Origin of the sequence: Terricaulis silvestris (assembly GCF_009792355.1) — a bacterium.
In the GTDB taxonomy this organism is placed as follows: Bacteria; Pseudomonadota; Alphaproteobacteria; order Caulobacterales; family Aquidulcibacteraceae; genus Vitreimonas; species Vitreimonas silvestris.
The window spans coordinates 738,134-792,349 of sequence record NZ_CP047045.1; the positions used below are offsets into that span (position 1 = coordinate 738,134).

A 54,216-nucleotide genomic window follows, 5' to 3' on the forward strand; every position below is an offset into this window, starting at 1 on the left:
TTCAGCTGGTAGTCGTGGATCTGCTGGTAGAAACCAGACACGTTAAATGTAGTGCTTCCACCGAGGATCGTCGTCTTCAGCCCGATCTCGTACGCATCCGTGAATTCCGGATCGAACTGCGTCTGGTAAATGTTGAGTTGGGTTGGGTCGACGAGCGCCGGCGTCACGGCGAACCCTTGGCGATCCATATTGAACCCGCCGGCCTTATAGCCGCGCGAGTAGCCAGCATAGATCATGGCGTCCTCGTTGAGATCGTAGGCGAGCGATGTAGTGCCGCTCCATTCCTGCTCGTTTTGGTCGCCTTCCCATGTCCCGTTCGAGATCGGGTTGACGGCTGGGTTGCAGGCCAGGTTCATGAGCGGGTTAAGCGAGCTGACCTGCAGGGCCGCGACGATGCCTCCAGGCCCCGGAACAGCGGGGTCAGAGGCGACCTCGAGCGCTTGTAGAGCGTCACACGAACTGGACGTCGAGGACAAATCCGCCCGGATCTCCTTGTCCTCGTTGGTGAGGCGCGCGCCGATGGTCCAGGTGAGTCTCTCGCTAAGAGAAATCTCGTTGTGTGTGAACGCCGAGACGCTCGTCGTGTTGGTTTGCCAGCGGTCCCCTTGTTGGCCTTGGCCGTTCACGTTGCCCGCGAGATACGCGCCATTCAGAGGATTGAGGATGCCGCCGCCGCCGGACGCGCAATAGAAGAGTGAAGGGATCGGATCGCTGACGCCGTCGACATCGCCTGCAGTCGAATCATAGAGTTCGCAACCGTTCGGCGCGAAAGCAAATGCCGGGACCACGCCTGGGCCGGGATCGACGTCAGCGGTGGCGCCAATGGAGTTCAGGTTGACGTATGCCGTCGCGTGCGCGCCGACTTGAATGTTTGAAAGGTTCGTCGTTTCCTCGTCGGAATAGAAGAGACCCGCGAGCCAATTGACGCGTCCAAACTCGCCGTTAAAGCGGAGTTCCTGAGTGAGATTCTTCGCGCCCACGACATCGCCGTAGCGATAGGCGATGTCCGCAGAATGGAAGTCGATGTCCTGGTTGCGATTTTGCTCCCAATCCCGGTACGCGCTGATCGACGTCATCGAAACGCCGCCGAATTCCCAATCAAGCTGCGCCGAAATGCCGGCGTCCTCTGAGGCGTCGCCATAGTTGCGAGCGGGTCCACCGGGTTGGATCGGGAAGCTGCGCAGGCCGGTAACGCCGAAGCCGCCGCCGCCGCTTGGGAACGGCAAGAAAGTCGTGCCGAGTGGCAGGCCGGGAAGAGCCGGCGTCACGCTCATGAAGCGCTCTTCGACGTTGATCGCCGGAGAGCCCGTATTGCCGATAACCGCGCCGCTGATGCCAGCGACCGCCGCGTTCGTCGAGCCGTAGACCAATGGCGTTATACCGCAGCAAACCTCATTGCTTTCGCTTGCATCAACGATCACGCGAAGCGACGCCTCGGGAGAGATGTCCCAAAGGGCCTGGGCGCGCGCCGTCGATCGACTAACGTCGTTGATGTCGTCGCCGCTAATGATGTCGGTCACGTAGCCGTCGCGATCTCTCACGCTGCCATCGACGCGGAAGGCGAAAGTGTCGGTGAGGGGGATGTTGACCATCGCTCGCAGCGAGCCGCCCCCGAGGTCGTCGAGGCCGGCGTCGCCTTCAACCATCATGCCGGGCTCCCAGTCTGGGCCGGCCGTGATGACGCTCAGGGCGCCTGCGGAAGTGTTGCGGCCAAAGAGCGTGCCTTGCGGTCCGCGCAGCACTTCGACGCGCTCGAGCTCTGGAAGATCGGATAGGGCCGCGCCTGCGCGCGCCCGATAAACGCCGTCAATGAAGATGCCGACGGCTGCTTCGAAGCCGACGTTGTCGCCGCCCGTTCCGATGCCGCGTACGCGAGCCGTGGTGGACGCGAGCGATTGGCCGGTATCCATCGAGAATGAGGGCGCCAGTTGGGTGATGTCACGCAAGTCTTCAACGCCCGAGGCTTCCATCTGATCGCCAGACAGCGCCGTCACGGCGATCGGAACGTCTTGGATCGCAGCGCTACGACCCGTGGCCGTCACGACGATTTCGTCGGACACGCCGTCGTCGGCCTCTTGCGCGAAGGCCGGCGTCGCCGCCCCGATCGCTACCAACGACGCGCCTGCGCGCAGAATCCAACCCAATTTTGATTTGCTCTTCATCGCCGTCCTCCCAGTGCCCGGGCCGCCTTCTGTGGGCGACGGGGCAGACCATCGGCATGGTGGGCTGGCGAGCGGGTATTCCCCCCGCGCCCTACCTGTCCAAGTGCGCTATAGCAGGTGCGAGGCCCTGGCCTGTCAACGGCGTCGGCGACCATAACTTGACGTGCGCGTCATCGAGCCGAAGGCTGCGTCCGCCGCGCCACACTTCCGCCACGTCGGGTTTACGGGGCGGGCAATACTTCCCCCACGTCAATCATGAAAATTTCGCAGAAATCAGCTGCAAGCGTCATGTTTCATTTGCGGCTATAAGTGGCCCATGTCGTCAGCCGCGCTCGTTCTGTTCTCCGCCGGACAAGACTCAGTCACCTGCCTGGCCTGGGCACTCGACCGATTCTCACGAGTCGAAACGATCGGGTTTTTCTACGGGCAACGGCACGCCGTGGAGCTGGAACAGCGCCCGATCCTACGGGAGGAGATCCGCGCCGCTTGTGCGAGCGCGGGGCTCGAGGACGACCACGTCGTCGATATTTCCGGCTATGGCGCCATCGCCGAAAGCGCGCTGACCGCCGACCGCGCCATCGAAATGGCCGAGAGCGGCTTGCCGAGCACGTTCGTACCGGGCCGGAATTTGGTGTTCTTTAGCGTCGCCGCCGCGCTCGCTTACCGGCGCGGCATCGACGTGCTCGTCGGCGGCATGTGCGAGACCGACTATTCCGGCTACCCCGATTGCCGGCGCGAAACCATCGACGCCATGGCGGGCACACTCTCACTCGGCCTAGATCGGCCGATGACGATCGAAACGCCGCTGATGTATCTCACTAAGGCGCAAACCTGGGCGTTGGCGCACGATCTGGGCGGACATACTTTGGTCGATGCAATCATCGAGCACAGCCACACCTGCTATCGCGGCGACCGCGAACATCGCCACGCCTGGGGCTACGGTTGCGGCGCTTGTCCGGCGTGCGATTTGCGCGCGAAGGGCTGGAACGAATGGCGCGGGAGCGCCGCAGCGTGACGTACGCAGTCAAGGAGATGTTCTACACGCTGCAAGGCGAGGGCGCGCGCACGGGCCGTCCCTCCGTCTTCGTGCGCTTCGCCGGCTGCAATCTCTGGAGCGGCCGCGAGCAAGATCGCGCAACGGCAGTCTGCACATTCTGCGACACGGATTTCGTCGGCGTCGACGGCGATGGCGGCGGCAAGTTTGAAACAGCGGAAGCGCTTGCCCAAGCCGTTGCCGCGAAGTGGCCAGGCGGGCCGTCGCGCTACGTCGTTTGCACCGGGGGCGAGCCGCTGCTGCAGCTCGATTCCGCGCTGATCGACGCGCTCCATGCCGAGGGTTTCGAGATCGCCGTGGAGACCAACGGCACTATCGCCGCGCCGTCTGGCATCGACTGGATCTGCGTCAGTCCGAAGGCCGACGCGGCGCTCGCGCAACGCTCCGGCCACGAGTTGAAGCTGGTCTATCCGCAAGCCGACGCGTTGCCCGAGCGCTTCGCCGATCTCGCCTTCGAGACCTTCTTCCTGCAGCCCATGGACAGCCCATCGCGCGAAGAAAACACACGCGCAGCGATCGAATATTGTCTCGCACACCCGCCTTGGCGGTTGTGTCTGCAAACACACAAATTGCTCGGATTGCGCTGACCGGGGCCGGCGGTGCGCTAGGGCAGACAATGGCGAGAACGGGGATTCGGGGCCGACGCCCACCCTAGCGCTGCCGACCGCCGCACGCTTACGCGTGTGACGCAGTCATCGGCTAAAGCTGCAAGAATCGCGCGTCGCGAACGTTTGACGCCTGCAGCCAAGCGAGCATGACACTCGCCCGAATGCTGGCAATTCACGTTCCCGTTAAAGCATGGACTATGCGATCAATCGTCGTCTTCTTCGTCATCATCGCCCGGCGTCACCGCATCGACGACTGCGCCGCCAGCTCTCACTGTCGTTCCGACAACTGCGCCGGTTACGCCAACAGCCGCGCCGACAACAGCGCCTGTCGCACCCACAGCGGCGCCGACCAAACATGACGCCAACGGCAATACGAGTAGCAGGCTAGCCAGAGCCTTGAGCATGTGCGCGATCCCCGCCGAATAAGGCGGCGGAACTTTGCGCGCCAAGCTTACGTCGGGCAAGCACTGACAACAGTCACGCGCGCCAGCGCACGTCGTCAAGATCGATGGTGTCGAGCGCCGCGCTCTGCTGGTCGCTGTCGCGCCGGAAGGGGCCTGCATAATCCGCCGCCACGCCGCGGCGGCGATCCGGGCCCATGAATGAATCCGTCTTGATGAAGAGGCGCGTGTCGGTCAGCGCGCTCGTCATCCGGTCGAACAGCACCCTCGCGCTGATCGGCTTCTTCACGAACCCGCTGACGCCCGCATCGCGCGCCGCCGCCACCCGTGACGTCTTCGTGTGCGCGGTCAGCATCAGCAGCGGCACGTAAGGGTTCGGGCTCTTGGCGTCCCAGCGGACCATGCGGGTGAAGGCGAGCCCATCGATCGGCTGCATCATCCAGTCGACGATGACGAGATCGACCGGCCGGCAGCTCATAATTCCAAAAGCGTCGTATGCGTTTTCCGCTTCGCTGACGTCGGTTATGCCGCCGGCGCGCAACAAGCAGCGCAGCAGAAAGCGCATCTGCTTGTTGTCGTCGACCACCAGCACATGGATGTCGCCAATCGACGCCATCGAACTCCCGCCCCCGAGCACAGAGCCACCATCAACGCGCCGAACAGCAAACAGATAGTAAATTTCGACCGCGCGATCAGAATAACGCTCGCTACAGCAAGAAGACGACGCAGTCGTTGCTACCGGTTTACTGGGCGTCAGAAACGTGACGCCGCCTTCAACTCATGGGGCGTCCACGAGAACGATCTCGGTTTCGCCGCCGGCAGTCACGCGGATCTCCGCCTCATCGTGGATCGCTGCGCCATCGCGAGCGCCGAGTTCGACGCCATTCACCAACGCGGCGCCCTTGGCCACGGCAAGATAGGCGTGCCGTCCCTTTTTGATCGGATACGAAACGGTCTGGCCCGGCTCGAGCGTCGCCGCCAGCACGCGCGCATCCTGCCGGATCGGCAATGCGCCGGCGGCTTGATCGCTCTCGAAGCCGGACGCCAGCGTCACCAGTGCGCCTGCCCGATCCGCCTTGGGAAATTTCGCTGCACCCCAAAACGGTTCGCCGCCGCGCTCCTTGGGCAAAATCCAAATCTGGTAGAGCGTCGTCTCGCCGTCTTCGAGATTGTACTCCGCGTGCGTAACGCCCGCGCCCGCGCTCATCACCTGCACGTCGCCGGCTTCGGTGCGGCCTCGATTGCCCATGCTGTCTTGGTGCGTGATCGCGCCGGTGCGCACGTAGGTAATGATCTCCATGTCCGAGTGCGGATGCGGTGGAAAGCCGGTCTTCGGCTGGATGGTGTCGTCATTCCAAACGCGCAGCGCCTCGCCCCACTGCATTCGTGCGGGATCGCGGTAGCCGGAAAACGAGAAGTGATAGCGCGCCGCCAACCAGTCGGCGTCGAATTTTCCCAAGCTATCGAACGGACGTTTTTCGATCATGCCAGACCTCTTCGTGGTCCAATGTGGCGCCTCAGAGTCTGACGGCAAGGCACAAGCTTGAGACCCATGCCATCGGCAAAAGCTTGACGCGGGCGCCCAAGCCGAGTGGATAGACGGCAAGGGAGGCCCAAATGAAGTCCAAACTGATCATCGCGTGCGCCGCGCTCGCGCTTGCAGCATGCGGCCAATCGACAGCGCCGACAGAAGAAGCGCCTGCCGCGCCACAAAGTCTGATGGAGCAGGTGCAGGCGATGTCGGGTGAAAACCAGCTGGTGGCCGGATATTCGGCGCTCGTCGCCTATCAGCAAGCGCATCCGGAAGCGCAGCCGCCATGCACGTCGCCGCGCGGCACCGAGTCACGCGGAATCGTCCCCGCCGATGTCGCGCCGGATAGCGTCTACGCGGCGCACGTTGGTTCGCTCGTGCTGTCTGTGCAGTGCGGCGTTCTGATCAGCCGCGCGCAATTCGATCCGCGCGAGCATTGGCTCGTCGTTTACGCGCCGGCCGCCACGGAAGTCGCTGTCGTGAACTGCGCGGGACCGAATGGCGGCGACGTTTGCCCGGCGCCAATCCCGCGCGCCGCGGCGCCAGCCGCGCCCGCGACGCCTTAGTTCGTCCGCCGGAAGCGCAGCAGATCGGCGCCGCTTCCGGAGAGGACCAGCTCATTGCCCTCAATCCGCACGTGATCCGTGCGATTGAGGGCGTCGGTGTAGGTGCGCTCTGTCGTCATCTGCGGCGCGGGACACATCATGCGGGTGAGGCCGATATCGCCGAAGCTCAGCTGATCACCAGTGCGCTCAATCGATGAGAACCAGCGATTGCAGCCCGCAAAGCCCGAAGCGCCTTGATCGGTGAAATCGATCGTGGGCGAGGGCTGTGCATCCGTGATTAACGCCCATTCGCTGCCGGTGAGCTCGACTGCCGTGTCCGGCGCGGTGGCGCATGCGCCAAGCATCGCCAAGGCCGCAACTAAAATCGCAACACGCATCGCAAGCTCCTCAGAACGACTATTCGACGTTAAACTCAGCGATCACCTGTTGGTTCTCGTCCAACAGCACCAGCGCGTCTTGATCGTAGTGCGCATATCGCGTCGCTTGGATCACCGCGAGAAAGCTACGCTCGGTATCGATCTGGACGCCCGCTCCGTCACATGCGCGACGGGTCGTGCCAACGTTGCCGAAGCGCAGCGCTTCGCCGTCATGAGTCACGGACGCAAACCAATTGTTGCAGCCAGTGTATCCCGACGCACGGTCCGTGCTGAACGCCATCGTCGCGCCGTGCGGGTTGGCATTGGTGTCATCGACGCGCCGCCAACTCGTGCCAGCGAGATAGCTCGCCGGCGCATTCGGCGCGGAATCAGACGTTTGCGCGCAAGCGGTGAGCATCAAAGCGAGCAGGCAAGCGGCAAGTGCGCGCATCGTCATCATCCTCAAACCGGATCGTATGGAAACACCGAAGCCGACGCGCCGACGTCAGTGTAGCTCGCCTTCATCGCCGGCAGCGCTTGCTCGATCAGGCTCTCTGGCGTCCAGCCCTCAAGCCGCGCCATCGCCCGCACTGGCCGCGGCTGGTTGAACAGGAACACTTCGTTGCCGCGCACCGCGAAGATCTGTCCCGTTGTGTCCTTCGCGCCATCCGCGCACAGCGCGACAGCCAATTGCGCCACCTGATCGGCCCGCATGCCGTTCTTCATCCGCTCGACACGCGCAGCGCTCGCCTCATCCTTCACCGGGATCGAGGCAATCATCCGCGTCCACGCGAACGGCGCAATAATGTTGGATCGCACATTCTTCTGCAGTCCTTCCATCGCCACAATGCGCGACAGTCCCATCACGCCCAACTTCGCAGCCGCGTAGTTCGCTTGCCCGATATTGCCGATCAGTCCGGATGTGGACGTGAACAGCACGTACGAACCGCTCTGCTGCTCACGGAAATGCTCGATCGACGCGCGCGTCACGTTAAACGCGCCATGCAGGTGCACATCGATCACTGCCTTCCAGTCAGCCGGATCCATTTTGTGAAACATGCCGTCGCGCAATATGCCGGCTGGATTGATGATCGCGTGCAGCCCGCCGAATGCCTTCTTCGCCTGCTCGCACATCGCCGCGACCGCGTCGTACTCGCTCACGCTATCGCTGTTCGAGATCGCCTTGCCACCCGCGTCACGAATGAGCTTGGCGACATCCTCGGCCGGCCCGCTTGAGCCTGCATCTTCGCCCTTCAGCCCACCGCCAAGATCGTTCACCAGCACGCTCGCGCCTTCGCGGCCCGCCAACAGCGCGCACTCGCGGCCGATGCCGTTGCCGCCGCCCGTTACAATCACGACCTTGCCGTCGAGCACGCCCATCAGCTTTTCTCCACTTCTCGTGCGAGGTTTACCGCGTTTTGCGCCTGCGGTGGAAGCGTGGAAGGCTCAAACCCGTCCGCCTTCGCCAAGTCTGGAAACAATTTGATCCAGCCGAGTGAGGCTGCGACCGCGCCCACGCCGCCGATCGTCACCGCCAGCACCGGCCCAAATATCCGCGCCATCAAGCCCGCTTCGAAATCGCCGAACTCATTCGACGCGGAGATAAAGACGAAGCTCACCGCAGAAACCCGCCCGCGCATCGCATCGGGCGTCGCAAGCTGGATTAAGCTCGATCGTACGTAAACGGAGATCATGTCCACGCCGCCGGCGATCGCGAGCGCGCCAGCCGTCAGCCACAAATTCTGTGACAGCCCAAACACAATCGTCGCCAGTCCGAACACGACGGTTGATCCAAACATCCAGGCGCCGACGCGCTGCCGCAGCGGTTTCATCGCAAGAAACAACGCAACTGATGCGGCGCCCACGCCCATCGCGGAGCGTAGAATCCCAAGCTCGCTCGGCCCCGCGTGGAGGATGTCGCGCGCGAACACCGGCAGCAGCGCCACCGCGCCTGCGAGCAGCACCACAACGAGATCGAGGGAAATCGCGCCGAGCACGATCTTGTTGCCCCACACATAGCGGAGCCCCTCCATGATCATCCCAATCGTGCGCGCGTCTTTCACCGGCTCTTGCGCCGGTGGCCGCAGCAAGAAGAGGAGAGCCGCGCCAATGACCAGCAATACGAACGCGGTGGCATAGGGCACAGGCGCGCCGAGCCCATACAGCAGCCCGCCAATCGCCGGCCCTACGATCAAAGCGGACTGAAATGCGAGCGAGCTCCAAGCAATGCCTTGAGGCAACTCATCGCGCGGCAACAACATCGGCAGCAGCGCGCTGGCAGCTGGCGGCAAGAACGCGTTGATGATGCCAGCCGTGACCGCCGCTGCGAACACGGCGGGGATCACAATGTCCGGTCCCATGTTCGCGACGCTGGTTAGGCCAAGCAGGATCACGGCCTTTGCGAGAATGCAGGCAGTGAGAATGAGCCGCCGGTTGTACCGATCCGCCGCTTGCCCGCCGAACAACGACAGCACCAGCAGCGGCAGAAACTGCGCAAGACCGACCAAGCCCAGCACGAACGCCGCTTCCGCAACGCTTTGCCCATGTTCGCGCGCCGCGTCATAGACCTGCCATCCCATCGCGGTGGCTTGAATCTGGATCGCCAGCGTCGCGCACCACCGCGCCACCCAGAATTGGGCGAACTGGCGATGACGAAAGATGCCGAGGGAGGGGACGCGCAGAGCTGGCAAGCCGCGCGGGTATGCGCTCAACGCCAAGCGCAGGCAACATGACACCGGCGCGATTGACGCAAGGGGCGACCGCGCTTAAGCGCGGCGCCTCCATGGCTCACACCTTCGCCACCGAAAAACCGGAACACGCCGTCGCCATCGAGCGCGTGCTCGATCGCGCCTTCGGTCCCGGCCGTCACGCCAAGACCAGCGAACGCGTGCGCGAACGCGGCGCGGTGTGGGAGCCCGCGCTTTCTCGCGTGGCGCTCAACGACGCCGGCGAAGTGATCGGCGTCTGCCGCATCTACCGCGTCGAAGCCGGCGCGCCGCTCTTCTTCCTCGGACCTCTTGCAGTCGATCCCACCGCACAGCAAGCAGGGCTAGGCCTCGCGCTCGTGCGCGAATGCATCACGGCCTGTCGCGCGGCTGGCGGCCTCGGCATCATCCTCATCGGCGCCGAACGCTTCTTTCGTCCCGCCGGCTTCACCATCGTGCCGAAAGATCGCGTCGCGCTGCCGGGACCAGTGGATGGCGCGCGTGTTCTCTGGCTCGAGCTGCGTCCCGGCGGTTTGGACAAAGCACAAGGCGCATTGACTGCGCCGCACTGACGTCAGCGGAAAACGAAAGTCACCCGCACGCGGTCCGTCACGTAGGGCGGCGGTGCAATAGGAACGGCGAATTCGTGCGTCTGAACAGACTTGGGCATCAAGCCTTCCTGAATCAGAAGATCGCGGACTACGGCAATTTGCGATGAATTATGTCCAGCGACGAAGACGGTAAGAACGTTGCAGTTCCTTGCCGCGTCGATGTTGGCGTCAAACGATGATGGCGTCGTGCCACGAGGTGCATCTTGCCCGGGTTCGAACTCGACATAGAATTCTTGAGTCGAACAAGATGGCGGCGGCGGCGCGTGGCCGAACGTACGCCGCATATAGTCCGCTGTTGTGTTCTGTGCGAAGCACGGAGCTGTTCCGAGAACTAGACCCGCGCAGATGAGCAAGATTTGAATCGAGACTCGCATCAAATCGACTCCCGCCGCCACCCCAGCATCAGCAGCGTAATCCCAAGCAGCGCCCAAGCCCAACCCGGCCCCAGCGGCGTCGCTTGCGCCGCACGCACGACATACGCGCCGTTGCGCTCAATCCCGATCCAGTCATTGCCACGCGCATTCGCGCCGCGATCGATGCGGCGCACCTCGGGTAAGCGCCGCCCATCCTCACCTGTCATGAACACGCTGCCGCCGGTGGCGTTCGCGAACGGCCGCAAAATCTCCGGGTTTGCCGCCAGCGCCGCTGCTTCGCGCGGATTGAGCGGGCCGACTGCCGCGTACGCGCGCAAGTTTCCGCTGCGCGCTTCGTACAAACCTTGTTCCGCAGCCGGCGCCTCGCCGCGATACAAGCCCGGGGCAGCTTCGCCCAACGCTGCGCTGCTGCGCGCACCGGACGGCGCGATGATCTCCACCGCACCCGGCGCCGCGCCCAACGTGCTGCGCTCGATCTCCAACCCGCGCGGCCCCGCATCGATCGTCAGCCGCTCATCCTCCAGCTCGGGCTCCTGCATCAGCCAGTGCGCCAGCCGCCGCAGCAACTCACCGTGCGGCCCGCCGCCATCATACCCACGCGCCCACAGCCAAGGCTGATCCGACCACAATTGCGCAACGCGCCCCTCACCCGCGCGATCCAGCACAAGCAGCGGCCGCCCATCCGCGCCCGCGAGCACAGTCTGTCCACCGTTCGCGGTCGCATCGATCTGCCGCGTCCAACGTCCCCAACGCTCCGGCGCCGGCAATCCGCGCACAACAGGATGGCGCAAACCCAACGCCGTCGGCGCCGGCCGGTACGGTCTTGAGATCACTTGCCCCGTCGGCTGCGACGGCAAGATGCCCGCCAACGACGTGCGATAAAGCCCGTCTAATCCGGCTTCCGCTTCGCCCGCCGTGATCAACAGTGCGCCGCCTTGCTCGATCCGCCGCGCGATCGAGGAAAAATAATACGCTTGCAGAATTCCGCGCTGCGGCGCGCGGTCGAAGATGATGAGATCGAACTCATCCAAGCGCCGCTCAAACAATTCCTCCGTCGGGAAGGGGATCAGCGCCAACTCAGTGAGCGGCGTGAAGTCTTGCTTGTCCGGCGGCCGCAGGATCGAGAAGTGCACCACATCCACGGCTGGATCGGACTTCAGCAAATTGCGCCACACCCGCGCGCCCGCGTGCGGCTCGCCCGTGATCAGCAGAACGCGCAACCGATCCCGCACGCCATTCGCCGCGAACGCCGCGCGATTGTTGCTGAGCGTGATTTCCTGCGCGCCCGCCGCGGCTTCGACGATCACCATATTCCGCCCGCGATGCGGCAATTGCACGTTGACGCCAAACTCACGGTTCGCGCGCACCTCAGTCTGAGCCACGCGCTGACCATCAATGCTCACTGTCACTTGCACCGGCGCGTTGCCAGTCGCATCGATCACGCGCCCGGTGATCCGCATCGGCTCGTTGACGATGCCAAAGGTCGGCGCCGAGATCAGCTCCAGCCTCCGGTCGCCGCGATTGGGATCGCCTACGATCAAGATGTGCGCCGGCCCAAGCTCGCGCAAACGGTTCGGTTCAGGCGGCGGATCGGCCGCTTGCCCATCCGTCACCACCACGACGCCGCCGATCCGATCGCGCGCGACATCGCTCAGCGCATCCTCGATCACTGACGTGATCAGCGTGCCATCCGCGCCGCCACGCGCTTCGCGCACGCGCACGTCCAAGCCTTGTTCGCGCGACAGCCGCTCCGCCATCGCGTCGCCCGCCGCGCGCGCGGCCTCGCGCCGCCCCGCCAGCGCCAGGCTCTCGCTCTGATCGACAACCACTAGCGCCACATCGTCCGCCGGTTCGCGCGTTTCACGCACCCATTGCGGCTGCATCAAGCCGATGAACAGCAGCACAAAGCCGCCAATGCGTAGCCAAGGCGCCCCGCCGCGCCGCCACACGTAAACACCGAACGCGAGCGCCGCGATCACGCCAAGCGCGATCATCACGCTCCACGGCAGCGCCGGATCGAACCCGATGCGCGCGCCATCAATCATCGCCGCTCTTCGCCCATGCGTTCGAGCAGCGCGGGCACGTGCACTTGGTCGGCTTTGTAGTTCCCTGTCAGCGCCACCATCACCAGATTGACGCCGAACCGCAGCGATAGCTCACGCTGCCGGTCGCTGATGCTCGCCTGACCAGACCAAGCCGCCGCCCAATCACCATTGCCGACGAAGAGCGACGCAACGCCATCGCGCGAAGACGCCGCCGCGGCGCTTTCCGCCCAGAGCTGTGTTGATTGCGAGCGACCGGGAAACGAGCGCATCAAATAAAACGCGCGAGTCAGCACGTGCTCGGTTCCAACCAACTCCAGCGGCGGCACATCCACGCCAGACAACATCTGCGCCGCAGGCCGCCCGCCGCTCGCGCCAGCGTCGCGCGTGTCGACTAAGAGCAAGCCGCCAACCGCGAGGTAGCGATCCACATTCGCCAACGCCGCATCGGACATGCGTCGCGGCGAAGAGGGCGCCGGCCAGTACAAGAACGGATACGCCGCCAGATTGTCTCGTGCGAGATCGATGCCGACAGGGCGCCCCGGCTCAACGGATGTCCGTGTCGTCAAAATATCCGAAAGCGCCTGCAGCCCAGCTTCCGACGCACGGTCCAACCGCGCATCGCCCGTCTGCACATAGGCCAAGCGCAACGTCTGCGTCGGATCATCCATGTTCTGCGCGTGCGCATCGCCGCCAAACACGACGAGTAACGCCAACCCCGCCGCCATCGCCCGCGCAAACCGCGGCAGGCGCCCCAGCAAGAACAGCGCAATCAGTAAATCCGCCGCCAGCAACAACGCCGCCAACCCAAACAGCCATCCCGCCAACGGCCGCTGAATCGCCGCGTTCAAACCCTCGCGCTCGATCCCACTCGGCAGCACCAACGGCTCTAGCGTCTCCGCGGCTCGCGCCGCATCGATCGCCGCACTCACACCGGCGCGCTCGTACAGACCCGGCGGCGTCGCCGGCGAAGCAAACGCCGTCGCAAACGCCTCCGGCGCAATCGGCGCCGAATCTTGCGGCGCCGGCGAAAGCGACCCGTAGCCATCGAGCACGCGCGTCGCCACGTACGGCCCGCCGGTGATCTCGCGCTCACCCGCGCCGTCCGCACGCGCCGCGAACGCCAACGTCCGCCGCAACATCTCCACGAACAAACCCGAGAGCGGCACATCGGACCATTCCGGCCCAGCGCTAATATGAAACAGTACAATCAGCCCGCGCCCGTGCGCCTGCGCCGTCACCAGCGGCGAGTTGTCCGTCAACGTCGCCCACACCCGCGCTTCCTGCAGCGAGGCCGGCTCCGCCAACACTTGCCGCCGTACATTCACATCCGCCGGCGGCGCAATGCCTGCGTATGGTGAGTCAGCTGGAAACGTCGCGACTGCCAACGGCGTCTCCCAGGCGAGCGCGCTTCCCAACGTCCGCGAACCTGGCCGCAACCGCACCGGCACAAACTCGTCCGCATCATTCGCCAGCCGCGGTCCCGCGAACCGCACCAGCAAGCCGCCAGCATCGAGCCAGCGCTCCAGCGCCGCGCGATCCGTTGGCGCAATCCGGCTCGCATCGGGCAAGATCAGCGCCTGCGCCCGCGCGTCAATCAGTTGCGTGATCGAACCGCGCTGCAAGCTCGCATACGGCTGCAGCGCGCGATCGGCGTAGAACAATTCCGACAGCAGCGGCTGCCCCGCGCCACCCGGATCGACCAAGCCAACGAACGGCCGTCCCGCGCCCGCCGGTAACAACCGCACCGCGCCCGCGCCTTGCTCGCCAACAATTCGCACCCGCGCCGCCCGCGCCGCGATCTCCGGCGGCAGCTCAATCCGCGCCGACGTCGTCAGCGCGTCGCCACTAAAGCTAAACTCCGCAGCGCCAAGCGAGCGACCTTCCGCCGTCTCAGCCGCAATCGCGCCGACAGCAGAGCCATTGGTCGCCCGGCGCACCTCCGCCACCACGCCCTGCGGCGTCACCGAACCCGACACCAGCGCCCGCGCCGTCAACGCCGGCAGCCGCGCGACAACCCGCCCGCGCCGTTGCAACTCAGCGGCCAGAGCCTCAGCGCCAGCGTCGTTCAAACCATCGCTGATCCAAACGATGCGATCGAAATTGCCGCGCGTCTGCGCCAAGCGTTGCGCCGCGTTCGCGCGATCCGGCCGCCACGGTTGCGGTTCCAATCGTCCAATCCGCGCCTTCGCATCCGCCGCCGTCAGCGCCTCACCGGGATCGCGCGCCGGCGTATTCGGCGCCGTCAGCAGCATGAAAACCGGCGCGCGCGCTCGCTCTGCTTGCGTCACCGCCGCGATCGCCGCCGTGCGCACGTCGCTCCAGAACGGCGCCGAGGTCCAGCCATCGTCGATCACGATCAGCGTGCGCCCGCCTTGCGCGCTTTCCGCGGCACTCGGCGCCAAGCTTGGCCGTGCGAACGCCAGGATCAGCAGCGCCGCCGCCAGCATCCGGAACAAGACCAGCCACAACGGCGCGCGTTCGCGGCTCTGCTCCTCGGTGCGCAAGCCTTCAAGCAAACGCACCGGCGGAAACTGCTCGCGCGCCGGCGCCGGCGGCGTCGCGCGCATGATGAAGAAGAGCAGCGGCAACGCCAGCAGCGCAAACAACGCACCCGGCGCCGCAAACAGGAACGGCCCAAAGCTCAAGCGAACCGCTCCGCGACGAGCGCGATCAGCATCGCCAGCGCCGGCGATGCGCCATGGTCGGTGCGATGCAACAGGGCAGGGAAGCCAAACTCCGCGCCCAGCGCACGGATCGCGCGCCGATGCGTCTCCAGCCGCTCCGCGTACACCTCACGCGCCGCTTCCGCGCGGCCCAGCAACGTCTGGCGCCGCCCGCCCGGCTCCAGAAACAGCGTCCGCCCACGAAACGGAAAGTCTTCCTCCGCCGGATCGGCCACCATCACCAGCGCGCCCGCCGCGCCGACATCGGCGCACGCCGACAACCGATCGCGCCACATCTCAACCGGCGCGTAGAAGTCCGACAAAAAAATGATGCAGCTGCGCGGCGGCGGCTCCGCTTCCTTCACCGGCACGAGAAAGTCATGCGCCAGCCGATCCACCGCACGCGGCCCGGTGCGCGGCGCAACACCCATGGCCCCGATCCGCTCACCGCCACGCTGCAGCAATGTCGCCAACGCCAGCGCTATCGTTTGCGCGCGGCGGAGCTTCGTCGTCCGCGCCGGATCGCTGGTCCAGTTGAAGCCGCGCTCCGGATCGAGCCAGAACCACGCCGTCTGCGACGCTTCGCGCTCGCGCTCGCGCACGAAATAGCGATCACCACGCGCCGAGCGCCGCCAATCCACCAGCCGCGCGCCGTCCTCGGCGCGGTGATCGCGATATTGCCAGAACGCTTCGCCTTGCCCGCTGCGTCGCCGCCCGTGCACGCCCGGCGCACTCGCCGCCAGACGCTTCGCATCGAGCAGCACGCCCGGCAGATCGCCTGCGAGCGCAAGCGCGTCGAGGCGCGCGGCGTCAGACATAAGCGACTCCCCGCCCCCTTGCGGGGCGGGGTTGGGGGTGGGGGGCGATCAGACGCGCAGAAGCTTGTTGATAGCAGCGCGTTTGAACGCCCCCCCTCCCAACCCTCCCCCGCAAGGGGGGAGGGCTCAGAGTGGCGCACGTCATCAAGCCGCCCTCTGCGCCAACTCATCAACCAGCGAGTCGATATCTAAACCTTCCGCGCGTGCGCCGAAGCTCAGCTGCATGCGGTGCACCAAAGCCGGCCGCGCCAGCGCCGCCACATCATCCACCGCCGGCGCCAAGCGCCCGCGCAACAACGCCCGCGCCCGCACCGCCAGCATCAACGCTTGCCCCGCGCGCGGTCCCGGTCCCCACGCCACATGCTGATTCACGCGCGGATCGTGGCTCGACCCCGGACGCGCCGACCGCACCAATTCCAAAATCGCCGCCAGCACCTTCTCGCCCACCGGCATCGAGCGCACCAATTGCTGCAAGCGGATCAAAGCCTGCCCGTTCAACACCGTCTGCGGTCGCTGATCTTCCAAGCCAGTCGTCTCGATCAAAATCCGACGCTCAATCTCCGCATCCGGGTAGGGCACATCGACTTGCAGCAGGAAGCGATCCAATTGCGCTTCCGGCAACGGATACGCGCCTTCGTGTTCGATCGGGTTTTGCGTCGCCAACACATGGAACGGCCGCGGCACATCGTACGCCGCGCCCGCGACCGTCACGTGATGCTCCTGCATCGCCTGCAGCAATGCTGATTGCGTCCGCGGCGACGCGCGGTTGATTTCGTCTGCCATCAGCAACTGCGTGAAGATCGGCCCCTTCACGAACCGGAAGTGGCGCCGCCCCGCGTCGTCCTGATCCAGAACTTCAGAGCCCAGAATATCCGCCGGCATCAGGTCCGGCGTGAACTGGACGCGCGCCCAGTCCAGCCCCAGCACACGCGCCATTGCTTCGACCAACCGCGTCTTCGCCAAACCCGGCGCGCCCACCAGCAGCACATGGCCGCCCGCCAGCACCGCCGCCAGCGTCAACTCGATCACCCGCTCCTGGCCGAACACGGCCTTGCCGATCTCCGCGCGCACCCGCGCCAAAGTCTCGCCGGCCTGTTCGGCTTCGCCGACGAGGGCCGCTGCAGCTTGTCTGTCATCCATGGGTTTGGAAGCTCACATTGTTGGGGGCGGATTTATGACGCCGACCGTGTTAGGCGATCCCTACCGATGCCGGAACCGCCTTCGCCCCCCAAATCGTCTTTTGAGGAAATGTTAGCCGTCCTCAAGGCTCATGCCGGAACCCGCGACAAAGGACCTCCACCCGTCGACAAATGGAACCCCATCCATTGCGGCGACATCGGCATGGAGATCATGGCCGACGGCACATGGAAGCACGAAGGCACGCGCATCACCCGCGAACCGCTGGTGCGCCTCTTCGCCTCGATCCTCCGCAAAGACGAAGACGGCCAAACCTATCTCGTCACGCCCGTCGAAAAGATCGTGGTGAAAGTCCACGACGCGCCCTTCACCGCCATCCGCGCCGACCGCGTAGGCGAAGGCAAAGACCAACAGATCATCTTCACCACCAACGTCGGCGACGTGATCACAGCAGGACCAACCAACCCCATCCGAGTGGAGCGCAATGGCGAAGAACCTCGCCCGTATGTGTTGGTGCGCGGGCGGTTGGAGGCGCGCATCCTGCGCGCGCCGTTTTATGAATTGGTAGAGTGGAGCGAAGCGCGAGACGGCGTTCTCGCGGTCTTGAGCGGCAACGCGTCATGGAGCCTAGGTAGTGCCTAGAGCGCCTATGCGGGACCTTGTTCGTCTGACGCAGCGCCATCGAATTCGGTGCGCATTCTCTCCGAGATGTCGACCAAAGACGCGGTAGGACCGTCTACGAAGATGAAGTCGGCGTCGTTAGAGCATGGCAACCCCTCAGCGTAGCCGCCCACCATCTCAAGATCGCCGATCATAAACGAAAGGTCCTCAGCGATCGAGTAGCCGTAGCGCTGCAATATGGTGTCTGCCAGCCCTTTGGCGATTGCAGGGTACTTGTGATAGCGGCGCCGATTGTAGGGCGTCTGCAGCATTTTGATGAATGCTTTTTCTGCATCCTCAACGAGCACTTGCGGCTGCACGCGTTTGAGGGGGTTCATCAGCATATCGACGGCGACGTCATCGATTTCGTCGTCGTCGCCGTACGTACTGACAAATAGCGGATCGATGTCAAAGAAGAAGAACATGATCTCTTCCGAGAGTCGGCCTTGTGCGCCGCGAACCAGCTCGTTCGTCAGAATTTTCAATCGCGCCTCATGCGGCAGTGCCACGAGGCGTTTGAATGCGCTGTCTTGTGACATTCCGATGTAAAGCAGGTCGTACTTCGCGAACTGGCGAACGTCGCCAGCGAAGGAAACGTATTTGTGACCGCGCCAAACATTCCACAGGAACTTGTCTGGCGTGAACCAAACAGGATATCCCGCGCCATTAACATCGCTGATCTCTATCCTCTTGGGGCCCGCGGCAACATCCGCTGCGCCGCGCTCGCTGCGAGGCCAGTCCTCCATAATCGCATCCACGTCCACCGATCCGGCGACCAATTCTCCAGGAAATCCGAGATCGAAGCTCAGCACCTGCTCGTCCTCGTTCCAGGCGAGGTTGTGAAACTCGACCTCTCTCCGGGCGGCGATCATGTAGAGCTTCGCCGTGTCGAGCCGTTCCCGCGCGGCGGCATCCTCAAGGAGCCAGTCGGCGTGTTGGTTCGAGATGGGCGGATAAACGAGCCTAAGAGAGGCGGTCATTGAGTGCATGACCATCATGTAGCGTAGAGCACCTCAACGCGATATGGAGCAGCGGCGCGTTGCACGTCGTCTCGTCTGTGCTTAGGCGTCGACACGTGTCCGCCGCCTTCGCCCAGCTCCTACGGCAGCGCCAAGACCCGCTCATCACCCCGACACCCGTCCCACCGCCATCTATCCCCCAGCTTCCGCCGCTAACGTCCTGATTTCCCGCGCCTCCAACAAAATCTATCCCACAGCTCCAAACTGGCCGGATAATGCCGCGCCATGCACGATTTCACTGCCCCCGCGCCCATCGCCGATCTCTGGAAAAGTGCGCGCGCAGTATTAGCCGATGCGCTCAGCGCATTCGGCGGGCCGCAGCAGATTCAGCGTACACTCGACCGCATCGCGCGCAGCGCCATCAGGCGTCAGCTGAAGGCGCTGGAGGTTTTGGTGATGAAGCTGCTGCTCATTGAAGCCGCCAAACTGCCCGCCGTCACGAAACGCGCACACGCCGCGCCGAACGGGCAGGGACGTAGCGCGCACGCCGCCGATCCCGCGCGGCCCGAGACATGGCGCGTGTGTTTCCAACTGCACATTCCACCCGAACCCAAAGACACAGGGCCACGCATCCGCGGCTTCGGTCCCTCGCGCCTCATCCGCGCTGTCGTCGTTGACGCGAACACATTCGCCAACCGCCTCGCCGCGATGCGCGCCAGCATCAGCAACGAGGAACGCGATTCCGCCGCCGCCGCACGACTCGCGCGCCGCTTCGAAGCGTTGCGCCGCGTGTTCGCCAACCCGGCGCCGCGCGCGCGTCGCCTGAAACACAAGCTGATCGCCTTGAAGCAACGCGCCTTCGCCGCGGCCAGGCGCATCGTGGCGCACAAGCCGCCGCCCCGTCAGCTCGATCCGATCTTGCTCGATCGGACCCGATACGCGGCCGAGCACGCGCCGCCGGCGTTCGACACAGGCTAACGCAGCTCTTCCCGAGCGAAATCGCCGCCGCGCCCCACCAGGCGAGGGCGCCGCCGCGCGCGCCGATTGCGCGTGCGCCAATCGGCGCTTAGGTCATTCACGTGACTTCACCCGCCATAGATCGCAAAGTATGGACCGCCGGCGCCCTCGCCGGCATGCGCCTGATCGAACAAGCGTCGGCGTTTGTCGGTGGCATCGGCGCCGTGCCGGCGAGGGCGCCGGCGGTCCATATTGCGCGCGCGCCCTCCTCTCAAGAGGAGGGAGGATCGTGAGCCTTGAGCAATTATTGCGAGCCAAACTCGATCCGCTCGACGCTGTCGCGCACGAAACCGCACGCACGCGCAGCGACAACGATCTGAACCCCGACTGGGACAATCATCCCGAAACGCGTCCCGCCGCGGTGCTCGCGCCGATCATCAAGCGCGCCAGCGGCTGGACCATGCTCTTCACCGAGCGCGCCAAGGAGACGCCCGCGCATCCGGGTCAAATCTCATTCCCCGGCGGCCGCGTGCAGGCGAGTGACGCCAACGCTGTCGACACCGCGCTGCGCGAAACCTTCGAAGAGATCGGTCTCGCGCGCTCGTTCATCGAGCCGATCGGCGCCTGGGATCGCTACGACACCATCACCGGCTATCGCGTCACGCCGATCGTCGGCCTAGTCGAGCCCGGCTTCGACTTGGCACTCGATCCGCGCGAAGTGGCGAGCGTGTTCGAAGCGCCGCTCGATTTCTTGATGAACCCCGCCAACCACGAAAAGCGCGAAGCCCAATGGCAAGGCCGCACGCGCTACTATTACGCCATGCCCTACGACGGCCATAACATCTGGGGCGCCACCGCCGGCATGATCCGCGCGCTTTATGAGAGACTGTATGTGTGAGCGCGCGCTCGAAAACCCTCCCCCTCGCGGGGAGGGTCGATCGCGCAGCGATCGGGGAGGGGGGCGTTCAAACACGCAGGCGCCTGATCGTTTGCACGCCCCCCACCCCCCAACCCCCGCCCCGCAAGGGGGCGGGGGAACGTGAGCGGCCAAGACCCCGCACTCCTCCGCCGTCTCCTGCGCGCCAAAGATCGCATGGACGCGGCCTCGCACGAGGATTGGCCGGTCGAGCGCCTGGCCTCCGTCAGCGGCGTCTCCGAAGCGCACTTCGCGCGCTCGTTCAAAGACGCCTTCGGCGTGCCGCCGCACCGCTACCTGCTCACCCGCCGCATCGAACGCGCCAAGGCGCTGCTCCGCGACACCGATCAGCCCATCATCGACATCATGATGGAAACCGGCTGGCAAAGCCTCGGCACCTTTGGCCGCGTGTTCCGTGACATCACCGGCGAGAGCCCCACCGAACTCCGCGCCCGCGAGCAGGCCAGCGCCCACGCGCTCGCCCATGTTCCGCACTGCTTCGTCAGCGCCGCCCACCGTCCCAACTTGAAGTCCGCAGTTTCGGAGAAGCGCCGCCAGGAGGCCGCCGATAAGAAGGATCCAGACAGCAACTGAGATCCCTTACGGAGGCGAACATGGCAGGCATCGGCATCATCGGGCTCTACGTCCACGATCAGAGCGAGGCGCTCGACTTCTACACCAACAAGCTGGGCTTCCAGGTCCACGCCGATCACACCAACGGCAACTACCGTTGGCTCACCGTGAAGCACCCGGCCCAACCATCGTTCGAGCTCGGCCTGTTCCTGCCGCAAGAACCGGTGCTCGACGCCGCCACCGCGCAAACCATGCGCGAAATGGTGGCCAAAGGCGCCATGCCGCCGCTGGTGCTCACCGTCGACGATTGCCGCGCCAGCTACGAATCCATGCGCGCGAAAGGCGTGGAGTTCACGCAAGAACCGATCGCACGCTACGGCGGCGTCGACGCCAACTTCCGCGATCCTTCTGGCAACGCCTGGAAGATGGTGGAAGGAAAGTGAGATGTACGCACAACTTATGCAGGCGCCAGCGAAGGGGTTTCACATGAGCAAGTTCATCCGCGTGTTTCACCGCTGGACGTCGATCACCTTTACACTCGTCGTCATCGCCATCTTCGCGATGTTGGGCCTAGGTCAAACACCGGCGCAGTGGATTTACTACGTGCCGCTGCTGCCGCTGTTCTTGCTCCTGATCACCGGCCTCTACATGTTCTTTCTGCCATACGTCGCGAAGGCGCGACGGGGACAAGCGAGTTAGGAGCGAACGGTGGCGAAGAAAGCAGCAAAGAAAACCGCGAAGAAGGCGAAGGCTGCGCCGAAGAAGACGGCGCGGCCCAAGCTCCTCTCCGGCGGCAACCCGCAGATCGCCAAGGGCTATGGCGACGCGCCGGTGCAGGCCTACATCGCCGCCGTGCCGGATTGGAGACGAGATGTCGTCAAGCGTCTCGACACGCTCATCACCAAGGCCATCCCGCGCGTGCGCAAAGCCGTAAAATGGAATTCGCCGTTCTACGGCGTCTCGGACAACGTCTGGTTCGTCAGTTTTCACGTCTTTGCGAAATACGTGAAGGTCACTTTCTTCCGCGGCGCCGCGCTCAAGCCGCCACCAGAAGGCAAGTCGAAGTACCCGCAGGTGCGCTATTACGATATCCGCGAAGGCGAACTCGACGAGAAGCAATTCACGTCATGGGTCAAACAAGCCAGCAAACTGCCTGGCGAAAAAATGTGAGAGCGATGAAGAAAGCCGTGAAGAAATCCGCACCAACAAAAAAGGCCGCACCGAAAGCCGCCGCCGACTGGCGCCGCGCCACGCTCGCGCGCGTCCGCGGGCTGATCGAAGAAGCAGACCCGGAGGTCACCGAAGAAGCCAAGTGGAAAAAGGCCGGCAACCCCGCCGGCGTCCCAACCTGGTCCCACGACGGCATCATCTGCACCGGCGAAACCTACAAAGACAAAGTGAAACTCACCTTCGCCCAAGGCGCCAAACTGAAAGACCCGGCCAAGCTCTTCAACGCCGCCGATACCGGCGCCACCCGCCGCGCTATCGACATCATCGAAGGCGCCAAGCTCAACGAAACCGCCTTCAAGGCGCTGATCAAAGCCGCAGTCGCGCTGAACACAGCCAAGAAGCCAGCGAAGAAGAAAGCTTGAGGCGAAGCGCCAACTCCGGGCATGATCGACGCGATGTTTGAGGAGCGACCCAGTATCGAGGGCGAGCAAGACCGCTCGATCCGTCACGCGCGCATGGTCCGTGAAGCCGCGTTCTTTTGCGTTGGCATGATAGTATTCGTTGCTGCATTCGGGGCTGGCGGCATGTGGCTGTCGTACGGCTATGTCGATATAGACCTGCTGCTGTTCACAATCGGACTAGTGTCTATCGTGCTCCCAATTGGAATGTTCTTCGAGTTGAGAAAGCGTTGGTGAACACTTCAATCACCCACGCCACGTGGCTCAAAGCCGCCGAAACTCAAAAGCTGATCGCAGCACTCGAAACTGCGCGCGCCGACGGCTCGCGCTTCGTTGGCGGCTGCGTGCGCAACACTTTGATGGGGCGCGAGGTCGACGACATCGACATCGCCACTCAGCTCACGCCCGATCGAGTCACCAACATCGCCACCAAAGCCGGCTTCGCCGCGCATCCGACCGGCATCGAGCACGGCACCGTTACCGTCGTCGTCAATTCCAAGCCGTTCGAAGTCACCACGCTCCGCCGCGACGTCAGCACGGATGGCCGCCGCGCCACCGTCGCCTTCACCGAAGCCTGGGAGGAGGACGCCCAGCGCCGCGACTTCCGCATGAACGCACTCTATGCCGACGCGACCGGCGCCATCCACGATCCCACCGGCGGCGGCATCGAAGACACCCGCACCGGCCGCGTGATCTTCATCGGCGACGCCCACATGCGGATCAAAGAAGATTATCTCCGCATCCTGCGCTTTTTCCGCTTCAACGCTTGGTACGCGCGCGGCCCCGTCGACCCGATCGGACTCCACGCCTGCGCCGATCTCGTCGCCGGCCTCGACACGCTATCGGTCGAGCGCGTCTGGAAAGAAACCAAAAAGCTGCTCAGCGCGCCCGATCCGCGCGCGTCATGGGAGGGCATGAGCGCCATCGCAGCCCGCGCCCGCGCGCTGCCGGAGCTCAGCAACGAAGCTCGGCTCGATGCGCTGTGCACGCTCGAAGCCGATCTCATGCTCAATCCCGACCCGATGACGCGCGTCGCCGCAGCGCTCACCGATCAGCAGAGCGCGAAGACGCTTGCCAACCGCCTCAAGCTTTCAAACGAAGAACGCGATCGCCTGGTCGCCGCTCTCGGCGACGACGTGAAGATCACCTCGTTCCTCTCAATGCGCGAAATGCGCCGCGCGATCTACAAGCTCGGCAACGAAGCCTTCCGCGACCGCGTCATGCTCGCCTGGGCCAAAGCCGGCGACAAAGGGCAACAATGGCGCGCGCTCGTCGCCCACGCGCAAATGTGGACGCCGCCCAAAATGCCGCTCACCGGGGATGAAGTGATGGCTGCTGGCGTGCCGGCTGGGCCGAAGGTCGGCGTTGTGATGCGCGAAGTCGAAGACTGGTGGATCGACGCCGATTTTCCCGACGACAAGCTCAGCGTTATTGAGCGCCTGAAGGCTGTGGCGCAGGGGCTCGCTTAGGCAGTTCGAGCTTGCGGATGACCTTCCGCGCCGGCTCTTCGATCCAAAGATACGCAAACACCGAAGCCACGATCGACACCACAAACACGCCCACCATCGCGCCAACACGCAGCGCGAGATCAGACGTCTCCGTCACGCCAAACCGCTCCAGCGCGTGAAACCACACGATGTCGATCGGCAGGTGGATCATATAGAGCGCGTAGCTCGCCGCGCCCAAGAACACGAACACGCGCCCGCTCATCGGCGCATCGACGCCATGGCGCGACGTCTCAGCCAAGCCATACAGCAAGCCCGCCAACCCGAACCACACCAAGCCTTCCCACATCCCAAGCGTCGTCACCGCCAACACCCAACCCGCGCTCGCCATCACGATCGGCCAAGCCCAAGCCTTCGGCGCCGCATGTGTTCGCCCAAAGCTGTAAAGCGCAACGCCCAGCAAGAACGACGGCAAGATCCGCAGCGCCCCGATCTGCGCCGTCATCTGCGAGAAATCATTGCCGACCCAAGGCAGCACCGAATGCAGATTGCTCAGGCCCCAGAAGCTCACGACGCAAAGCGCCAACGCCCCCACCGCCACCAGCCCAGACCAACGCTGCGCCTTCAGCACCAACGCCGCCACCAGCGGGAAGAGCAGATACGCCGCCCATTCCGCGCTGATCGACCAGCTCGGGAAATTCCAACCCACTGCCTGGGTCGTGCCCCAAGCGTGAACCATAAAGAGATGCGCCGGCAGATCGCTCCACTTGAACGCCTCCGGCGATCCGACGCCCGCGCCCATGACACCAGCGCCCACAAACAGCACGATCATCGCGCCCAGCGCCGCGAGGTGCATTGGGTAAACCCGCGCGATCCGGTTCTTCAAGAAGCCGCCGTAACCAAACCGGCCGCCCTCGAACTGGCTCAGATAGACGTGCGCCAGGATGAAGCCCGACAGGGTAAAGAAGAGATCGACCCCCAAATACCCGTCCGCAACCAGCCCAAACTGACCCATCCCAAGGCCCAGATGGTCCTTGAAATGGTACAAAAGCACCCAGAACGCCGCGATAAATCGAAGCGAAGTCAGCGGTTTGAGTTCCTGGGGGTAGGCGAGAGCGGTCATGACCGCTCGCCCGACGCAAGAAAAAGGCCGTCAGAAAACGTCCGCGGCGGCCCGCTTGATGAGCAGACTTTGTCCCCGGGCGATCCGACGGAAGACCCTTAGGAAGATGAGCGTGCCCGCGACAGCGAACGCATAGCTAGCGGGATTGGCGATGTCGCCGATTTCCGGGGGGATTAGTCCAATTGCGGGAGAAGCTCGCAGCTGAAGCTGATGAAGGGCGATGCTGATTAATGCGCAGCCCCACCACCACCAGAGCGCTGAGCGCCGCTCAGCTTCATCGCCATCGCCAAATGTCCCGCGCCAAATTTTCTGCACGGCGCGAGGTGGCATGAACAGGTTCGCGACGGGAACCACGTACCAAGCCACAGACCAAGCTGCCTCTGCCTGTCCATTGCTGCCCTTTAGCCGATGGACATTACTCATCGTCCGGTAAGTTATACGCGCGCTCACGATGAGGCTCGCGACGAAGAGCGCCACGTTAAGCGCCTGCGAATAGGCAATGAGAAGAGTCAACGTTTGGATTTGCTCCGGTTGCCATGTCAACATATCGCGTTTCGCTATGCTGATGCTTCCGGTGAGCGCTAGCATCCAAGTGAGGACGCCGATTGCGCCCCACATGACGACGCGCATCCACCCAAAGAGCGGCCACGGATCAACGGGGCCGCGACCGTGTGTCATCAAGGCCATTTCGCCACCGGCGGCATAGAGCTCAAAATGCTCTCCACATTCCCGCCCGTCTTTAGCCCAAACGTCGTGCCGCGGTCGTACAGCAGGTTGAACTCCACATAGCGCCCGCGCTGCACCAGCTGCTCTTCGCGATCCGCGTCAGTCCAAGGCTGCGCCATGCGCCCGCGCAGGATTGCCGGATATGCGCTCAGAAACGCCCGCCCCACATCCTGCGTGAACGCGAAGTCTTCTTCCCACGTATCGCCGCTCTCGCCGCCGCTATTGTGATGATCGTAGAAAATTCCTCCGACGCCCCGTGCCTCGTTGCGATGCGGCAGCCAGAAATACTCGTCCGCCCATTTCTTGTAGCTCGGATAGAGATCATCCCCATGCGGATCGCATGCAGCCTGCAATGCCGCGTGAAACGCAATCGTATCCGGAGCGTCTTCACGCCGATCCTTCGCCTGCGTCGGGTTCAAATCGCCGCCGCCGCCGAACCACCATTGCGTCGTCGTGATGTGGCGCGTGTTCATGTGCGCCGCAGGGCAGTGCGGATTGCGCATATGCGCGATCAACGAAATCCCGCTCGCCCAGAAACGCGGATCGTCCGCCGCCCCGCGCACATTCTTCGCGAACTCCGGCGAGAATTCCCCGTACACCGTCGAAACGTGCACGCCGACTTTCTCGAACAACCGCCCGCGCATCATCCCAGCAACGCCGCCGCCCTGATCGCTCACGCCGTCGCCCCGCCGCCAAGGCGCCCGCACGAACCGTCCGGGCTCTCCCGGATAGAGGTTCGCCGGCGCCTCATCCTCCAGCGCCTCGAACGCCGCGCATATCTGATCCCGCAGCGCCTCGAACCAAGCCTTCGCCCGCGCCTTCCGCTCGTCGCTCACGTCAAAACTTCTCCCAAGCGCCGGTCTGCCGCATCGCCTCGCTCAGCACCACAGCCGCGGCCGTCACCACGTTGAGCGACCGCAGCCCCCGCGCCATCGGCAACCGCACGCTGACCTGCGCCGCCTCGTACACCTCCGGCGGCGACCCCGCGCTCTCGCGCCCCAACAGCAGCGTGTCGCCTGTGGAGAACTGGAAGTCCTGGAAGCTCACCGCCCCGTCGGTCTCCACCAACACCAAGCGGCCACTCGATCGTTCCGGCGCCGAGCGAAACGCCGCGAAGCTCTCGTGGCGCTCGATCCGCGCCTTGTCGCCGTAGTCGAGTGCGGCGCGTTTCATCGATGCGTCCGTCAGCGGAAATCCGCACGGCTCGATCACGTCCAAAGCGACGCCCAGGCAGGCAGAGAGGCGAATGGCCGCGCCAAGATTCTGCGGGATGTCTGGTTGATAGAGTGCGAGCCGCACGGTAAGGCCTCGGCGCCGGAGAATCTGGGCTGAATCGGGTGCTTGAGCACAAGGCATGCGGCGACGCGCCGCGCGCTTCACGAACCCGACTAGCCTAGCTTCGCCGCCGAACCAAGGCCGGGAGATGACGGGCGTGGCTGAAGCAAAGCCGATTGACGCGCATGGCGGTGACGAAGCCTCCCGGCGCGACTTCATTTATATCGCCGCCGGCGCCGTCGGCGCGGTGGGCGTCGCTGCCACGATCTGGCCGTTCGTCGATCAGATGAACCCCGCCGCCGACACGCGCGCGCTCTCGACCACCGAGGTCGATCTTTCCGTCGTCGCACTCGGCCAACAGATCAAAGTGATGTGGCAGGGCAAGCCGGTGTTCGTGCGTCACCGCACGCCGGACGAAATCTCCCGCGCCCAGCGCGACGACTATGCGACGCTCAAAGATCCGCAGCACGACGCCGACCGCATCGTGCAAGAGGATGGTCAGCCTGGCCGCGCCGAGTGGCTCATCCTGCAAGCCAATTGTACCCACTTGGGCTGCGTGCCGACCTTCGTCGAAGGCTCGCAGTATGGCGGCTGGTTCTGCCCGTGCCACGGCTCTGACTACGATACGTCAGGCCGCATTCGCCGCGGCCCCGCGCCGAAGAACCTGCTCATCGCGCCGTATGTCTTCATGAACGACACTTCGATCCGGATCGGCTGAGGGGCCCGCCATGAGTTCTCATTTCAACCATGGGGTCTACGAGCCGCAATCGGGGTTCACCCGCTGGCTCGATAAGCGCCTGCCCATTCTGCGGCTGTCGTACGACAGCTTCGTCGCCTACCCGGTGCCGCGGAATCTGAACTATTGGTGGACGTTCGGCGCGATGTTGGCGATGTGCCTCGTGGTGCAGATCGTCACCGGCATCGTGCTGGCGATGCACTACATTCCGCACGTCAGCATGGCCTTCGCCAGCGTGCAGCGCATCGATCGCGACGTGCCGTTTGGCTGGCTCATTCAGAACATCCACTCCGTTGGCGCCTCGATGTTCTTCCTCGCGGTCTATATCCACATGTTCCGCGGCCTCTATTACGGCTCTTACAAAGCGCCGCGTGAGCTGCTCTGGATTCTCGGCTGCATCATCTACCTGCTGATGGTCGTCACCGGCTTCCTCGGCTACACGCTGCCGTGGGGCCAGATGAGCTTCTGGGGCGCCACCGTCATCACCAACATCCTGGGCGCGGTGCCGCTCGTCGGCGAAAGCATCCAAGTCTGGATCCGAGGCGGCGCGGCCATCGACCAGCCCACGCTGAACCGCTTCTTCTCGCTGCACTATCTGCTGCCCTTCGTGATCGTGGGCGTTGTCGGCCTCCACATTTGGGCGCTGCACGAAGCCGGCCAGAACAACCCCACCGGCGTCGATGTGAAGTCGAAGGCCGACACGGTCCCGTTCTCGCCGCACGCCACCATGAAGGATTTGTTCGCGACGGTGCTGTTCGTGATCCTGTTCGCAGTGTTTGTGTTCTACCTGCCGAACGCACTCGGTCACGCCGACAACTTCATCCCGGCTAACCCGCTGCAAACGCCGCCGGAAATCGTGCCGGAATGGTACCTGCTGCCATTCTACGCCATCCTGCGCGCGTTCGATTTCAACATCGGCCCGATCGATTCCAAGCTTGCGGGCGTCATCGCCATGTTCGCCTCGATCGCGGTGCTGTTCATCCTGCCGTGGATCGACACGTCGCGCGTGCGTTCGATGCGCTACCGCCCGATCGCGCGCCAGTTCTTCCTGATCTTCGTCGTCGCCTGCCTCGTGTTGGGCTGGTGCGGTGGTCAGAACCCGGGTCTCATCATTGCAAAGCCGGCTGACTTCTCGGCGACGCTGACCTGGACGCAAGGCGGCCAAGTCGTGACGCGTGCGTTCAACGCACCGAGCGAAGCGCAGTTCGACGAAGCCGCTGAAGCCGCGCGCACCAGCATTGAGGGCGCGACGCAGACATCCGTCATCCGCGAAGGCGCAACTGCCGCCACGGTCACCGGCGTTGTCGGCGGCCAGATGCAAACGGAAACGCTCAACGCCGGCACCATTGATGAATTGGAAGCGGAAATCAGCGCTTACAAATCCGAAATCGGCGCTGCTGCTCCATTCTTCAGCGTCGAGCGCCGTACGCCGCCGCTCGTCTTCACCGTCACGACGCTCTCGCAGATCGCGACGTTCTACTATTTCTTCTTCTTCCTCGTGCTGCTGCCGCTATTGGGTTTGCGTGAGCGTCCCAGTCGCGTGCCGGACACGATCGCCAAGCCGGTCATCGCCGAGCAGGGGGCTGCTTGATGTTGCGCGCTCTTTCCGTCGTCGCCGCCATTGGCATTGGCGCTCTGGGCGTCGCCTTCGCCGCTGGCGAAGCCGAGCATCCGCACAACTATCCCTACAGCTTCGATAGCCCCGTTGGCGGCTACGACATGGCGCAGGTGCAGCGCGGCTTCCAGGTTTACAATCAGGTCTGCGCGGCCTGCCACGGCATGGATCACCTCGCGTATCGCCATCTCGGCGAAGAGGGCGGCCCGTTCGCCGCCTACAACGTGCGCGACCACGAGACTGGCGAAGAGAAGATGCAAGTCGGCCGACCCGAGCATGGCGGCCTCTTCGTCGACGTCGTCGACAATCCGTGGGTCCGCTCCATCGCGGAATCACACACCATCAGCGACGTCGATCCCAACAGCGGCCAGCTGACCGATCGTCCTGGCCGCATCTCGGATCACTTCCGCCGTCCGTTCCCGAACGAGATTGCCGCGCGCGCTTCCAACGGCGGCGCCTATCCGCCGGATCTCTCGGTCATCACCTCCGCTCGCCACGGCGGCGCCGATTACATCCGATCGCTGTTGGTTGGTTACGACGGGCACAACGAAGGCGCGCTCTACGGCAACCTCTACTTCCCAGGCGGGATGATTGCGATGCCGCCGCCGCTGGTGGAAGGCGCCGTGTCCTACGCTGACGGTACCGCCACGACCGTCGAGCAATACGCCACCGATGTCTCCGCCTATCTGCAATGGGCCGCCGATCCGCACATGGAACAGCGCAAGCGCACCGGCATCGTCGTGCTGGCGTTCCTGATCGCGCTCGCTGGCCTAATGTGGCTCGCCTACAAGACCATCTGGCGCACCGAAGCGCACTAGCGCCTCATTGGTTACGAAAGAGCGCCCCGGGAGGGGCGCTCTTTTCGTTTGGGCCAAACAAAAACGCCTCGCCCTTGAGAGGCGAGGCGTTTGCAGAGCGATAGGGTCTATTGCGCCTAGCTTGTTGCGCCCGTCGTTGTCGTGGCCGAGGTCGTGACGGGAGCGCCGTTCATCGTCGGTGTAGCCGCCGCATTGCTGTCGATCGTCGTGGTCGGCGCAGGCACATCCGTCGGCGCATATTGGATCACGCCATTGACGCGTCCGGCGCGACGGCCGCGGCGTTGCGTCGAAGCGCGTTCAACCGGAACCGAAGCGCGGAAGAATTGCGCCACATCAATGGTGCGCGGCGTTGCGCGTACGCCTGGATCCGGCACGTCAGCGTAGAACACGTGCGCACCGATCACCTGGCGGCCCTGGCCGACGCGCGACCAGCGCGGGCGAATGGCGCGCGTGTGATAGAAGAGCGCGCCGTGGGTCGGATCGACTGATTGCCCCGAGAGCACTTCGCGTGCGACGCGCTGCGCGATTTCCCACTCGGCTTCCGCGCCACCGTTGTAGCGCGCCGGATCGCGCGCGAGGTTTTGCACCAGCCGCCGGTTCGGATCGCCGCGGTTCCAGACCGAGAACTGTTTCGGCGACAAGATCACAGTGGCCAGGTTCTCGCCGAAGCGCTGACCCACGCGATTGACCATCACATGCGATACTGCGCGCATGCCGTCTTCGCCTTCCGATCGCGCTTCGCCCCAGGCGGTCGCCGCAAGCAGACGGACTTCTTCTTCGTCCACCGGAAGCAGCGGCAGTGTGAGCTGGGGCGCAACCGCCAACTGCTGTTCGTTAGGAACGAAGCCAATGATTGGCCGTTCACCTGAAACCACCGCGGCAAGCGCGTCCGGAAAAAGCGCGAAGTTCATCACCGCGGCGATGACCAGGAACCCTGCGGCGCCGATGGCGTGCAGGAAGTCGTTCACCGTTTGCGTAACGCCGCGACGAGCGCCGCCGCGAGCGTTTATCTTCTTGTGCGGACGAGTAAGTCCGACCCAGCGAGCGGCCATCTTGGTCTCTCTGTTGGTGCGCGGCATTACGCTCGCGTCATAAAAACAAATTGGATGCGTCCGCCCCGCAGCGCGCCGCGAACACGTGTTGTGTTCTACTTTTCCACATGACGAAAATGCGGCGCGCAGGCGGCGAACTGGTTGGGAAAACGCTCTAGGTCATGCGTCGTGTGTCAGCGCGCCGCACACGCAAAACTTTGGCGAAGAAAGTTCCGCAACCGCTCGACGCCTCGCCCATCGCGCGTATTCTTACGTCGCTGCAAGGGGAGAGCAGATGACGCAAGCGCGCTCGATCGATGCCGCCGCCAACGGCTATGTCCGCCATCGCTTCGTGCGCGCGCTGTGCGCATCCTTCGTGGTTGGCGCCGTGTTCGGCATTGTCGCCATTGTTGCCGGCGCAAGCATCTCAACTGTGCTGCAAGGCGACTGGGCGACGGTCGCGCTCCTCCCGCTTGGCTTCCTCCTAGTCTTCCTGCTGTTCGCCGTGCCCGTCGCGCTTTTCGTGACGCTGGGTGGCGCCATCGTGGACATCTTGCATCGGCGTCTCGTTGCTCTAGCCACCTTTATCGTGTCGTTCGCGGGCGTGTTCGTTCTCGGCGCGAGCGTGTTGTATTCCGCGCTGTCTTTGACCGGTTTCGACGTCACGCTGCCAGCCGGCGACGCCATCTGGTTCGGCATGTTCGGTGCAATCGCCACGCTGATCAGCTACCAACTCATGCGCGCAAGTTGGTGGCAACTTACGGCGAGCGCCGAGAACTTTCGGGCCGTGCGCGGATGGCGTCCCGCACCTTGGCGCTTGTTCACGTCTTTCCGGCGTTATCTAGGCCTTCCCAGCTTCCTCTCCTACGTCGGCAAGAAGCGCCGCATGGTGACGCTGCTCTATTTCGGCGTCGCCGTGCTCAATCTCGGTCTGTTGATGATCCTGATGCTGCCAATCTTCATCGGTTCGGAAGGCGACCCTCAATACCCTCAGTCCAACCCCTACATCCTCTACACAACTCTCGGCGGTCTCCTGCTCCTCAACCTCATCGGTGCCGGCGGTGTGCTCGCGCGCATGGCCGACCAGCGCACCACCAAGCTCTACCAGAACGTCCGCGAATGGGACGCACGCGCGCCGATCATCTTTCTCCGCGCCTTCGATCAGGACGACGAGCGCCTCAAGGCGCGCGGCGGTGATCCCTTCGCACGCTGGCCTGCGGGCGTCGGCTCAAGCCGCACGCTTGACGAAATCCTGCTCGAACACGGCTCTCCGTACGGCCCCGTCATAGCCATTGGAGATCCGCGTGATCCGACGCCGCCGCTCGGCGCCGCGCGCGTGTTCGTGGAGGGGGTGGGCGATGAGTGGCAAAGCGTTGTGCGGGGCCTCGCTGGAGCATCGAAGGCCGTCGTCATGTGCCCCAACCACGGCGAGGGCGTGCAATGGGAGCTCGACCTCATCGCCCAAGCCGGCGGCCGCCTGCAGACCATCTTCCTCGCCAGCCCCGAGCTCGACCGCGCCGCCACGCTCACGCTGTTTGCGCGCCTCGTTCCCGACATGCCGGCGATCCCGGAAGAACAGCTTGCCATCGCCGCCTACAGCCATAGGGGCGAGTGGCGCGTGCTGACCACCAAGCGGCTTAGCCTTGAAAGCTACAGCGCCGCACTCAACACAGCGCTGCAAGTCCAGTTCGGGCTCGCGGGTGAGCCGTTGAAGCGTCCAGCGCGCGCCTAGCGCGGCCGACCTTCGATATCGGCGATCAGCTGCTTCAGGTGCTCGTCGATCTGGCCGAGGTGCATGTCCAACGACTTGCCCAGTGCGCCCAGGCTATCGCTCAGGACGATCCGCGCCGTTTCGTTGGCTTCGATCGTGTGACGGAGGCGCGCGACAACGTCGGGCGCGGACGCGGCGGCGTACTGCCGCGGGGTCTTTGGGTCGTTCATGGATGTCCTGGTCCGGGGGAGAGGAGTAGGGCGCTGGACTTAGTGTGCGTTGCCACCGGTCGCTTTTCCGCGCCCGACGAAAACTTATCCGCAGGCGACAAAAGTTCCGCAAAGCGCCTATAACACGCGATCGTGAGCGAGATCATTCGCGCCGAGTCGCTACGCGGCTTTCCGGAAATCGTCGCCGAATTGGGCGGCGATTCCGACGCGCTGCTTGAGGAAAACGGCATCGATCCGGCGGTGCTCGCCGATAACGACGCCTACCTGTCCTATCGCCGCGTCATGATCCTTGTCGAGCGCGCTGCGGTCGCGCTGAGTGCGCCCGACCTCGGCATACGCATGGCCGAACGCACTGGCGCAGGCATGTTGGGGCCGCTCGCGGTCGCGATGTACAATGCCGAAACCGTTGGCGCCGCGATCGCCATCGGCCAGCGTTTCTTCCATTTCCACAACCGGACCGTCGTTCTCACGCTCGCACGCTTCGACACCGACCACGATCTCATCACCTTCGACGTCCGCATGCGCCGCGCCCCGCGCCACGTGCAAACCTACGAGCGCGGCATCGCCACGCTACACGGCTTTCTCGCGACCGTGTGCGGGTCCGCCTACAAACCGAAAGCAATTCGCTTCCGCCATGAGCCGCTCTCGCCCTTGCCACGCTACCGCGCCGTGTTCGGCATCGCGCCAACATTCCATGCGCCTGACGCGGGCGTTGTCCTCGCGCGCGACCTGATCGACGCGCCGCTGATCGGCGCCAATCCGCAGCTCCACAAGATCGCGGAGCATTTTCTCGAAAGCGTCGCGCCGCCCGCCGCCGCCGATGACGCGCTCGCCCCCCGCGCCCGCATCATCGTCGCGCGCCTGATGCGCCTCGGCGATTACACCCAGGCCGATCTCGCGCGCGCCTTCGGCCTGCATGAGCGCACGCTGCAGCGCCGTCTCAAACTTGAGGACACCAGCTTCGAAGACATCCGCGACGACGTCCGCCGCGAGCTCGCGCAGAACTACCTCGCCCAACGCGGCATCCCGCTGGCGCATGTCGCTGAAATGCTGGGCTATGCCGAACCCTCCGCCTTCACCCGCGCCAGCCAACGCTGGTTCGGCCAAGCGCCGAGGGAGGTGAGGAAAAGGATGACGGGGTGAAACAGAAACGCGGGCCCGAAGGCCCGCGCTCCAACGTTCCTAATCTTGCGCGATGGCTACCGCAGCTCGCTCGCGCTCTTCACGACGCGCCCGACCAGTCCGTATGCTTTCGCTTCTTCCGCCAGCATCCAGTAGTCGCGGTCCATGTCGCGCTTGATCTTGTCGATCGGCTGGCCGGTGGCTTCGGCGAAAATCTTGTTCAGACGTTCGCGCATGCGCAGGATCTCGCGCGCCTGGATCTCAACGTCCGACGCCATGCCGCCAATGCCGCCGCGCGGTTCGTGCAGCAGGAAGCGCGTGTTGGGCAGGCAGAAGCGGCGCTCGCGCGGGGCGGCGCAATAGATCAGCGCGCCGGCGCTGGCGACCCAGCCTGTACCCAGCATCTGCACCGGTGCGTCGATATACTTCACCACATCGTGGATCATGTCGCCGCTTTCGACGTGGCCGCCGGGCGACGAAATCACGAACGTGATCGGCTTGGAGTTCTGCGCCGCCAACGCAAACAGGCGCTCGGTGGCGCGCCGCGCTTGCACATCGTTGACTTCGCCCGTCAGCATCACGACGCGCGCTTCGAGCAGCGCCTTCTCGATCACTTCGGGTGCGTTACGGCCGTCCGCCGGGTTCTTTTCTTTGTCGTCTTCATCGTCGAGGCGGAATGCGTCGTGCGTCATCGGGGGTTGGCTCCCATGGAACTTGAAGGCTCTGAGGTAGGGGGGTTCGCGGCCATTTCCTAGCCCGGAAGCAGGCTGGCGGGGGCGCCGTCCGCAGCCTAGGATGCCCAAAACGGGGCTGCGGGGCCCCAGAACATTTGGGGAGCCTTCCGTGAAACCATCGGAACTGACAATTCGCGGTCTGATCCTTGGCGCCGTCATCGCCATCGTCTTCACCGCCGCCAACGTTTACCTCGGTCTCCGGGTCGGCATCACCATCGCTTCATCGATCCCCGCCGCCGTCATTTCGATGGGTATCTTCCGGCTCTTCAACACCGGCTCCATCCGCGAAAACAACATCGTGCAGACCGTCGCCTCCGCCGGCGGCACGCTCTCGGCCATCATTTTCGTGCTGCCGGGCCTCGTCATGATCGGCTGGTGGCAGGGGTTCCCGTTCTGGATGACGTTCTTCATCTGCGCCTTGGGCGGCACGCTCGGCGTGCTGTTTTCCATTCCGCTGCGGCGCGCGCTGGTCGTGAACTCACCGCTGCCGTTCCCTGAAGGTGTTGCCGCCGCTGAAGTGCTGAAAGTAGGCGCCACCGGCGACGAAGCGCCGGCCAACGTGCTTGAGCGCAATCGCGGACCGCTGGTTGTGCTCTACGGCGCCATCGTCGCCGCTGGTGCACAGATCGTGACGTTCATGGGTCTCAGCACCGGCGCCCTCGCGCACTTCTTCCGCGTCGGCCAAAGCGTCACCGGCATCACCTTCGGCCTCTCGCTAGCGCTCGCGGGCGCGGGCCACCTGGTCGGCATCTCAGTTGGCATTGCGATGCTGTGCGGTCTGTTGATCTCTTGGGTCGGTCTGATGCCGATGCTGACGGCCGGCGTGCCAGGCGAGATCGCCGAAGTCGCCGAGACCGTTTTCCGCGGACAAGTCCGTTTCGTCGGCGCCGGCGCCATCGGCATCGCGGCGATCTGGAGCCTGATCAAGCTGGTTGGTCCGCTGATCAAAGGCGTGTCCGACACCATAGCCGCCGGCAGCGCCACAAAGACCGGCGCGCACGATGATCGCGACATCCCGATGAGCATGATCGCGCTTCTGAGCTTGATCTGTCTCGCCGCCATCGCGGCTTTGCTCTACCTCTTCATCCAAGGCACGCCGCTCGCCTCGCTTGGCGTCCCGCTGATCGCGGGCGGAGTGGTGTTCACCGTTGTCGTCGGCGCTTTCATCGCCACCGTCGCCGGCTACATGGCCGGCCTCATCGGTGCGTCGAACAGCCCCGTCTCCGGTATTGGCATCTTGGCTATCGTCTCAGGCGCGGTGCTGCTCGCCATGTTCGTGCAGCCGCTGCTCGATGCCGGCGCAACCGACGCGCTCGTCGCCTTCGCGCTCTTTGCCGTCGCCATCGTGTTCTCGATCGCCACGATCTCGAATGATAACTTGCAAGATCTGAAGACCGGCCAACTCGTCGGCGCTTCGCCCTGGCGCCAGCAAATAGCGCTCATCGTTGGCGTCATCGCGGGCTCCCTCATCATCGGCCCCGTGCTTGATCTCCTAAACGCCGCTTACGGCTTCCCAGGCGATCCGAACCGCGCCGCCATCGTCGCCGAGCCCCTCGCTGCGCCGCAGGCGACTTTGATCTCGTCACTCGCGCGCGGTGTTCTGAACGCCGACCTCGATTGGAGCCTGATCGGGATGGGTGTCGGCATCGGTGTCGTCGTCATCTTCATCGACGAAATCCTGGGCTTCCTGAAAGTGTTGCGCATTCCGCCGCTTGCGGTCGGCATCGGCATGTACTTGCCGACGGACGTCACCACGCCGGTCGTGATGGGCGCCGTCATCGGCTATTTCTACAACCGCGCCGTCGAGAAGCGCGAAAACGGCGAGATGGCCAAGCGCTTCGGCGTTCTGCTCGCGTGCGGCTTCATCGTCGGCGAAAGCATGCTCGGCATCTTGAACGCAGGCCTCATTGTCGGCACCGGCAATCCTGCGCCGATCGCTATCGTTGGCGAGGAGTTCGCAGGCATCGCACCCTACGTCGGCCTCGCCATTTTCGCGCTGCTGTTGTTTGTGAGCTATCTCTGGGTGGCGCGCCAATCACGCGCTAAGTAACAGCGGGTGAGCGACGTCTTCATTTCGTACAAGCGCGAAGACCTCGCGCGCATCGAGACGCTGACCGCGCTCTTGGCTGACCTCGATATCGCCGTCTGGTTCGACGCAGGTATCGAGGTCGGCGCCGATTGGGATCGCCGCATCCACGAACAGATCGACGCCGCGCGCGCCATGATCGTGTGCTGGAGTTTCGCGGCGGTGTCTTCGCCGTGGGTGGTGAAGGAGGCCATGATCGGCGCCGAGCGCAACATGCTCGTGCCGGTCAAAGTCCATCACTGCGCGCTCCTCGCGCCATTCGACACAATCCAAACCGCCGATCTCACGCACTGGGACGGGGAGCCCGATCATCCCGAAATCCAGAAAGTGCTTACCCGCCTCGGCCAGCTCCTCGACAAGAAGAACCTCGCCCGCAACGCGCGCTCCCGCGCCGGCGGCCAGAACGAAGCGCTGGTGAACCTGCTGCGCTCGATGCTGATCGATCGCGCCATGTCGGGCGATCCGCCGTTCACCTACAAGGAAGCCGAAGACGCGCTCCGCGACGCGGCCCGCGCCGAAGACCTCCACATCGGCGATCTCGATCAGCACGCTCTCTGGGGCGCGCTCGATTCCATCTCCGAACAAAACCGCCGCCGCCGCGAACCGCCGCTCAACGTCCTTGTCGTCAGCAAGGACACCGGCCGCCCCGGCCGCGGTTACTGGCAGAAGAACACGTTTCTCGAAGGCGATGCCGACGAACTCGAACGCGCCGTGTTCGAACGCCACCTCGCCCGCGTGCGGGCTTCGAGCTGGAGCCAGGACGTCTAAAAGGAGCGCGGGTCTTCAGACCCGCGCTCCTTTAGCTCAGCTCATCAAACAGCGCGTTGAACGCCGCCACCGCCGCGCGCGGTCCATCGACGTGCGCCCACACGCCCGCCGACACGGCGATGAAATCAGCGCCCGCGTGCACCAAGGGCGCCGCGTTCTCAACATTGATCCCGCCAATGGCGACGCACGGCGTGGTGGCGGTTTCCTGCCAGATCTCCAAAATTTCCGGCTCGGCCCAATGCGACGGTTCTTTGGTCCCAGTCGGGTAGAACGCACCGAACGCCACGTAGTCCGCGCCAGCTTCCGCAGCTTCGTAAGCCAGATCGCGCGAGTTGTGACACGTCACGCCGACAATGCGATCGCGCCCCATCAGCGCGCGCGCCTCCGCGTAACGCGCATCTGTCTGCCCCACATGCACCCCGTCTGCATCGAGCTTCGCCGCAAGGTCAGGCCGATCGTTCAAAACGAAAGCTGTATCCGCGCTATGCGCGATTGGCTTCAGCGCCGCGCCCACGCGCAACACTTCCGCATCGCCAGCATCCTTCAGCCGCAACTGCACGCACGCGATGTCGCCGCCCGCCAGCGCACCTTCAAGCGCGCGCGAAAACGCCTCCAGCTCGAACACCGGCGGCGTGATCAGATAGAGGCGGCAACGGTTCGGCATGACGCTTTCCTAGCGCCCCGCCGCGCGATGGCAATCAGCGCGACGCCTTGCGCCCGAAGGAACCCGGCGCCGCCGCGCGCGCGGCCGCCGCCGCGACCGGCGCGACGCGCGGCGTCGCAGCGGCGCGCGCTTGCTCCGCAACGGCGCGGTCGATCGCCGATTGCGCGCCAAACAAGGCAGACGCCGCGCCCGAAGCGCCAGAAGGTGCGCCGCCGGGCGCAAACACGGGGCCGCCACCGCCTTTTCCAGGCGTATGGTCATATTTGTTCGGCCCATCCTTGCTGCCGAGGCAGCCCAGATTGACGAAAAAGCCCACGCTAATCACGATCAGTGCGAGAAACGGCAGGCCCATCGAACTGAACAAACGCTCCGCCGGCCATTGCTCGGCAATCGCCGCGAAGACGTTGCCAACCATGAGCAGCACAGGCGCGATTGGCAGCAACGACCACCATCCGCTCTGCCCGCGATCGTGGAAGCGCTTCACCTGCAACGCCATGGCGATCCACGCCACGCCCACCGAGAGCGGGAGGATCATCGCCAGTTGCGAGGAGGCTGCGGCAAGCGCCGCGGCCGGATTCTTTTCCGCCGGCACCGCGCTCGTGCCGGCCATGGCCAGCATCACGACCCAATTGACGACGTTCACGCCAATCGTGCCGAGCCAGTATTGAGCGCGGTTGATGCGCCCGTTGAAGCCGAACAGCAGAGAAACCAGTCCCACGCGCACCCTCCCGCCAAGAAGTGTGCCGAAAGTACCGCGTGAGCCGTTAAAGCTGCGCAAGCAAGCGCGGTAAATTCGCGTTGACGTTAATGCCGCGCTACCCGCGTTACGCAGCGTGCTGGCGCTCCAGCACTTCGTTCCATTTGCCCTGGCTGGCGAGCCCGTTCATCTGCGCGCGATGCAGGAACGCGGCCTGCGCGGCGCCGACATTGTCGTCCTTGCCGCTCCAGGCTTTCTGCGGCGCCGCTTGCAGCGCGCGGCCGTAGGAGAACGTCATCTGCCATGGGAAGCCGCCAATCTCGTTCATGCGCGAAAGGTGCGCCGTGGCGAGTTCATCGGTTTGTCCGCCAGAAAGGTACGCGATCCCCGGCACCGCCGCCGGCACGCACGCTTTCAGGCACTTGATGGTCATCTGTGCGACTTCATCGACCGAAGCCTGCTTCGCCGCCTTCTTGCCAGGCACGATCATGTTCGGCTTCAGCACGATGCCTTCGAGCGCGACGTTCAGATAGTAAAGCTGCTGGAACGTCTCCTTCAGCACCCACTCCGTCACCGCGTAGGTCTGGTCGATGTCGTTATCGCCATCCATCAGCACTTCTGGCTCGACGATCGGCACGATGTCGAACTCCTGGCAGAGATTGGCGTAGCGCGCGAGCGCGTGCGCGTTGGCGACGAGACCTGCGTAAGAGGGGCGCCCGCCCGTCGGATCAATCACCGCGCGCCATTTCGCAAAACGCGCGCCTTGCTTGTAGTAAGCCTCAAGCCGCTTCGGGAGCCCATCGAGACCGGTCGTCACCAAATCGCCGCGCGCGCCATTGAGCGGCCGCGTGCCTTCGTCGACCTTGATGCCAGGAATGGAGCCCGCATCGGCGATCAGCTTCACCAGCGGCGTGCCGTCTTTCGCCTTCTGCCAGATCGTCTCGTCATACAGGATGACGCCGGAGACGTAGGTCATCGCGTCCTTGGCCCGGAACATCAGCTCGCGATAGTCGCGGCGGTTTTCTTCGGTGTTCTCGACCCCAATCCCATCGAAGCGCTTAGCGATCGTGCCCGTGCTTTCGTCCGCCGCCAGGATGCCCTTACCCGGCTGCACCATCGCGTCCGCGACCTTGTTCAATGCTTCGAGATTCACGTTTCCGCGCCCCATGTCTGATTGGATGGCGGGTGTCTAACCCACCCCTCCAAAAAACGCCACGCTGGGCAGGGGTATGGGGAAAAGTATCGCAGCAAAGCGCCTATGCGGCGGCGGCTTCTAGCGCTTCAGCGCCTCGACGCCCGGCAGCGGCTTGCCTTCCATCCATTCCAGGAACGCCCCGCCAGCCGTGCTCACGAACGTGAAATCTGCCGCAACGCCGGCATGATTCAGCGCTGCGACCGTATCGCCGCCGCCCGCCACGGCGATCAGCTTGCCGTCCTTTGCCAGCTCCGCGGCGACCTGCGCCGCGATCACCGTCGCCTGGTCGAACGGCGGCACTTCGAACACCCCGAGCGGTCCGTTCCAGATCAACGTGTGCGAATGCTTCATCGCCTCGCGCAGATGCCGCACTGTCTTCTCGCCGGCATCGAGAATCTTCTCATCTGCCTGAATCTCATCCAAACCGCACATCCGCGCTTCCGCGTGCGGCTTCACTTCTTTTGCCACCACGACATCGACCGGTAACAGCAACTCGCACTTGCCCTTCGCCGCCGCCATGATCTCGCGCGCCGTGTCGGCCATGTCTTTCTCGGCCAACGAGCCGCCAATCTCAACGCCTTGCGCATAGAGGAACGTGTTCGCCATCCCGCCGCCGATCGCCAACTTGTCCAGCTTCGCGATCAAGTTCCGCAGCAGCTCCAATTTCGTCGACACCTTCGCGCCGCCGACGATTCCCAGCACCGGCCGCTTCGGCGAACCCAACGCCGCCTCCAGCGCATCCAGCTCGCGCTCCATCTGCTTACCCGCATAAGCCGGCAAAACGCGCGCTATGCCTTCAGTGCTCGCATGCGCGCGGTGCGCAGCGGAGAACGCGTCATTCACATAGAAATCGCCCAGCGCCGCGATCTGCTTGGCCAGCTCCGGATCATTCGTCTCTTCGCCGGCATGAAAGCGTGTGTTCTCCAACAGGATTGCGCTGCCCGCGGGCAGGGCGCTGATTGCGGCCTTCGCCGCGTCACCCACGCAATCGTCCGCGAACGCCACCTGCGCACGAAGCAGTTTCGCCAGCGGCTCAGCCAACGGCGCCAGCGACATCTCCGGCACGCGCTTGCCCTTCGGCCGATCGAAGTGCGCTAGCAGCGCCACCTTGCAGCCTTTTGCCGTCAGCGCCTGTATCGTCGGCAACGCCGCCCGCAGCCGTGTGTCGTCGCTGACGCGCCCGTCCGCCATCGGCACGTTGAAATCCACACGCACCAGCGCTGTCTGACCCGATGGCGCGTCTTCGATCCTGCGAAAGCTCAATTGTGTCCTCCAAGCGCCAGGCCCAGCCAATACGCCACGCCCAATACCGCGCCGATCATCAGCAACGCCAGCGCCGTGTTCGTCAGCCGCGTCGAAAGCGCCATCGCCGATAACGCCGGCCAGCGTAGCCAAGCCCAAGCCGCCATCGCCGCCAGCAAACACAGCGCAAAGCCCGCGAGCGGCGCGCCCGACCAACCCAACACAAGCGCCAGCACCGCGAACCCAAAGTCCGCGCCCGCCGCCGCGAGGTTAGGCTTGCGCGCCGCCATCGCGCTTACGCCATCAGGAAGTCGCGCTTGCCCAGTTCAATCCCGTTATGGCGGAGGATCGCGTACGCGGTGGTGAGGTGGAAGTAGAAGTTCGGCATCACCCAGCCCGTCACGTAGTCGACGCCGCTGAACTTCAGGTCCGCATTCGGAATCTTGATCACGATCTCGCGCGCCTCGGCGCCCTCGAACTGCTCGGGCTTGTAGCTCTCGACAATGCCGATCACCTTCTTGATCCGCGCATGCAGCTCGGCGAACGTCGTCTCGGTGTCTTCGATCACCTCGGGCGTATGCCCCGCGAGGCGCGCGACGCAGCCCTTCGCTTGATCCGCCGCGGACTGCACCTGTCGCGTCAGCGTGAACATGTCCGGCGCCAGACGGCTGTTCAGCAGTACGCTCGGATCGTAGCCCTTCACCTTCGCTTGTTGCTCGGCCTTGCTCAAAATCGAAGACAAATTGTTCAGCATGCGCACGAAGATGGGCGCGCTGATCGCGTGCATCGAAAGCTTGGTCATGACTTAGATCAGTCCCCCGGAGACGAGGCCGAGCCAATAGGCGCCGGCTATGATGGAGATGATGGTGACAACGCCCATGATGGTCGCTGTCGCCCACACCGCGCCGCGCATGCGGTTGAGCAGCACGCGTCGCGTCCAGCTCCAATAGGCCAACATCCCAACCGCCGCCAGCGCTGTAAGCCACACCGGCGCGTCATAAGTCCGCACGCAAATGCTGCGAGCGCGAACGCAATCTCTGACGCTGCGACTGTGAACGAGTAGGAGGCGCGGCGTCGTCCCATGGCCGCATCGTGAAAGCTCGGCGCCATTAACGCTGCGCCTCTCACCCAAGCGGGGAGTTAATTCCGCATCATCTGCATCAGCGCCGCGAATGCGAACCCAATCCACGGAAACGCCAAGCCACTGGCTACCGCCAACGTCAGAGCTTTCGCGTCCGACGCGAAGGTCAACCGCTTGCCAAACCAAGCTTCGCCCGCGGCCCAAGCTGCGGCGCTGCCGATCGCAAAAAGCCCCAAGCTCAGGTCAAGCTTCGACGTCATATAAAACGCTGTCGAGCCGCCCACCAGCAGCCCCCACAGCTGGCCTTTCGCGGTCGGGGAGAGATGGGGAAGGCGTATCAAGGGCACGCGCCCATTGTGCGAACGCCTTCTTGGACAGTGCGAGTCGCCTCGAAGAGCAGCCGAGCCTCATCGTCGTTGCGCCAACGATCAGGGCGCAAAGTACACGTCAACATTAAGTTCCGGGAGCCTCCATCCGCTTCGGCGTCAGAGTAGCCGTAGTCGCGCCCCTCATACTGAATTGCATAGCCCTCGCGGATCATTTGTTCGGCCAGGTCGACTCGTGGCTCTCTCTCTCGCCAGGCCCAACACTGGACAAGCGCGCGGCCAAATGAATCTCTTGGCCTTTGCGTGCGTTGTGAAAGCCTTTGGTCGCACTGAATCAGCGCTCCGTCCATTAGTTCAACAAGGTGGGTTCGAGCGAGTTCTCCGCAATCAGTCCCGTTCGAACATTCCTGATCGCTTTCGGGCGCGTCGGCGCCCCACAGCCGCATTGGGATTTCTCCGATATAGAAAGAGTCTCCGTCATGGACGTTTGCATCACTAACGTAGCCAAGATGGGTTCTCGGTTTCACGTAGCCTCCGAAGCCGATCGCAACCACTGACAGCGAGACCACACCGCCAAGCATGAAGGCAAGAGTTCCCAGAATGAGTGGCCGCACCAACCTTTCAGTGCGCTCTCCGGGAGTAAAGGCAGCGAAGGCTGCTGCTGCGAGAACAGCGCCGGCCGCAAGAAAAACGTCCATCAATTGCGGAACGAACTGAGCCACGCCTCCGACATTGCGCCGAAACGCTTGCACCAGGATCCCCGACGACGGGCTGTCTCGGCTCTCCCACAAATTTCCTATCGCCCGGAATAGGCCAACATGATCATTCTGTCGGAAGACAAGAATCGTTGCGGCCACTAGCAGCGCAACGCCCGAAACCCAAATCAACAACCGCCACGGCTGTTTGATCTGTCGCGTGCTGATCCAGAACACCGCCAGTGCCGCCACGAGTAGTGCAAACGCCAACTCCATGACGGCCCCCAGCGCTCACATGATTAGATCAGCTTCGCCATCGCCACAGCGGTATCCGCCATGCGGTTCGAGAAGCCCCACTCGTTGTCGTACCAGCTCAACACCGAGCAGAACTTGCCTTCCATCACCTTGGTTTGATCCATGTGGAAGATCGACGAGCGTGGATCGTGGTTGAAGTCCATCGAGACGTTCGGCGCATTGGTAAAGCCGAGGATGTCCTTCAGCGCACCCTCCGACGCTGCCGCCTTGATCGCGCCGTTGATCTCGTCCTTCGATGTCGCGCGCTTGGCCACGAACTTGAAGTCCACGACCGAGACGTTCGGCGTCGGCACGCGGATCGAGATGCCGTCGAGCTTGCCCTTCAGATCGGGGATCACCAGGCCGATCGCTTTCGCGGCGCCAGTGCTGGTCGGGATCATGTTCAGCGCCGCGGCGCGGCCGCGGTAGAGATCCTTGTGCAGCGTATCCAGCGTCGGCTGGTCGCCGGTGTAGGAGTGGATCGTCGTCATCATGCCGTGATCGATGCCGATCGCGTCGTGCAGAACCTTCACCACCGGCGCCAGGCAGTTCGTGGTGCACGAGGCGTTCGAGATCACGAGGTGATCTTTCGTCAGCCCTTGATGGTTCACGCCGTACACCACCGTGTAGTCCGCGCCGTCCGCCGGCGCCGAGACGATCACACGCTTGGCGCCACCTTCGAGGTGAAGCGCCGCCTTGTCGCGCGCGGTGAAGATGCCCGTGCACTCGAGCGCGATAGCGACGCCCAGATCCTTATGCGGCAGCTCGGCCGGGTTCTTAATCGCGGTGACCTTGATCTTGCCGCGGCCGATATCGATCCAGTCTTCGCCGGCTTTCACTTCGCCCGGGAAACGGCCGTGGACGCTGTCGTAGCGGAGCAGATGCGCGTTGGTCTCAACCGGCCCGAGATCGTTAATCGCGACGACTTCGATGTCGGTGCGGCCGGATTCATAAATCGCCCGCAGAACGTTCCGGCCGATCCGTCCAAAACCGTTGATCGCGACCTTCACGCTCATAATCTGCTCCCAGGCTAACAATTTGCCGGTGGATTACCCCTCGCGCGCGCGCGCGTCCAGGCGCGGAAACGCACGGCTGCTTTCACCGAATCGAACTCTGCCGTAACAATTCGTCGCAATGGCGAGCGATTCCCTCACCGAGGTTCGCGAAGCGGCGCAAAAAGCGCGTCCGCTGGGCGCGGCGCTCGATTTGATCGAAATTGAACACTCGTCCCTGGAGGCCCTGCGCTGATGCAAGCCACCCTGAACATCCTCGGCCATGAGATCACCTTGGAGTGCTCAGAAGCCGAAAGCCGCCGCCTCGAAGACTTGGCCCGCGCCCTCAACGAGCGCCTCGCCACAGGAACCGAGCAGGGCGCCGCGCAACGCCTTGCCTTCACCGCGCTTGCGCTCATGGACGAGACCCAAGCCGTCCACGCCGCACTCGCCCGCGCCCGCTGCGAGATCGAGCGCCTGACCGACATGGTTGTCGAAGCCCAGCTCGACGCCGGCGGCGCGCCCGACAGCGCCGATCGTGGCCGCGTCGGGTCTTTGCGTCGCGTTGCAGAAGGCGCCGCTTGAGACTGAGGCCAAGCGCGCCTAGATTCGACGCGGGCGGTTTCTGCGGCGTTCGAGAGGCGCTTTCATCCCAGGGACCGTATCATCTCTCTCGGGAGCTGGCTCTGTACCGGACCCTGGTCCGGAATACCTGGCGCCCACCTAACTTGTTAGGGTTCGAGAGGATGAGCATTCCTTCCGGCGCATGTGGTACCGCCCAACCATTTTCCGCTGACGGCCAAGTTGGAGCGCGGGCCTCCTGGCCCGCACTCCCGCAAGCGGCGGCCGGCGTAGGCGCGCCGGGAGGCGCGCGCTCCAACTTGCAAGCGCTGGCGCCATGACGCCCACCGATCTCGAATCCCAAAAAGCTGACGCGCGCATGCTGATGCGCAAGGAGCGCCAATCCGTGGAACCCGGAGACGCGCCGCTCAGGCTCATCGAACACTTCCCGCTCGAACTCGCAAAGCTTTCGCCCGTCGCCGGCTACTGGCCTGTCGGCGGTGAGATCGACGGCCGTCCCTTGCTCGCGGCGCTCGCCAAAGCTGGGCGCACCATCGCGCTGCCGCGCATGGAATCCCGCGCCGGTCCCGCGCGTTTCATGGCGTGGATCGGCGAGCCGCTCACCGCCGACGCATTCGGCGTGCCATCGCCGCCCGCCACCGGCGCCGATCTCGCCCCGCGCCTCATCCTCGTGCCGCTCCTTGCGTTCGACCGCACCGGCCGGCGCCTCGGGCAGGGCGGTGGCCACTATGACCGCATCATCTCGCTCTACCGCGCCCACGGCGTCATCGCCGCCGGCCTCGCGTATGCCGAACAAGAAATGGGCGTCGTCCCCACTGGCCAACACGATGCGCATCTGGATTGGGTGATCACGCCGAAAGAAGCCATCAAGTGCGCGCGCGGCGAAGATCTGCGCGGCCGGCGCTAAAACCCAACTGTAATAACCGCTCCCGTGCTGAGCGGCTTGATTTGCAAACCCACGCCCGTTCGCTATTCCTGCGCGCCCAACGGGCAAGGGCGGCAAACGCATCGGATGAGCGACGCGAACGTATCCGCAATTATCGACGAGATTTACGGCGCGATACTCGCTCCCGAAGCTTGGCAGCGTTTGGTCGACCGCATCGCCGAATGGCTGAGCGCCGACATGGGCCTACTCTCGTCACCCGCGCTGCCCGGCTGCGAGCCCGTTCCGCTGATCGGCTACAAGTTCGATCTGACCCCCGTCGCCGGCGAACCGCTGCTGCTCTATCCCGAGTTCACACTGCGCGCGCTTGCGCGCGCGAATCTGCCCGACAGCTACATGTTCGACGATCTGATGCCGCCGGACGAGCAGGCGACAAACCAGTACTGGCAGCGCGTAATTGTGCCCCTCAACATCACCAGCGGCATCATCACCGTGATCCGCACCGCAGACGACAACCGCCGTCCAGTCATCCTCTCGCTCTTCCGTCGCGGATCGTCAGCGCCGTTCCACGCCGCCGACATCGAAAAAATGCGAGCGCTGTTGCCGCATTTGCGCAGAGCGCTGGGCGCTTTGCTCGACGGCGAGCCGCAATCGGTGCCGGAGGACGCTACCGGCGGCCACGCTTTACGCGCGGCAGTGTTTTATCTCGATCGCGAAGGCTGCGTCGTGGGCATGACCGATGCGGCGAAGAAATTGTCCGCGGCGGGCAAGGGCGTCACGATCTCACCTGAAGGTCGTCTCGCGCCGAACGATCACCGCATGCAAATGCCGTTTCGCAATGCGCTGACGCGCGCGATCGGCAAGCCGTGGTCGCGTACGTTCCGCACCAGCTCGGAGCTTGCGTTGCGCACGTCAGACGGAGTCAGCCTGGTTCTCGTTGTCACGCCCGTCGCCGCGGACGCGATGGCCTCGCTCGCCTCCAAGGCGCGTTGCGCCGTGTTCGCGTTGGCGCAGATACCAGTTGGCGAGGCGGCCAAGCGGCGAATGCAGACTCTCTTCGGCCTGACACAGGCAGAAACGGACGTCGCCGCTGGCGTCGCCGATGGAAACACCATTGAGGGCGTCGCCGCCGAGCGCGAAACCAGCGCCTTTACCGTGCGCACGCAAATGAAGCGCATCTATCTGAAAACCGGCGTGCGCACCCAGGCCGAACTCGTCGCCCTGGTGCATCGCCTCCGCTAAGGCGCTAAACGTCACGCATCATGAACACATCCGCGCGCACGTAGGGCGTCACCGGATGCTCACCTTCGCCCAGATGCCGGAAACCAAATTTTTCATACACACGGATTGCTGGCCCAAGCGCTGAATTCGTTTCGATGTAGAGCTGCTTCGCGCCAAGTGCGGGCGCTACCGCGATCAGGTACGCCATGATCGCAGACCCAATCCCGCCGCCGCGGAGTTGCGTCGTCACGCCCATCTTGGCGATTTCCCACACGCCCGGTTCTGCCCGCTTGATCAGCGCGCAGGTACCAACGACCTCGCCATCCAGCTCTGCCATCGCGATCGCGCCGTCCGCCAGAATGCGCTGCGGGTTATCCAGCGCCTCGATGTCCTTCGGCTCCAACGCGAAGAAGTGCTGGATCCACTCCACATTGAGCGCCTTGAACGCCGCTTCGTCTCCCGCGCGAAACGCCCGCACTACAACGCCGCTCATGGTCTGCTCCCGCTATTGCTCCATACTTGGCGATCTTCGCGTGCGCGAGAAGGCCTGATCACTCCTTACCGCGCACCTCTCCCAATGCTAGAACGCGTTCGTGGCGGCGGGATTGGAGGGCATTTCAATGATCCAAAAACACACATTGCTAGCGGCGCTCGCCGTCTCAATCGTCTGCGCCTGTTCGCCTGCCGCCGAAGCGCCCGAGGCGCCGGCGACACCGGAAATTGCTCTGGCGCGCACCGCCGCTGACGCTGATCTGCAGTGGGGCCCATGCCCTCCGGTGTTCCCCGCAGGCTGCGAGATCGCCGTTCTCCACGGCAACCCTGCGCAACCGAACGCCGACATCTTCCTGCGCGTGCCCGGCGGCTACGCCATTCCCGCGCACAGCCACAGCTCTGCTGAGCGCATGATCCTGGTCAGCGGCAATCTCGACGTCGACTATCAGGGCGCCTCGCCGACATCGTTGGCTGCGGGCAGCTACGCTTACGGACCGGCCGGAACGCCGCACAGCGCGACCTGCCGCGGTCCGGACGGCTGCACGCTTTTCATAGCTTTCGAGGGTCCAGTGGACGCAAACCTGTTCGAAGGCTCCGTGGAATGACCTTGGCCGGTTGAGAAAGGGGCGAGGTCCCGCTAGAAGCCTCGCCCCATGGCCGGTCATAGCAAATACGCCAACATCCAGCATCGCAAAGGCGGGCAGGACAAGAAACGCGCCCAGGCGTTCACGAAAATCGCGCGCGAAATCCAAGCTGCGGTGAGGCTCGGTGGCCCCGACCCGAACGCCAACCCGCGGCTCTATCGCGCCATGGCGTCAGGCCGCGCGATCAACATGCCGAAAGACAACATCCAGCGCGCTGTCGACAAGGGCGGCGGCGCCGGCGCGGAGAGCCTCGACGAAATCCGCTACGAAGGCTTCGGCCCCGGCGGCATCGGCGTCATCGTCGAGTGCCTCACCGACAACAAGAACCGCACCGCCGGTGAAGTCCGCGCCGCTTTCACCAAGCACGGCGGCAATCTCGGTGAAACCAACTCAGTTTCTAACGCGTGGAAGAGGGTGGGCGAAATCCGCTATCCACTTTCGGTCGGCAGCGAAGACGCCATGCTCGAAGCCGCCATCGAAGCCGGCTGCGACGATTGCGCCGTCGAAGACGAAAGCCACGTCGTCGTCTGCGAAATGAACGCACTCGCGGGTGCAGCGCAACAGCTCTCAAAAAAGTTCGGCGACGCCGCCAGCGCCAAGTTCGTCTGGCGCACCGATATCGCCATCCCAATCGAAGGCGACAGCGCGGAATCTCTGTTGAAACTGATCGACCAGCTCGACGATCTCGATGACGTCCAAGACGTCTATTCCAACGAAGACATCAGCGACGAAGAACTGGCGCGCTTGAGCGCTTAGCGTCCCGCGAAATAGTCAGCCGCTTCCTGCACCACGACGATCACTGGCGGGATTAGAAACCCGACCATCGCTACTGCAATCACGGTCAGCACGCCGTTCCACACGCGGCGCAAGAAGCGCCGCTTCTTGCCGACTTCGCTGTAGTCGGCATCAATCACGCGCGCGTCCGGCGCCGGGCGTCCCGGCGCCTCGCGCAGGCGGAATGTTTGTTGGCGCGCCACGTTCCTGCGTTCGCGCAGAATCGCGGCGCAGGCAAGGCGAAGCCGCCGATGTTTCCACCGGCGGCTCCTGTACGCTTCGGTAATGGGTGGTTACCCGAAGCGGCTGTTGCGGTCGTTCATTTCCGCCTGAACGATGCGGTCGAGCCGATCGAGCATGCGCGTCAGATCGCGGCGCTCTTCAAAGTTCAACCCGTTGCGGCGATAGCGTTCCTCGGCGCGATGGAAGTCGTTCAGTTCCGCGCGAATGCGGACGGCTTCATAGCGCGAGATGCGGCCCGTGCGGATGCCGTATTCGAGACGGTTCACGACTTCACGCTCGCGCTGGTTGATCTGACCCCAGCCGCCGTTGCCGCGGTCGTCATTGTCATGACGCTCGTAGCGGATACGCGCGGAGAGCGCGTCGAAGCGGCGGTCAAGATCGCGCCGCTCCGATTGCGACAACCCGTAGCTCGAACGATAGCGCGCTTCCAAACGCGCCAGATCTCGAAACTCGTCACGCAAGCGCGATGCTTCTGCGCGCGTCAGCGAACCGTTTCGCACGCCAACGTCGATGCGTTGGTCAAGGTTGACTTGTCGTTGATTGATGCTCTGCCATTGCTGGGCAGAGGCGGGGGCAGCGACGGCGAGCGCGCTCACCGCAACGGCCATGGCCAAAAACTTTTTCATCGTACCTTCCTCACAAATTTCGGGGCGTCGCCCTCAAGGTTATCAAGCCAGTCGCTCCAGCATCGTTCCGCAGGAACATGAGCCAAGCTGTCGCGACCAACGCGGTTCCCGAACCGTTGCCAATCTGTGTCAAACGCGTATAGCGACACACAAAGACACTGTTCCGAGCGCCGACGATCACTATCGCGCACGCGCTCTGAACTGACGCTGATGGAGAGGTTCAGTGAGCGACGATCTCGTTACCGTTTTCGGCGGCTCCGGTTTCATCGGTAAGCAAATCGTGCGCGCGTTGGCGAAGCGCGGCTACCGCGTGCGTATCGCGATGCGCCGTCCGCATCTCGGCCACGAACTTCGCGTGATGGGCGATGTCGGCCAAGTGCAACTGGTGCAGGCCAATGTGCGTTTTCCTGAATCGGTCGATGCCGCGCTTGAAGATGCGGACGCCGTCGTCAACCTCGTCGCCGTCCTTTACGAACGCGGCAAGCAGAGCTTCAACGATCTCCACGTCGAAGCCGCGCGCACCATAGCCGAAGCCGCCGCCAAACGCGGCATCAAGCGCATCGTGCACTTCTCCGCGCTCGGCGCGGCGCCTAAGGGCTCGAAGTATCAGCGCAGCAAATACGCCGGCGAACGCGCCGTGCTCGAAGCCGCGCCGACGGCTACGATCATGCGCCCTTCCATCGTGTTCGGCCCAGAAGATCATTTCTTCAACCGCTTCGCCGGCATGATTCAAACCGCTGCCGCCATGCCGCTCGGCTTCATTCCGCTGCCCGGCAGCAAAACGAAACTGCAGCCTGTGTTCGTCGGCGATGTCGCCGACGGCGTATGCGCCGCGATCGCCAACGATTCTGCACGCGGCCGCATCTACGAACTGGGCGGGCCGCGCACCTACACCTTCAAGCAATTGCTGAGCTACGTCCGCACGGAAATTCAACGCGACGTGCCGCTCCTGCCGCTGCCGTTTTTCATCGCGCACCCCGTCGGCCTGCTGATCAACGGCCTCACGTCCGTGCTCCCAATCGCGCCGCCACTCACCGGCGACCAAGTCATCACCCTGAAGCGCGACAACGTCGTCGGCGCCGACCCAAACGCGCTTACGATCCAAGACCTCGGCATCACGCAGCTCGAAAGCGTCGAAGCCATCGTCCCGGACTACCTCTGGCGCTTCCGCCCCTACGGCCAATTCCAAACACGGCAAAACCCCGCTTGAGCGCCCGCGCTCTTCCGCTCGTCACTGCGCTCCTCGGCGTGCTCACGCTCGGCGCTTTCCTAGCGCTTGGCTCGCAGCCCGCCGTCCGCGCCGTCTATTCCGCCAGCGAGATCAGCACCAACGTCAGCGTCTTCCAGCGCGCCGAAACACTCGGCGACATCGCCGCCGTGTTCGGCGCTCCCGCCGATCCCGCCAAGATGAGCGCAATGGACGCGCTCAACACGCTCGATCTCTACGCCTTCATTCCCGCCTACGCGCTCTTCCTCGTCGCTGCCGCCATCCTGCTCGGCGGCTTGCGCAATCGCTCGACTCAAATCGCGATCGTCTTCGCGCTGCTCGGCGCGGTAGGGGACGCTATCGAAACCTGGAAACAACTCCAGCTCACCGCCGACATCGCCAACGCCGAAACCCATCTCCCGATCGCGCCGTGGCATTGGCTCAAATACGGCGCGCTCGCGCTCAACGGCGTCGCCGTTGCCACGATCTGCGTCACGTCCGCCAAGAAGCGCTGGGCCCTCGGCGCCATCGCGTTCGTCTCGTTCCCGATCGTGGTGCTGTCCTACATGGACGCCATCACGCCGCGCGCCTTCGCCGCAACTTTCGCACTCTACTGGATCGCACTGCTCGTGGTGGCCGCGATGGAAGCGATCAAACCTTCGGCGTCGGCGACAAGTTCTCAGCCTTAAGCCCGAAATCCTTAGCCAAGTGCTTCGCCACGATGGTGCGGTGACAATCGCGCCAATCGTGCTCCAAGCACATGATGCAGGTGCGCCCTTTGCCGGCGAGCTCCGCCGTCTCCGCAAGCGCCATCTGACTTTCAGGCTCCACCATCCTCGCTTCGAAGATGCGCGTCATCGTCTTGGTGTCGCCCTTGCGCGCCGCTTCGCGTCCGGCCTTCGGCGTACCCAGCGGCTTCATGTGAATGTAGGCGATGCCCGCCTCATTCAGCGCCGCCGCCAGCGACTTCTTCGAAAACCCAGCACGCCGCGAGTTCGCGACTTCGCGCACATCAACGAGCGTCTTGATCTTCGCCGCCTTCAACGCCGCGACGAAATCGCCCTGGCCGACTTTCTCATAACCGATGGTCCATATCTTCGCCGCCGCCATCGCGTCACGCCTTCTTCAGGAATTCCGCGCGCAGCACGAGGCCCTTGATGTTGCCGGCCTTGCCTTCGACTTCCGCCGGATCGTGGGTCAGACGGATGCTCTTCACCACGGTTCCGCGCTTCAGCGTCGATGACGTGCCCTTGACCTTGAGGTCCTTGATCAGCGTCACCGTATCGCCGTCCTTCAGCACGGCGCCGTTGCTGTCTTTCGTGTCTTCGCTCATAGCCATCCCAACGCAATGACGCCCAAAATCACGGCGCCGAAGACGATGCGATACCACGCAAACGGGCCAAAGCCCACGCGCGTGACGAATGCGAGGAACGGCTTCACCACCAGCCACGCCGAGATAAAGGCGAACACAAAGCCCACCGCGATCTCAGCGACGCGGTCGCCGGTGATGTGATCTTTCACCGTCAGGAAATCGAGGATGAACGCCGCCACCATGGTCGGCATGGCGAGAAAGAACGAAAACTCCGCCGCCGCGCGCCGGTCCAAGCCGAGCGCCAGTCCGCCAAAGATGGTCGCACCAGAGCGCGACACGCCAGGGATCAGCGCCAAGGTCTGAAACACACCCACACCGATCGCGCGCCAGATCGGCGTCTCGGCCGCTTCCGTCACTTCAACTTTCGGCGGCCACTTCTCCAGCGCCAACATCGCGAAGCCGCCAAGGATTAGCGCCCACGCGATAATGTCGAGCCGGATATAGAGCTCATTGCGCACGTACGAGTTCGCGAGCAACCCCACGAACGCCGCCGGCAGAAATGCAAAGAACAGCATCAGCGCGAAGCGTCGCGCGTCGGGCTTGGTGAAGAGCCCGGTCGTCACGTCCCAGATCCGCTGCCGATAGAGCCACATGATCGCCAGGATCGAGCCCAGCTGGATCATCACCGTGAACACGCCGCCCGGATCGTCGTAACCAATGGCGCGTCCAAAGATCAACAAGTGCCCAGTGGAGGAGACCGGCAGAAACTCCGTCAGCCCCTGCAGGATGCCGAGCAGCGCCGCGCGTCCGAGATCGAGCCAGTCCAAAGAGCGTCCCCGTTTTGAGCCGGGCCGGACCTTGAAGCGCGTCGCCAGCCCACGGAAGCGGCAAATCGGCGCTTT

The 54,216-nt window shown here is 64.0% G+C and carries 63 protein-coding genes, 1 other RNA gene and 1 pseudogene (1 of these 65 running past the window's edge); 29 read left to right on the top strand and 36 right to left on the bottom strand.

Annotated features, from left to right (window positions below):
* On the bottom strand, positions 1-2,162 hold the 5' portion of the coding sequence (locus DSM104635_RS03415; RefSeq protein ID WP_158764855.1) for a TonB-dependent receptor. Its footprint begins 586 nt before the window's first position; the window shows 2,162 of its 2,748 coding nt (coding positions 1-2,162); the start codon lies at positions 2,160-2,162; its stop codon lies off the left edge, out of view.
* 316 nt (positions 2,163-2,478) lie between these two features.
* On the opposite strand from DSM104635_RS03415, the gene queC reads away from it, so the two are divergent.
* Together queC and queE are read left to right on the top strand one after the other, a co-directional pair.
* The gene (gene queC / locus DSM104635_RS03420) at positions 2,479-3,177 is read left to right on the top strand and encodes a 7-cyano-7-deazaguanine synthase QueC (RefSeq protein WP_158764856.1); all 699 of its coding nucleotides are present in this window, start codon (positions 2,479-2,481) and stop codon (positions 3,175-3,177) included.
* On the top strand, positions 3,174-3,803 hold the full coding sequence (gene queE, locus DSM104635_RS03425; RefSeq protein WP_158764857.1) for a 7-carboxy-7-deazaguanine synthase: 630 nt from the start codon (positions 3,174-3,176) through the stop codon (positions 3,801-3,803). Before queC ends, queE begins: the two co-directional genes overlap by 4 nt.
* 224 nt (positions 3,804-4,027) lie before the next feature.
* Here queE and DSM104635_RS03430 read toward each other — a convergent pair whose 3' ends face one another.
* The 3 genes from DSM104635_RS03430 to DSM104635_RS03440 form a co-directional block, all read right to left on the bottom strand.
* Entirely contained in the window at positions 4,028-4,228 is a 201-nt protein-coding gene (locus DSM104635_RS03430) for a hypothetical protein (protein WP_158764858.1), read from the bottom strand.
* 73 nt (positions 4,229-4,301) lie between these two features.
* Positions 4,302-4,841, bottom strand: coding sequence for a response regulator (locus tag DSM104635_RS03435; RefSeq protein ID WP_158764859.1), 540 nt, complete (start codon positions 4,839-4,841; stop codon positions 4,302-4,304).
* 162 nt (positions 4,842-5,003) lie between these two features.
* Positions 5,004-5,711: a pirin family protein gene (locus DSM104635_RS03440; RefSeq protein ID WP_158764860.1), complete on the bottom strand. Its 708-nt coding sequence runs from the start codon at positions 5,709-5,711 to the stop codon at positions 5,004-5,006.
* A 131-nt stretch (positions 5,712-5,842) separates the two neighbouring features.
* Between DSM104635_RS03440 and DSM104635_RS03445 the strand changes: the two genes are divergently transcribed.
* A complete protein-coding gene (locus DSM104635_RS03445; protein ID WP_158764861.1) occupies positions 5,843-6,322 on the top strand; it encodes a hypothetical protein in 480 nt (159 codons plus the stop codon).
* Here the strand turns inward: DSM104635_RS03445 and DSM104635_RS03450 are convergent.
* Genes DSM104635_RS03450 through DSM104635_RS03465 form a run of 4 tightly spaced genes read right to left on the bottom strand, consistent with a single transcriptional unit; the run spans position 6,319 to position 9,389 of the window.
* Positions 6,319-6,699 (bottom strand): META domain-containing protein, encoded by a 381-nt coding sequence (locus DSM104635_RS03450; protein WP_158764862.1) that lies wholly within the window; start codon positions 6,697-6,699, stop codon positions 6,319-6,321. The genes DSM104635_RS03445 and DSM104635_RS03450 overlap by 4 nt on opposite strands.
* Positions 6,700-6,718: 19 nt before the next feature.
* On the bottom strand, positions 6,719-7,129 hold the full coding sequence (locus DSM104635_RS03455; RefSeq protein ID WP_158764863.1) for an META domain-containing protein: 411 nt from the start codon (positions 7,127-7,129) through the stop codon (positions 6,719-6,721).
* An 11-nt stretch (positions 7,130-7,140) separates the two neighbouring features.
* The gene (locus DSM104635_RS03460) at positions 7,141-8,058 is read right to left on the bottom strand and encodes an SDR family NAD(P)-dependent oxidoreductase (protein ID WP_158764864.1); all 918 of its coding nucleotides are present in this window, start codon (positions 8,056-8,058) and stop codon (positions 7,141-7,143) included.
* Positions 8,058-9,389 carry an MFS transporter gene (locus DSM104635_RS03465; protein WP_228445826.1) on the bottom strand — a complete coding sequence of 444 codons (1,332 nt, stop codon included), beginning with the start codon at positions 9,387-9,389 and terminating at the stop codon, positions 8,058-8,060. Before DSM104635_RS03465 ends, DSM104635_RS03460 begins: the two co-directional genes overlap by 1 nt.
* Before the next feature lie 71 nt (positions 9,390-9,460).
* Between DSM104635_RS03465 and DSM104635_RS03470 the strand changes: the two genes are divergently transcribed.
* Positions 9,461-9,955 carry a GNAT family N-acetyltransferase gene (locus DSM104635_RS03470; RefSeq protein WP_158764865.1) on the top strand — a complete coding sequence of 165 codons (495 nt, stop codon included), beginning with the start codon at positions 9,461-9,463 and terminating at the stop codon, positions 9,953-9,955.
* A gap of 412 nt (positions 9,956-10,367) precedes the next feature.
* Here DSM104635_RS03470 and DSM104635_RS03475 read toward each other — a convergent pair whose 3' ends face one another.
* From DSM104635_RS03475 to DSM104635_RS03490, 4 genes are all read right to left on the bottom strand, one after another.
* Entirely contained in the window at positions 10,368-12,413 is a 2,046-nt protein-coding gene (locus DSM104635_RS03475) for a hypothetical protein (protein WP_158764866.1), read from the bottom strand.
* Positions 12,410-15,058, bottom strand: a complete 2,649-nt coding sequence (locus DSM104635_RS03480; RefSeq protein WP_158764867.1) for a DUF4159 domain-containing protein — start codon at positions 15,056-15,058, stop codon at positions 12,410-12,412. The genes DSM104635_RS03475 and DSM104635_RS03480 overlap by 4 nt, the downstream gene beginning before the upstream one ends.
* On the bottom strand, positions 15,055-15,894 hold the full coding sequence (locus DSM104635_RS03485) for a DUF58 domain-containing protein (RefSeq protein ID WP_158764868.1): 840 nt from the start codon (positions 15,892-15,894) through the stop codon (positions 15,055-15,057). Before DSM104635_RS03485 ends, DSM104635_RS03480 begins: the two co-directional genes overlap by 4 nt.
* A 144-nt stretch (positions 15,895-16,038) precedes the next feature.
* On the bottom strand, positions 16,039-17,034 hold the full coding sequence (locus tag DSM104635_RS03490; protein ID WP_158764869.1) for an AAA family ATPase: 996 nt from the start codon (positions 17,032-17,034) through the stop codon (positions 16,039-16,041).
* 108 nt (positions 17,035-17,142) lie between these two features.
* On the opposite strand from DSM104635_RS03490, the gene DSM104635_RS03495 reads away from it, so the two are divergent.
* Positions 17,143-17,673 carry a DUF1285 domain-containing protein gene (locus DSM104635_RS03495; RefSeq protein ID WP_158764870.1) on the top strand — a complete coding sequence of 177 codons (531 nt, stop codon included), beginning with the start codon at positions 17,143-17,145 and terminating at the stop codon, positions 17,671-17,673.
* Positions 17,674-17,678: 5 nt separating this feature from the next.
* Here the strand turns inward: DSM104635_RS03495 and DSM104635_RS03500 are convergent, their stop codons facing one another.
* Positions 17,679-18,689: a hypothetical protein gene (locus DSM104635_RS03500; protein ID WP_158764871.1), complete on the bottom strand. Its 1,011-nt coding sequence runs from the start codon at positions 18,687-18,689 to the stop codon at positions 17,679-17,681.
* Positions 18,690-18,935: 246 nt separating this feature from the next.
* On the opposite strand from DSM104635_RS03500, the gene DSM104635_RS03505 reads away from it, so the two are divergent.
* The 9 genes from DSM104635_RS03505 (at position 18,936) to DSM104635_RS03545 (ending at position 24,193) form a co-directional block, all read left to right on the top strand.
* A complete protein-coding gene (locus DSM104635_RS03505; RefSeq protein ID WP_158764872.1) occupies positions 18,936-19,628 on the top strand; it encodes a hypothetical protein in 693 nt (230 codons plus the stop codon).
* A gap of 268 nt (positions 19,629-19,896) precedes the next feature.
* Positions 19,897-20,505 (top strand): NUDIX hydrolase, encoded by a 609-nt coding sequence (locus DSM104635_RS03510; protein WP_228445828.1) that lies wholly within the window; start codon positions 19,897-19,899, stop codon positions 20,503-20,505.
* Between the two features lie 141 nt (positions 20,506-20,646).
* A complete protein-coding gene (locus tag DSM104635_RS03515; RefSeq protein ID WP_228445829.1) occupies positions 20,647-21,117 on the top strand; it encodes a helix-turn-helix domain-containing protein in 471 nt (156 codons plus the stop codon).
* Between the two features lie 20 nt (positions 21,118-21,137).
* Positions 21,138-21,539: a VOC family protein gene (locus DSM104635_RS03520; RefSeq protein ID WP_158764874.1), complete on the top strand. Its 402-nt coding sequence runs from the start codon at positions 21,138-21,140 to the stop codon at positions 21,537-21,539.
* Positions 21,540-21,582: 43 nt separating this feature from the next.
* Positions 21,583-21,795, top strand: coding sequence for a hypothetical protein (locus DSM104635_RS03525; RefSeq protein WP_158764875.1), 213 nt, complete (start codon positions 21,583-21,585; stop codon positions 21,793-21,795).
* A gap of 9 nt (positions 21,796-21,804) precedes the next feature.
* The gene (locus DSM104635_RS03530) at positions 21,805-22,266 is read left to right on the top strand and encodes a DUF1801 domain-containing protein (RefSeq protein ID WP_158764876.1); all 462 of its coding nucleotides are present in this window, start codon (positions 21,805-21,807) and stop codon (positions 22,264-22,266) included.
* Positions 22,267-22,271: 5 nt separating this feature from the next.
* Complete coding sequence (locus tag DSM104635_RS03535) at positions 22,272-22,688, top strand: DUF1801 domain-containing protein (RefSeq protein ID WP_158764877.1); 417 nt, start codon at positions 22,272-22,274, stop codon at positions 22,686-22,688.
* A 21-nt stretch (positions 22,689-22,709) separates the two neighbouring features.
* Positions 22,710-22,961: a hypothetical protein gene (locus DSM104635_RS03540; RefSeq protein ID WP_158764878.1), complete on the top strand. Its 252-nt coding sequence runs from the start codon at positions 22,710-22,712 to the stop codon at positions 22,959-22,961.
* Complete coding sequence (locus tag DSM104635_RS03545) at positions 22,958-24,193, top strand: CCA tRNA nucleotidyltransferase (RefSeq protein ID WP_323368343.1); 1,236 nt, start codon at positions 22,958-22,960, stop codon at positions 24,191-24,193. The genes DSM104635_RS03540 and DSM104635_RS03545 overlap by 4 nt, the downstream gene beginning before the upstream one ends.
* Here the strand turns inward: DSM104635_RS03545 and DSM104635_RS03550 are convergent.
* Genes DSM104635_RS03550 through DSM104635_RS03565 form a run of 4 tightly spaced genes read right to left on the bottom strand, consistent with a single transcriptional unit; the run spans position 24,153 to position 27,317 of the window.
* Positions 24,153-25,292, bottom strand: a complete 1,140-nt coding sequence (locus DSM104635_RS03550) for an acyltransferase family protein (protein ID WP_158764880.1) — start codon at positions 25,290-25,292, stop codon at positions 24,153-24,155. The genes DSM104635_RS03545 and DSM104635_RS03550 overlap by 41 nt on opposite strands.
* A gap of 30 nt (positions 25,293-25,322) precedes the next feature.
* The gene (locus DSM104635_RS03555) at positions 25,323-25,979 is read right to left on the bottom strand and encodes a DUF4328 domain-containing protein (RefSeq protein ID WP_158764881.1); all 657 of its coding nucleotides are present in this window, start codon (positions 25,977-25,979) and stop codon (positions 25,323-25,325) included.
* Positions 25,970-26,854: an oxygen-dependent coproporphyrinogen oxidase gene (gene hemF, locus DSM104635_RS03560; RefSeq protein ID WP_158764882.1), complete on the bottom strand. Its 885-nt coding sequence runs from the start codon at positions 26,852-26,854 to the stop codon at positions 25,970-25,972. Before hemF ends, DSM104635_RS03555 begins: the two co-directional genes overlap by 10 nt.
* 1 nt (position 26,855) lies before the next feature.
* Positions 26,856-27,317, bottom strand: a complete 462-nt coding sequence (locus DSM104635_RS03565; protein WP_158764883.1) for a tRNA (cytidine(34)-2'-O)-methyltransferase — start codon at positions 27,315-27,317, stop codon at positions 26,856-26,858.
* Positions 27,318-27,441: 124 nt separating this feature from the next.
* Between DSM104635_RS03565 and petA the strand changes: the two genes are divergently transcribed.
* The 3 genes and pseudogenes from petA to DSM104635_RS03580 all read left to right on the top strand — a co-directional run bounded on the left by petA (position 27,442) and on the right by DSM104635_RS03580 (position 30,462).
* Positions 27,442-28,011, top strand: a complete 570-nt coding sequence (gene petA / locus DSM104635_RS03570) for a ubiquinol-cytochrome c reductase iron-sulfur subunit (protein WP_158767993.1) — start codon at positions 27,442-27,444, stop codon at positions 28,009-28,011.
* Between the two features lie 10 nt (positions 28,012-28,021).
* Positions 28,022-29,131, top strand: a pseudogene (locus DSM104635_RS03575) (cytochrome b); the annotation flags it as partial.
* Positions 29,132-29,619: 488 nt separating this feature from the next.
* A complete protein-coding gene (locus DSM104635_RS03580) occupies positions 29,620-30,462 on the top strand; it encodes a cytochrome c1 (RefSeq protein ID WP_158764885.1) in 843 nt (280 codons plus the stop codon).
* Positions 30,463-30,578: 116 nt separating this feature from the next.
* Here the strand turns inward: DSM104635_RS03580 and DSM104635_RS03585 are convergent, their stop codons facing one another.
* Positions 30,579-31,514: a cell wall hydrolase gene (locus DSM104635_RS03585; protein ID WP_158764886.1), complete on the bottom strand. Its 936-nt coding sequence runs from the start codon at positions 31,512-31,514 to the stop codon at positions 30,579-30,581.
* A 274-nt stretch (positions 31,515-31,788) separates the two neighbouring features.
* Between DSM104635_RS03585 and DSM104635_RS03590 the strand changes: the two genes are divergently transcribed.
* Positions 31,789-33,225 carry a hypothetical protein gene (locus DSM104635_RS03590; RefSeq protein WP_158764887.1) on the top strand — a complete coding sequence of 479 codons (1,437 nt, stop codon included), beginning with the start codon at positions 31,789-31,791 and terminating at the stop codon, positions 33,223-33,225.
* Here DSM104635_RS03590 and DSM104635_RS03595 read toward each other — a convergent pair.
* Positions 33,222-33,434: a hypothetical protein gene (locus tag DSM104635_RS03595; RefSeq protein ID WP_158764888.1), complete on the bottom strand. Its 213-nt coding sequence runs from the start codon at positions 33,432-33,434 to the stop codon at positions 33,222-33,224. The two genes, DSM104635_RS03590 and DSM104635_RS03595, sit on opposite strands and share 4 nt — an antisense overlap.
* A gap of 132 nt (positions 33,435-33,566) precedes the next feature.
* Here DSM104635_RS03595 and DSM104635_RS03600 point away from each other — a divergent pair, with 132 nt between their 5' ends.
* Positions 33,567-34,577: an AraC family transcriptional regulator gene (locus tag DSM104635_RS03600; RefSeq protein WP_158764889.1), complete on the top strand. Its 1,011-nt coding sequence runs from the start codon at positions 33,567-33,569 to the stop codon at positions 34,575-34,577.
* A gap of 56 nt (positions 34,578-34,633) precedes the next feature.
* Here the strand turns inward: DSM104635_RS03600 and DSM104635_RS03605 are convergent, their stop codons facing one another.
* On the bottom strand, positions 34,634-35,248 hold the full coding sequence (locus DSM104635_RS03605) for an ATP-dependent Clp protease proteolytic subunit (RefSeq protein WP_158764890.1): 615 nt from the start codon (positions 35,246-35,248) through the stop codon (positions 34,634-34,636).
* 151 nt (positions 35,249-35,399) lie between these two features.
* Here DSM104635_RS03605 and DSM104635_RS03610 point away from each other — a divergent pair, with 151 nt between their 5' ends.
* Both DSM104635_RS03610 and DSM104635_RS03615 read left to right on the top strand, forming a co-directional pair.
* The gene (locus tag DSM104635_RS03610) at positions 35,400-37,340 is read left to right on the top strand and encodes an OPT family oligopeptide transporter (RefSeq protein ID WP_228445831.1); all 1,941 of its coding nucleotides are present in this window, start codon (positions 35,400-35,402) and stop codon (positions 37,338-37,340) included.
* Positions 37,341-37,346: 6 nt separating this feature from the next.
* Positions 37,347-38,144 carry a toll/interleukin-1 receptor domain-containing protein gene (locus DSM104635_RS03615; protein ID WP_158764892.1) on the top strand — a complete coding sequence of 266 codons (798 nt, stop codon included), beginning with the start codon at positions 37,347-37,349 and terminating at the stop codon, positions 38,142-38,144.
* Between the two features lie 31 nt (positions 38,145-38,175).
* Here the strand turns inward: DSM104635_RS03615 and thiE are convergent, their stop codons facing one another.
* From thiE to gap, 10 genes are all read right to left on the bottom strand, one after another.
* The gene (gene thiE, locus DSM104635_RS03620; RefSeq protein WP_158764893.1) at positions 38,176-38,808 is read right to left on the bottom strand and encodes a thiamine phosphate synthase; all 633 of its coding nucleotides are present in this window, start codon (positions 38,806-38,808) and stop codon (positions 38,176-38,178) included.
* 34 nt (positions 38,809-38,842) lie between these two features.
* Positions 38,843-39,526 carry a DUF805 domain-containing protein gene (locus DSM104635_RS03625; RefSeq protein ID WP_158764894.1) on the bottom strand — a complete coding sequence of 228 codons (684 nt, stop codon included), beginning with the start codon at positions 39,524-39,526 and terminating at the stop codon, positions 38,843-38,845.
* A 106-nt stretch (positions 39,527-39,632) separates the two neighbouring features.
* Positions 39,633-40,658: a class I fructose-bisphosphate aldolase gene (locus DSM104635_RS03630; RefSeq protein ID WP_158764895.1), complete on the bottom strand. Its 1,026-nt coding sequence runs from the start codon at positions 40,656-40,658 to the stop codon at positions 39,633-39,635.
* A 120-nt stretch (positions 40,659-40,778) separates the two neighbouring features.
* A complete protein-coding gene (locus tag DSM104635_RS03635) occupies positions 40,779-41,963 on the bottom strand; it encodes a phosphoglycerate kinase (protein ID WP_158764896.1) in 1,185 nt (394 codons plus the stop codon).
* The gene (locus DSM104635_RS03640; RefSeq protein ID WP_158764897.1) at positions 41,960-42,232 is read right to left on the bottom strand and encodes a hypothetical protein; all 273 of its coding nucleotides are present in this window, start codon (positions 42,230-42,232) and stop codon (positions 41,960-41,962) included. Before DSM104635_RS03640 ends, DSM104635_RS03635 begins: the two co-directional genes overlap by 4 nt.
* A gap of 5 nt (positions 42,233-42,237) precedes the next feature.
* Entirely contained in the window at positions 42,238-42,744 is a 507-nt protein-coding gene (locus DSM104635_RS03645; protein WP_228445832.1) for a DUF1993 domain-containing protein, read from the bottom strand.
* 3 nt (positions 42,745-42,747) lie between these two features.
* Positions 42,748-42,951, bottom strand: a complete 204-nt coding sequence (locus DSM104635_RS03650; RefSeq protein ID WP_158764898.1) for a hypothetical protein — start codon at positions 42,949-42,951, stop codon at positions 42,748-42,750.
* A gap of 131 nt (positions 42,952-43,082) precedes the next feature.
* Complete coding sequence (locus tag DSM104635_RS03655) at positions 43,083-43,364, bottom strand: hypothetical protein (protein ID WP_158764899.1); 282 nt, start codon at positions 43,362-43,364, stop codon at positions 43,083-43,085.
* Positions 43,361-44,320 carry a thermonuclease family protein gene (locus DSM104635_RS03660; protein ID WP_158764900.1) on the bottom strand — a complete coding sequence of 320 codons (960 nt, stop codon included), beginning with the start codon at positions 44,318-44,320 and terminating at the stop codon, positions 43,361-43,363. The genes DSM104635_RS03655 and DSM104635_RS03660 overlap by 4 nt, the downstream gene beginning before the upstream one ends.
* 23 nt (positions 44,321-44,343) lie before the next feature.
* Positions 44,344-45,354: a type I glyceraldehyde-3-phosphate dehydrogenase gene (gene gap / locus DSM104635_RS03665; protein WP_158764901.1), complete on the bottom strand. Its 1,011-nt coding sequence runs from the start codon at positions 45,352-45,354 to the stop codon at positions 44,344-44,346.
* Between the two features lie 231 nt (positions 45,355-45,585).
* Here gap and zapA point away from each other — a divergent pair, with 231 nt between their 5' ends.
* The 4 genes from zapA to DSM104635_RS03685 all read left to right on the top strand — a co-directional run bounded on the left by zapA (position 45,586) and on the right by DSM104635_RS03685 (position 48,037).
* A complete protein-coding gene (zapA, locus tag DSM104635_RS03670; protein ID WP_158764902.1) occupies positions 45,586-45,915 on the top strand; it encodes a cell division protein ZapA in 330 nt (109 codons plus the stop codon).
* 34 nt (positions 45,916-45,949) lie between these two features.
* Positions 45,950-46,109, top strand: a non-coding RNA gene (ssrS, locus tag DSM104635_RS03675) — 6S RNA.
* Between the two features lie 119 nt (positions 46,110-46,228).
* A complete protein-coding gene (locus DSM104635_RS03680; protein WP_158764903.1) occupies positions 46,229-46,819 on the top strand; it encodes a 5-formyltetrahydrofolate cyclo-ligase in 591 nt (196 codons plus the stop codon).
* Between the two features lie 105 nt (positions 46,820-46,924).
* Entirely contained in the window at positions 46,925-48,037 is a 1,113-nt protein-coding gene (locus DSM104635_RS03685) for a helix-turn-helix transcriptional regulator (protein ID WP_158764904.1), read from the top strand.
* Positions 48,038-48,041: 4 nt separating this feature from the next.
* On the opposite strand, the gene DSM104635_RS03690 is transcribed toward DSM104635_RS03685, so the two are convergent.
* On the bottom strand, positions 48,042-48,509 hold the full coding sequence (locus DSM104635_RS03690) for a GNAT family N-acetyltransferase (protein WP_158764905.1): 468 nt from the start codon (positions 48,507-48,509) through the stop codon (positions 48,042-48,044).
* 127 nt (positions 48,510-48,636) lie between these two features.
* Between DSM104635_RS03690 and DSM104635_RS03695 the strand changes: the two genes are divergently transcribed.
* Entirely contained in the window at positions 48,637-49,113 is a 477-nt protein-coding gene (locus DSM104635_RS03695) for a cupin domain-containing protein (RefSeq protein ID WP_158764906.1), read from the top strand.
* A gap of 48 nt (positions 49,114-49,161) precedes the next feature.
* Positions 49,162-49,908, top strand: a complete 747-nt coding sequence (locus DSM104635_RS03700) for a YebC/PmpR family DNA-binding transcriptional regulator (RefSeq protein WP_158764907.1) — start codon at positions 49,162-49,164, stop codon at positions 49,906-49,908.
* On the opposite strand, the gene DSM104635_RS03705 is transcribed toward DSM104635_RS03700, so the two are convergent.
* Together DSM104635_RS03705 and DSM104635_RS20065 are read right to left on the bottom strand one after the other, a co-directional pair.
* Complete coding sequence (locus tag DSM104635_RS03705) at positions 49,905-50,129, bottom strand: hypothetical protein (RefSeq protein ID WP_158764908.1); 225 nt, start codon at positions 50,127-50,129, stop codon at positions 49,905-49,907. The genes DSM104635_RS03700 and DSM104635_RS03705 overlap by 4 nt on opposite strands.
* Positions 50,130-50,219: 90 nt before the next feature.
* Complete coding sequence (locus DSM104635_RS20065; RefSeq protein ID WP_323368344.1) at positions 50,220-50,795, bottom strand: hypothetical protein; 576 nt, start codon at positions 50,793-50,795, stop codon at positions 50,220-50,222.
* A 223-nt stretch (positions 50,796-51,018) separates the two neighbouring features.
* Here DSM104635_RS20065 and DSM104635_RS03715 point away from each other — a divergent pair, with 223 nt between their 5' ends.
* Positions 51,019-52,005, top strand: a complete 987-nt coding sequence (locus DSM104635_RS03715; RefSeq protein ID WP_158764909.1) for a complex I NDUFA9 subunit family protein — start codon at positions 51,019-51,021, stop codon at positions 52,003-52,005.
* A complete protein-coding gene (locus DSM104635_RS03720) occupies positions 52,002-52,691 on the top strand; it encodes a hypothetical protein (protein ID WP_158764910.1) in 690 nt (229 codons plus the stop codon). The genes DSM104635_RS03715 and DSM104635_RS03720 overlap by 4 nt, the downstream gene beginning before the upstream one ends.
* On the opposite strand, the gene DSM104635_RS03725 is transcribed toward DSM104635_RS03720, so the two are convergent.
* From DSM104635_RS03725 to DSM104635_RS03735, 3 genes are read right to left on the bottom strand one after another with little or no spacing between them, the layout of a single operon-like run.
* Entirely contained in the window at positions 52,654-53,112 is a 459-nt protein-coding gene (locus DSM104635_RS03725) for a DUF488 domain-containing protein (protein WP_158764911.1), read from the bottom strand. The two genes, DSM104635_RS03720 and DSM104635_RS03725, sit on opposite strands and share 38 nt — an antisense overlap.
* Positions 53,113-53,116: 4 nt before the next feature.
* Positions 53,117-53,335, bottom strand: coding sequence for an alkylphosphonate utilization protein (locus DSM104635_RS03730; protein WP_187448166.1), 219 nt, complete (start codon positions 53,333-53,335; stop codon positions 53,117-53,119).
* Positions 53,332-54,141 (bottom strand): undecaprenyl-diphosphate phosphatase, encoded by an 810-nt coding sequence (locus DSM104635_RS03735; RefSeq protein WP_228445833.1) that lies wholly within the window; start codon positions 54,139-54,141, stop codon positions 53,332-53,334. Before DSM104635_RS03735 ends, DSM104635_RS03730 begins: the two co-directional genes overlap by 4 nt.
* Positions 54,142-54,216 lie beyond the last annotated feature (75 nt).

Excerpts from the sequence above, each read along its gene's own strand:
- queC (WP_158764856.1), top strand. The coding sequence starts at position 2,479 with ATGTCGTCAGCCGCGCTCGTTCTGTTCTCCGCCGGACAAGACTCAGTC.
- DSM104635_RS03430 (WP_158764858.1), bottom strand. The coding sequence starts at position 4,228 with ATGCTCAAGGCTCTGGCTAGCCTGCTACTCGTATTGCCGTTGGCGTCA.
- DSM104635_RS03435 (WP_158764859.1), bottom strand. The coding sequence starts at position 4,841 with ATGGCGTCGATTGGCGACATCCATGTGCTGGTGGTCGACGACAACAAG.
- DSM104635_RS03440 (WP_158764860.1), bottom strand. The coding sequence starts at position 5,711 with ATGATCGAAAAACGTCCGTTCGATAGCTTGGGAAAATTCGACGCCGAC.
- DSM104635_RS03445 (WP_158764861.1), top strand. The coding sequence starts at position 5,843 with ATGAAGTCCAAACTGATCATCGCGTGCGCCGCGCTCGCGCTTGCAGCA.
- DSM104635_RS03450 (WP_158764862.1), bottom strand. The coding sequence starts at position 6,699 with ATGCGTGTTGCGATTTTAGTTGCGGCCTTGGCGATGCTTGGCGCATGC.
- DSM104635_RS03455 (WP_158764863.1), bottom strand. The coding sequence starts at position 7,129 with ATGCGCGCACTTGCCGCTTGCCTGCTCGCTTTGATGCTCACCGCTTGC.
- DSM104635_RS03460 (WP_158764864.1), bottom strand. The coding sequence starts at position 8,058 with ATGGGCGTGCTCGACGGCAAGGTCGTGATTGTAACGGGCGGCGGCAAC.
- DSM104635_RS03470 (WP_158764865.1), top strand. The coding sequence starts at position 9,461 with ATGGCTCACACCTTCGCCACCGAAAAACCGGAACACGCCGTCGCCATC.
- DSM104635_RS03475 (WP_158764866.1), bottom strand. The coding sequence starts at position 12,413 with ATGATTGATGGCGCGCGCATCGGGTTCGATCCGGCGCTGCCGTGGAGC.
- DSM104635_RS03485 (WP_158764868.1), bottom strand. The coding sequence starts at position 15,894 with ATGTCTGACGCCGCGCGCCTCGACGCGCTTGCGCTCGCAGGCGATCTG.
- DSM104635_RS03490 (WP_158764869.1), bottom strand. The coding sequence starts at position 17,034 with ATGGATGACAGACAAGCTGCAGCGGCCCTCGTCGGCGAAGCCGAACAG.
- DSM104635_RS03495 (WP_158764870.1), top strand. The coding sequence starts at position 17,143 with ATGTTAGCCGTCCTCAAGGCTCATGCCGGAACCCGCGACAAAGGACCT.
- DSM104635_RS03500 (WP_158764871.1), bottom strand. The coding sequence starts at position 18,689 with ATGATGGTCATGCACTCAATGACCGCCTCTCTTAGGCTCGTTTATCCG.
- DSM104635_RS03505 (WP_158764872.1), top strand. The coding sequence starts at position 18,936 with ATGCACGATTTCACTGCCCCCGCGCCCATCGCCGATCTCTGGAAAAGT.
- DSM104635_RS03520 (WP_158764874.1), top strand. The coding sequence starts at position 21,138 with ATGGCAGGCATCGGCATCATCGGGCTCTACGTCCACGATCAGAGCGAG.
- DSM104635_RS03525 (WP_158764875.1), top strand. The coding sequence starts at position 21,583 with ATGAGCAAGTTCATCCGCGTGTTTCACCGCTGGACGTCGATCACCTTT.
- DSM104635_RS03535 (WP_158764877.1), top strand. The coding sequence starts at position 22,272 with ATGAAGAAAGCCGTGAAGAAATCCGCACCAACAAAAAAGGCCGCACCG.
- DSM104635_RS03540 (WP_158764878.1), top strand. The coding sequence starts at position 22,710 with ATGATCGACGCGATGTTTGAGGAGCGACCCAGTATCGAGGGCGAGCAA.
- DSM104635_RS03550 (WP_158764880.1), bottom strand. The coding sequence starts at position 25,292 with ATGACCGCTCTCGCCTACCCCCAGGAACTCAAACCGCTGACTTCGCTT.
- DSM104635_RS03555 (WP_158764881.1), bottom strand. The coding sequence starts at position 25,979 with ATGGCCTTGATGACACACGGTCGCGGCCCCGTTGATCCGTGGCCGCTC.
- petA (WP_158767993.1), top strand. The coding sequence starts at position 27,442 with ATGACGGGCGTGGCTGAAGCAAAGCCGATTGACGCGCATGGCGGTGAC.
- DSM104635_RS03580 (WP_158764885.1), top strand. The coding sequence starts at position 29,620 with ATGTTGCGCGCTCTTTCCGTCGTCGCCGCCATTGGCATTGGCGCTCTG.
- DSM104635_RS03585 (WP_158764886.1), bottom strand. The coding sequence starts at position 31,514 with ATGGCCGCTCGCTGGGTCGGACTTACTCGTCCGCACAAGAAGATAAAC.
- DSM104635_RS03590 (WP_158764887.1), top strand. The coding sequence starts at position 31,789 with ATGACGCAAGCGCGCTCGATCGATGCCGCCGCCAACGGCTATGTCCGC.
- DSM104635_RS03595 (WP_158764888.1), bottom strand. The coding sequence starts at position 33,434 with ATGAACGACCCAAAGACCCCGCGGCAGTACGCCGCCGCGTCCGCGCCC.
- DSM104635_RS03605 (WP_158764890.1), bottom strand. The coding sequence starts at position 35,248 with ATGACGCACGACGCATTCCGCCTCGACGATGAAGACGACAAAGAAAAG.
- thiE (WP_158764893.1), bottom strand. The coding sequence starts at position 38,808 with ATGCCGAACCGTTGCCGCCTCTATCTGATCACGCCGCCGGTGTTCGAG.
- DSM104635_RS03640 (WP_158764897.1), bottom strand. The coding sequence starts at position 42,232 with ATGGCGGCGCGCAAGCCTAACCTCGCGGCGGCGGGCGCGGACTTTGGG.
- DSM104635_RS03645 (WP_228445832.1), bottom strand. The coding sequence starts at position 42,744 with ATGACCAAGCTTTCGATGCACGCGATCAGCGCGCCCATCTTCGTGCGC.
- DSM104635_RS03660 (WP_158764900.1), bottom strand. The coding sequence starts at position 44,320 with ATGGAGTTGGCGTTTGCACTACTCGTGGCGGCACTGGCGGTGTTCTGG.
- gap (WP_158764901.1), bottom strand. The coding sequence starts at position 45,354 with ATGAGCGTGAAGGTCGCGATCAACGGTTTTGGACGGATCGGCCGGAAC.
- zapA (WP_158764902.1), top strand. The coding sequence starts at position 45,586 with ATGCAAGCCACCCTGAACATCCTCGGCCATGAGATCACCTTGGAGTGC.
- DSM104635_RS03680 (WP_158764903.1), top strand. The coding sequence starts at position 46,229 with ATGACGCCCACCGATCTCGAATCCCAAAAAGCTGACGCGCGCATGCTG.
- DSM104635_RS03685 (WP_158764904.1), top strand. The coding sequence starts at position 46,925 with ATGAGCGACGCGAACGTATCCGCAATTATCGACGAGATTTACGGCGCG.
- DSM104635_RS03690 (WP_158764905.1), bottom strand. The coding sequence starts at position 48,509 with ATGAGCGGCGTTGTAGTGCGGGCGTTTCGCGCGGGAGACGAAGCGGCG.
- DSM104635_RS03695 (WP_158764906.1), top strand. The coding sequence starts at position 48,637 with ATGATCCAAAAACACACATTGCTAGCGGCGCTCGCCGTCTCAATCGTC.
- DSM104635_RS03700 (WP_158764907.1), top strand. The coding sequence starts at position 49,162 with ATGGCCGGTCATAGCAAATACGCCAACATCCAGCATCGCAAAGGCGGG.
- DSM104635_RS20065 (WP_323368344.1), bottom strand. The coding sequence starts at position 50,795 with ATGAAAAAGTTTTTGGCCATGGCCGTTGCGGTGAGCGCGCTCGCCGTC.
- DSM104635_RS03725 (WP_158764911.1), bottom strand. The coding sequence starts at position 53,112 with ATGGCGGCGGCGAAGATATGGACCATCGGTTATGAGAAAGTCGGCCAG.
- DSM104635_RS03730 (WP_187448166.1), bottom strand. The coding sequence starts at position 53,335 with ATGAGCGAAGACACGAAAGACAGCAACGGCGCCGTGCTGAAGGACGGC.